Annotated in this window: 48 protein-coding genes, 3 tRNA genes and 1 pseudogene (1 of these 52 running past the window's edge); 29 read left to right on the top strand and 23 right to left on the bottom strand. The window is 71.1% G+C overall.

Going from position 1 to position 57,671, the window contains the following annotated elements:
• Positions 1 to 112: 112 nt before the first annotated feature.
• The 3 genes from trxB to QP119_RS03700 all read left to right on the top strand — a co-directional run bounded on the left by trxB (position 113) and on the right by QP119_RS03700 (position 2,690).
• A complete protein-coding gene (trxB, locus tag QP119_RS03690; RefSeq protein WP_284773733.1) occupies positions 113 to 1,060 on the top strand; it encodes a thioredoxin-disulfide reductase in 948 nt (315 codons plus the stop codon).
• Positions 1,057 to 1,383 (top strand): thioredoxin, encoded by a 327-nt coding sequence (trxA, locus tag QP119_RS03695; protein WP_284773734.1) that lies wholly within the window; start codon positions 1,057 to 1,059, stop codon positions 1,381 to 1,383. The genes trxB and trxA overlap by 4 nt, the downstream gene beginning before the upstream one ends.
• A 113-nt stretch (positions 1,384 to 1,496) precedes the next feature.
• On the top strand, positions 1,497 to 2,690 hold the full coding sequence (locus QP119_RS03700; protein WP_284773735.1) for an N-acetylmuramoyl-L-alanine amidase: 1,194 nt from the start codon (positions 1,497 to 1,499) through the stop codon (positions 2,688 to 2,690).
• Positions 2,691 to 2,825: 135 nt separating this feature from the next.
• On the opposite strand, the gene QP119_RS03705 is transcribed toward QP119_RS03700, so the two are convergent.
• The 8 genes from QP119_RS03705 to rpmH all read right to left on the bottom strand — a co-directional run bounded on the left by QP119_RS03705 (position 2,826) and on the right by rpmH (position 8,482).
• Positions 2,826 to 3,449 carry a hypothetical protein gene (locus QP119_RS03705; protein ID WP_284773736.1) on the bottom strand — a complete coding sequence of 208 codons (624 nt, stop codon included), beginning with the start codon at positions 3,447 to 3,449 and terminating at the stop codon, positions 2,826 to 2,828.
• A 4-nt stretch (positions 3,450 to 3,453) separates the two neighbouring features.
• The gene (locus tag QP119_RS03710) at positions 3,454 to 4,707 is read right to left on the bottom strand and encodes a ParB/RepB/Spo0J family partition protein (protein ID WP_284773737.1); all 1,254 of its coding nucleotides are present in this window, start codon (positions 4,705 to 4,707) and stop codon (positions 3,454 to 3,456) included.
• Complete coding sequence (locus tag QP119_RS03715) at positions 4,704 to 5,621, bottom strand: ParA family protein (RefSeq protein WP_284773738.1); 918 nt, start codon at positions 5,619 to 5,621, stop codon at positions 4,704 to 4,706. Before QP119_RS03715 ends, QP119_RS03710 begins: the two co-directional genes overlap by 4 nt.
• Positions 5,622 to 5,862: 241 nt before the next feature.
• Complete coding sequence (gene rsmG / locus QP119_RS03720; protein WP_336620405.1) at positions 5,863 to 6,510, bottom strand: 16S rRNA (guanine(527)-N(7))-methyltransferase RsmG; 648 nt, start codon at positions 6,508 to 6,510, stop codon at positions 5,863 to 5,865.
• Between the two features lie 68 nt (positions 6,511 to 6,578).
• Entirely contained in the window at positions 6,579 to 7,697 is a 1,119-nt protein-coding gene (yidC, locus tag QP119_RS03725) for a membrane protein insertase YidC (RefSeq protein WP_284773739.1), read from the bottom strand.
• Between the two features lie 6 nt (positions 7,698 to 7,703).
• Positions 7,704 to 7,949 (bottom strand): membrane protein insertion efficiency factor YidD, encoded by a 246-nt coding sequence (gene yidD, locus QP119_RS03730; protein WP_284773740.1) that lies wholly within the window; start codon positions 7,947 to 7,949, stop codon positions 7,704 to 7,706.
• Positions 7,942 to 8,337: a ribonuclease P protein component gene (gene rnpA, locus QP119_RS03735; protein WP_284773741.1), complete on the bottom strand. Its 396-nt coding sequence runs from the start codon at positions 8,335 to 8,337 to the stop codon at positions 7,942 to 7,944. The genes yidD and rnpA overlap by 8 nt, the downstream gene beginning before the upstream one ends.
• Before the next feature lies 1 nt (position 8,338).
• Positions 8,339 to 8,482: a 50S ribosomal protein L34 gene (gene rpmH / locus QP119_RS03740; protein ID WP_075664750.1), complete on the bottom strand. Its 144-nt coding sequence runs from the start codon at positions 8,480 to 8,482 to the stop codon at positions 8,339 to 8,341.
• Positions 8,483 to 9,344: 862 nt separating this feature from the next.
• Between rpmH and dnaA the strand changes: the two genes are divergently transcribed.
• The 5 genes from dnaA to gyrB all read left to right on the top strand — a co-directional run bounded on the left by dnaA (position 9,345) and on the right by gyrB (position 18,169).
• Positions 9,345 to 11,339 carry a chromosomal replication initiator protein DnaA gene (dnaA, locus tag QP119_RS03745; protein ID WP_284773742.1) on the top strand — a complete coding sequence of 665 codons (1,995 nt, stop codon included), beginning with the start codon at positions 9,345 to 9,347 and terminating at the stop codon, positions 11,337 to 11,339.
• A gap of 1,303 nt (positions 11,340 to 12,642) precedes the next feature.
• Positions 12,643 to 13,833 (top strand): DNA polymerase III subunit beta, encoded by a 1,191-nt coding sequence (gene dnaN, locus QP119_RS03750; protein ID WP_284773743.1) that lies wholly within the window; start codon positions 12,643 to 12,645, stop codon positions 13,831 to 13,833.
• A gap of 10 nt (positions 13,834 to 13,843) precedes the next feature.
• Positions 13,844 to 15,193 (top strand): DNA replication/repair protein RecF, encoded by a 1,350-nt coding sequence (gene recF / locus QP119_RS03755; RefSeq protein WP_284773744.1) that lies wholly within the window; start codon positions 13,844 to 13,846, stop codon positions 15,191 to 15,193.
• A complete protein-coding gene (locus QP119_RS03760; protein WP_284773745.1) occupies positions 15,190 to 15,804 on the top strand; it encodes a DciA family protein in 615 nt (204 codons plus the stop codon). The genes recF and QP119_RS03760 overlap by 4 nt, the downstream gene beginning before the upstream one ends.
• Positions 15,805 to 16,126: 322 nt before the next feature.
• The gene (gene gyrB, locus QP119_RS03765) at positions 16,127 to 18,169 is read left to right on the top strand and encodes a DNA topoisomerase (ATP-hydrolyzing) subunit B (protein ID WP_284773746.1); all 2,043 of its coding nucleotides are present in this window, start codon (positions 16,127 to 16,129) and stop codon (positions 18,167 to 18,169) included.
• 194 nt (positions 18,170 to 18,363) lie between these two features.
• Here the strand turns inward: gyrB and QP119_RS03770 are convergent, their stop codons facing one another.
• Complete coding sequence (locus QP119_RS03770; protein WP_284773747.1) at positions 18,364 to 18,951, bottom strand: DUF6918 family protein; 588 nt, start codon at positions 18,949 to 18,951, stop codon at positions 18,364 to 18,366.
• A 270-nt stretch (positions 18,952 to 19,221) separates the two neighbouring features.
• Between QP119_RS03770 and QP119_RS03775 the strand changes: the two genes are divergently transcribed.
• Positions 19,222 to 20,106 (top strand): alpha/beta fold hydrolase, encoded by an 885-nt coding sequence (locus tag QP119_RS03775; RefSeq protein WP_284773748.1) that lies wholly within the window; start codon positions 19,222 to 19,224, stop codon positions 20,104 to 20,106.
• A gap of 6 nt (positions 20,107 to 20,112) precedes the next feature.
• Here QP119_RS03775 and QP119_RS03780 read toward each other — a convergent pair whose 3' ends face one another.
• Together QP119_RS03780 and QP119_RS03785 are read right to left on the bottom strand one after the other, a co-directional pair.
• On the bottom strand, positions 20,113 to 20,373 hold the full coding sequence (locus QP119_RS03780) for a hypothetical protein (protein WP_284773749.1): 261 nt from the start codon (positions 20,371 to 20,373) through the stop codon (positions 20,113 to 20,115).
• A gap of 104 nt (positions 20,374 to 20,477) precedes the next feature.
• Positions 20,478 to 20,678, bottom strand: a complete 201-nt coding sequence (locus tag QP119_RS03785; RefSeq protein ID WP_075662929.1) for a CopG family transcriptional regulator — start codon at positions 20,676 to 20,678, stop codon at positions 20,478 to 20,480.
• A 104-nt stretch (positions 20,679 to 20,782) separates the two neighbouring features.
• On the opposite strand from QP119_RS03785, the gene gyrA reads away from it, so the two are divergent.
• The 5 genes and pseudogenes from gyrA to QP119_RS03810 all read left to right on the top strand — a co-directional run bounded on the left by gyrA (position 20,783) and on the right by QP119_RS03810 (position 27,138).
• On the top strand, positions 20,783 to 23,386 hold the full coding sequence (gene gyrA, locus QP119_RS03790) for a DNA gyrase subunit A (protein WP_284773750.1): 2,604 nt from the start codon (positions 20,783 to 20,785) through the stop codon (positions 23,384 to 23,386).
• 143 nt (positions 23,387 to 23,529) lie between these two features.
• Positions 23,530 to 23,868: a DUF3566 domain-containing protein gene (locus tag QP119_RS03795; RefSeq protein ID WP_284773751.1), complete on the top strand. Its 339-nt coding sequence runs from the start codon at positions 23,530 to 23,532 to the stop codon at positions 23,866 to 23,868.
• Positions 23,869 to 24,044: 176 nt separating this feature from the next.
• Positions 24,045 to 24,121: transfer RNA gene (locus QP119_RS03800), tRNA-Ile, on the top strand.
• A gap of 9 nt (positions 24,122 to 24,130) precedes the next feature.
• Positions 24,131 to 24,203, top strand: a tRNA-Ala gene (locus QP119_RS03805).
• 532 nt (positions 24,204 to 24,735) lie between these two features.
• A pseudogene (locus tag QP119_RS03810) lies at positions 24,736 to 27,138 on the top strand (AAA family ATPase).
• A gap of 158 nt (positions 27,139 to 27,296) precedes the next feature.
• Here the strand turns inward: QP119_RS03810 and QP119_RS03815 are convergent.
• The gene (locus QP119_RS03815) at positions 27,297 to 28,115 is read right to left on the bottom strand and encodes a VIT1/CCC1 transporter family protein (protein WP_284773752.1); all 819 of its coding nucleotides are present in this window, start codon (positions 28,113 to 28,115) and stop codon (positions 27,297 to 27,299) included.
• 186 nt (positions 28,116 to 28,301) lie between these two features.
• Here QP119_RS03815 and QP119_RS03820 point away from each other — a divergent pair, with 186 nt between their 5' ends.
• From QP119_RS03820 to QP119_RS03850, 7 genes are all read left to right on the top strand, one after another.
• Positions 28,302 to 29,384, top strand: coding sequence for an ABC transporter ATP-binding protein (locus tag QP119_RS03820; RefSeq protein WP_284773753.1), 1,083 nt, complete (start codon positions 28,302 to 28,304; stop codon positions 29,382 to 29,384).
• A complete protein-coding gene (locus tag QP119_RS03825; protein ID WP_284773754.1) occupies positions 29,381 to 30,151 on the top strand; it encodes an ABC transporter permease in 771 nt (256 codons plus the stop codon). The genes QP119_RS03820 and QP119_RS03825 overlap by 4 nt, the downstream gene beginning before the upstream one ends.
• A complete protein-coding gene (locus QP119_RS03830; RefSeq protein WP_284773755.1) occupies positions 30,115 to 31,365 on the top strand; it encodes a sensor histidine kinase in 1,251 nt (416 codons plus the stop codon). The genes QP119_RS03825 and QP119_RS03830 overlap by 37 nt, the downstream gene beginning before the upstream one ends.
• Complete coding sequence (locus QP119_RS03835; protein ID WP_284773756.1) at positions 31,362 to 31,973, top strand: response regulator; 612 nt, start codon at positions 31,362 to 31,364, stop codon at positions 31,971 to 31,973. The genes QP119_RS03830 and QP119_RS03835 overlap by 4 nt, the downstream gene beginning before the upstream one ends.
• Positions 31,974 to 32,160: 187 nt before the next feature.
• On the top strand, positions 32,161 to 33,261 hold the full coding sequence (locus QP119_RS03840; protein ID WP_284773757.1) for a substrate-binding domain-containing protein: 1,101 nt from the start codon (positions 32,161 to 32,163) through the stop codon (positions 33,259 to 33,261).
• Positions 33,258 to 34,535 (top strand): ABC transporter permease, encoded by a 1,278-nt coding sequence (locus QP119_RS03845; protein WP_423777750.1) that lies wholly within the window; start codon positions 33,258 to 33,260, stop codon positions 34,533 to 34,535. Before QP119_RS03840 ends, QP119_RS03845 begins: the two co-directional genes overlap by 4 nt.
• The gene (locus QP119_RS03850) at positions 34,528 to 35,292 is read left to right on the top strand and encodes an ATP-binding cassette domain-containing protein (protein ID WP_284773758.1); all 765 of its coding nucleotides are present in this window, start codon (positions 34,528 to 34,530) and stop codon (positions 35,290 to 35,292) included. Before QP119_RS03845 ends, QP119_RS03850 begins: the two co-directional genes overlap by 8 nt.
• 96 nt (positions 35,293 to 35,388) lie before the next feature.
• Here the strand turns inward: QP119_RS03850 and QP119_RS03855 are convergent, their stop codons facing one another.
• Positions 35,389 to 36,486: a hypothetical protein gene (locus QP119_RS03855; RefSeq protein WP_284773759.1), complete on the bottom strand. Its 1,098-nt coding sequence runs from the start codon at positions 36,484 to 36,486 to the stop codon at positions 35,389 to 35,391.
• 104 nt (positions 36,487 to 36,590) lie between these two features.
• Here QP119_RS03855 and QP119_RS03860 point away from each other — a divergent pair, with 104 nt between their 5' ends.
• From QP119_RS03860 to QP119_RS03885, 6 genes are all read left to right on the top strand, one after another.
• Positions 36,591 to 37,118, top strand: coding sequence for a peptidylprolyl isomerase (locus QP119_RS03860; protein ID WP_284773760.1), 528 nt, complete (start codon positions 36,591 to 36,593; stop codon positions 37,116 to 37,118).
• Between the two features lie 287 nt (positions 37,119 to 37,405).
• Positions 37,406 to 38,554 carry an ABC transporter permease gene (locus tag QP119_RS03865; protein ID WP_284773761.1) on the top strand — a complete coding sequence of 383 codons (1,149 nt, stop codon included), beginning with the start codon at positions 37,406 to 37,408 and terminating at the stop codon, positions 38,552 to 38,554.
• Positions 38,551 to 39,225 (top strand): ABC transporter ATP-binding protein, encoded by a 675-nt coding sequence (locus tag QP119_RS03870; protein ID WP_284773762.1) that lies wholly within the window; start codon positions 38,551 to 38,553, stop codon positions 39,223 to 39,225. Before QP119_RS03865 ends, QP119_RS03870 begins: the two co-directional genes overlap by 4 nt.
• A gap of 21 nt (positions 39,226 to 39,246) precedes the next feature.
• Positions 39,247 to 39,831 (top strand): TetR/AcrR family transcriptional regulator, encoded by a 585-nt coding sequence (locus QP119_RS03875; protein ID WP_284773763.1) that lies wholly within the window; start codon positions 39,247 to 39,249, stop codon positions 39,829 to 39,831.
• Between the two features lie 116 nt (positions 39,832 to 39,947).
• Complete coding sequence (locus QP119_RS03880; protein WP_284773764.1) at positions 39,948 to 40,667, top strand: rhomboid family intramembrane serine protease; 720 nt, start codon at positions 39,948 to 39,950, stop codon at positions 40,665 to 40,667.
• A gap of 866 nt (positions 40,668 to 41,533) precedes the next feature.
• On the top strand, positions 41,534 to 42,376 hold the full coding sequence (locus QP119_RS03885) for a Rossmann-like domain-containing protein (RefSeq protein WP_284773765.1): 843 nt from the start codon (positions 41,534 to 41,536) through the stop codon (positions 42,374 to 42,376).
• A gap of 63 nt (positions 42,377 to 42,439) precedes the next feature.
• Here the strand turns inward: QP119_RS03885 and QP119_RS03890 are convergent, their stop codons facing one another.
• Positions 42,440 to 43,879 (bottom strand): dicarboxylate/amino acid:cation symporter, encoded by a 1,440-nt coding sequence (locus QP119_RS03890; RefSeq protein ID WP_284773766.1) that lies wholly within the window; start codon positions 43,877 to 43,879, stop codon positions 42,440 to 42,442.
• Positions 43,880 to 45,285: 1,406 nt separating this feature from the next.
• Here QP119_RS03890 and QP119_RS03895 point away from each other — a divergent pair.
• Positions 45,286 to 46,104 (top strand): cytochrome b/b6 domain-containing protein, encoded by an 819-nt coding sequence (locus QP119_RS03895; RefSeq protein WP_284773767.1) that lies wholly within the window; start codon positions 45,286 to 45,288, stop codon positions 46,102 to 46,104.
• A 252-nt stretch (positions 46,105 to 46,356) separates the two neighbouring features.
• On the opposite strand, the gene crgA is transcribed toward QP119_RS03895, so the two are convergent.
• The 8 genes from crgA to QP119_RS03935 form a co-directional block, all read right to left on the bottom strand.
• Positions 46,357 to 46,632, bottom strand: coding sequence for a cell division protein CrgA (gene crgA / locus QP119_RS03900; RefSeq protein WP_284773768.1), 276 nt, complete (start codon positions 46,630 to 46,632; stop codon positions 46,357 to 46,359).
• 242 nt (positions 46,633 to 46,874) lie between these two features.
• Positions 46,875 to 48,875, bottom strand: coding sequence for a Stk1 family PASTA domain-containing Ser/Thr kinase (pknB, locus tag QP119_RS03905; RefSeq protein ID WP_284773769.1), 2,001 nt, complete (start codon positions 48,873 to 48,875; stop codon positions 46,875 to 46,877).
• Positions 48,872 to 50,410 carry a serine/threonine-protein kinase gene (locus QP119_RS03910; RefSeq protein WP_284773770.1) on the bottom strand — a complete coding sequence of 513 codons (1,539 nt, stop codon included), beginning with the start codon at positions 50,408 to 50,410 and terminating at the stop codon, positions 48,872 to 48,874. Before QP119_RS03910 ends, pknB begins: the two co-directional genes overlap by 4 nt.
• 130 nt (positions 50,411 to 50,540) lie before the next feature.
• Complete coding sequence (locus QP119_RS03915; RefSeq protein ID WP_284773771.1) at positions 50,541 to 51,986, bottom strand: penicillin-binding transpeptidase domain-containing protein; 1,446 nt, start codon at positions 51,984 to 51,986, stop codon at positions 50,541 to 50,543.
• A complete protein-coding gene (locus tag QP119_RS03920; RefSeq protein WP_423777755.1) occupies positions 51,987 to 53,381 on the bottom strand; it encodes an FtsW/RodA/SpoVE family cell cycle protein in 1,395 nt (464 codons plus the stop codon).
• A gap of 35 nt (positions 53,382 to 53,416) precedes the next feature.
• The gene (locus tag QP119_RS03925) at positions 53,417 to 55,105 is read right to left on the bottom strand and encodes a PP2C family protein-serine/threonine phosphatase (protein ID WP_284773773.1); all 1,689 of its coding nucleotides are present in this window, start codon (positions 55,103 to 55,105) and stop codon (positions 53,417 to 53,419) included.
• Entirely contained in the window at positions 55,102 to 55,572 is a 471-nt protein-coding gene (locus QP119_RS03930; protein WP_284773774.1) for an FHA domain-containing protein FhaB/FipA, read from the bottom strand. The genes QP119_RS03925 and QP119_RS03930 overlap by 4 nt, the downstream gene beginning before the upstream one ends.
• 159 nt (positions 55,573 to 55,731) lie before the next feature.
• Entirely contained in the window at positions 55,732 to 56,952 is a 1,221-nt protein-coding gene (locus QP119_RS03935; RefSeq protein WP_284773775.1) for a DUF3662 and FHA domain-containing protein, read from the bottom strand.
• A 258-nt stretch (positions 56,953 to 57,210) separates the two neighbouring features.
• Here QP119_RS03935 and QP119_RS03940 point away from each other — a divergent pair.
• A tRNA-Leu gene (locus QP119_RS03940) sits at positions 57,211 to 57,296 on the top strand.
• A 294-nt stretch (positions 57,297 to 57,590) separates the two neighbouring features.
• Here the strand turns inward: QP119_RS03940 and QP119_RS03945 are convergent.
• Positions 57,591 to 57,671, bottom strand: the 3' portion of a protein-coding gene (locus tag QP119_RS03945) for an NAD(P)H-binding protein (RefSeq protein ID WP_284773776.1). It continues 657 nt past the right edge of the window; the window shows 81 of its 738 coding nt (coding positions 658-738); the start codon falls outside the window, past its right edge; its stop codon occupies positions 57,591 to 57,593.

The following is a 57,671-nucleotide window of genomic DNA, read 5'->3' on the forward strand; positions in this document are numbered from 1 at the left end:
CACGGTGCCGCAGCGCAGCTGCGGCACGCGCGCGACGTCGTCAACCACGGGCTTCCAGGGGCGCACGGTAGGATGGCTCCTCGGCACAGACGCGTCCATCAAGGAGACATCAATGACCGTTCACGACCTCGCGATCATCGGTTCCGGCCCCGCCGGGTACACCGCCGCGCTCTACGCCGCGCGCGCGGAGCTGAAACCGGTGGTCTTCGAGGGCTTCGAGTTCGGCGGCTCGCTGATGAACACCACCGAGGTGGAGAACTACCCCGGGTTCGAGAACGGCATCATGGGCCCCGACCTGATGATGACCATGCGCAGCCAGGCCGAGCGCTTCGGCGCCGACCTGCGCCAGGAGCTCGTCGACTCCGTCGAGCTCGACGGTGAGGAGAAGGTGCTGCACGTCGGCGACGAGGAGGTCCGCGCCCGCGCGGTCATCCTGGCCACCGGTGCGGCCCCGCGTCACCTGGGCGTCCCCGGCGAGGAGGAGCTCTCCGGCCGCGGCGTGTCCACCTGCGCGACCTGCGACGGCTTCTTCTTCAAGGGCCACAAGATCGCCGTGGTCGGCGGCGGCGACTCGGCGATGGAGGAGGCCAACTTCCTCACCCGCTTCGGCGAGTCCGTCACCGTGATCCACCGCCGCGAGGAGTTCCGCGCCTCGCCGATCATGCTCGAGCGCGCCCGCCGGAACGACAAGATCGACTTCCTGGTCAACAAGACCGTCTCGGCGATCCACGAGGCCGACGGCAAGGTCTCCGGCCTCGAGCTGACCGACACCGTCACCGGCGAGAAGAGCGAGCTGGACGCCACCGCGCTGTTCGTCGCCATCGGCCACGACCCGCGTTCGAAGTTCCTCGACGGCCAGGTCGAGCTGAACCCGGCCGGCTACGTCAAGGTCGAGGAGCCCTCGACGCGCACCTCGGTGCCCGGTGTCTTCGCCGCCGGCGACCTGGTCGACGACCACTACCAGCAGGCCGTCACCGCGGCAGGCTCCGGCTGCCGCGCCGCGCTCGACGCGCAGGCCTACATCGAGACCCTGGGTCTCGGGGCGGAGGCTGAGGCGTGAGCGCCGCGGTCACCCCGGTCACCCAGGCGACCTTCCGCGAGGAGGTCGTCGAGTCGGACGTGCCGGTGCTCGTGGACTTCTGGGCCGAGTGGTGCGGGCCGTGCAAGGCGCTGCGCCCGGAGCTCGAGAAGGTCGCCGACAAGCTCGGCGAGCGCGCCCGCGTCGTCTCCGTCGACGTCGACTCGGAGCGTGGCCTGGCGGCCATGTTCCAGGTCCTGTCGATCCCCACGGTGGTCATCTACTCGGGCGGCAAGCAGGTCGACGAGTTCACCGGGGCCCGCCCGGCCGGCGAGATCCTCCGGCGCGTGGAAAAGATTCTGTAGCTGCTAATCTTTAAGACAGGCGCCCCGGCGCCTGGAAGGCGGGCCGACCGCGCCCGATGACCGGGCGCCCCGACGCCCGGGTAACAGACGTGCGACGTCTGGAAAGGAGTGCCGTGACCGACGTTCTCCGAGTCGGCGACCGTAGCCCCCGTGTGGCCGAGGCGAGGATGACGCTGGCCCGACTGGGCCTGCTGAGCGGGTACGCCGGTGACATTCCGGACACCTCGGCGTCCTCACGCCAGTACTCCGACGAGGACACCTACTTCGACAAGGACCTCGCCCAGCAGATCAAGGCCTTCCAGCAGACCCGCGGCATCATGCCCACGGGCAACATCGACGAGATCACGCTGCGCGAGCTGCGCGGCGCCTCCTACACGCTGGGCGAACGCGTGCTGCGCTTCGACGACTCCGAACCGGTGCTCGGCGACGACGTCGCCCAGCTGCAGAAGCAGCTGCAGGAACTCGGTTTCTACTCCGACCGCATCGACGGCCACTTCGGCCCGGACACGGTCCGCGCGCTGCGCACCTACCAGCTCAACTCCGGCATCGACGCCGACGGCGAGTTCGGCCCCGAGACCGCCCGCGCGCTCAGTCTGCTCGGCCGGCGCATCACGGGCGGCTCCGCCCAGGCGATCCGCGAGCGCGAGCACGTCCGCCAGGCCGGGCCGCGGCTCGCCGGCAAGCGCGTGGTCATCGACCCGGCGCTGGGCAACGGCCGCCAGGGCCAGACCGTCGACGGCCGCTACGGGCGGATCACCGAGGAGGAGATCCTCTGGGACCTCGCCGAGCGCATCCGCGACCGGATGACCAGGGCCGGCATGGAGGCCACGCTCTCGCGCACCCGCCAGGACGACCCGCCGGCCAAGGCGCGCGCGGACATGGCCAACGCGATGGACGCGGACCTGATGATCTCGCTGGCCTGCGACAGCTACCCCAACGAGAAGGCCGCCGGCGTGGCCACCTTCTACTTCGGCTCGGAGATCGGCGCGAACTCGCTGACCGGCGAGACGCTCTCCGGCTACATCCAGCGCGAGATCGTCGCGCGCACGCAGCTGACCAACTGCGGCAACCACGGCCGCACCTGGGAGGTGCTGCGCCTGACGCGGATGCCCACCGTCGAGGTCGTCGCCGGCTACCTGACCAACCCGGGCGACGTCGCCATCATCACCGACCCGGCCAAGCGCGACGCGATCGCCGAGGCCGTCGTGGTGGCCGTCAAGCGCCTCTACCTGCTGGACAACGACACCCAGCGCACGGGCACCTACCGCTTCGCGGAGCTGCTCCGCGACGAGAAGCGCAGCAGCTAGGCACCTTCTTCAATTGCCGACGTCCCGTCGCACCCCGTGCGCGCACGGGCGTGGCTCCTGTGCGTGTGCGGCGCGCTGCGCGCGCCGCGGGCGCTAGGCGGCACCGTTGGGCGCCGTGGGCGCTAGGTCGGAGTGCTAGGCCGGGGCGAGGAGTTCCTCGGCCTCGGCGGCGGAGAGCAGCCCGTTGGGCGGCGGCAGCTCGAGGCGGAAGCGGGGGAAGACGGGGTGCTCGGCGACGACCTCGAAGCCGGTCGCGGCGAGCAGTTCGGCCGGCAGCAGGCCCACGGCCTGCGGGTCGGCCACCAGGCCGACGAGCGAGCCGGGCAGGGTGGAGCACTCCACGCCGTCGCGGTAGCCGAAGGCCTCCACGACCCGGGTGCGGCGCGCGGTCAGCTCGGCCAGCGCGGCGTCGACGAGCACGTGGCTGGCACCGACGGTGAGGTCGGGGTCGACGAAGAGGCTGGTCAGCACCAGCGCGTCGGCGCTGACGGGTCCGCTGGGCATGCGCGTGCAGCCGGCGGCGTCGGCCGGCGGACAGAAGAGCACGGTGGCGCGGGCCCTGCCGCGCAGGCCGGAGCCGGCGTCGAGGTTGAACCCGCAGGTGCCGAAGGTCAGCAGGACCGTGGTCAGCCACGCCTCCTTCTCGAGCAGCGGGTCACCGGCGTCGAGGTCCCCGAGCTCCCAGAACACGCTGCGCGCGGCCTGCGGGTGCACCGAGGTCAGCGTCTCCTGCGCGACGGGGGCCAGCCGGGGGATCATCGCCTCAGCGCTTCTCGATCAACGCCATGATCCGCTCGAAGTCGGCCTCGTCGCCGAACTCGATGACCATCTTGCCCTTGCGCTTGCCCATGGTGACGGTCACGCGGGTGTCGAAGGCGTCGGCGAGCCGCTCGGCGGCGTGCGTCATCGCCTCGGGCTGCTCGACCTGGGAGCGTGCGGCGCGCTTCTTGGGCTGGTCGCCCCGGTTGAGCAGGGTGACGGCCTCCTCGGTGGCCCGCACCGACATCCCCTCGGCGACGACGCGCTCGGCGAGGGCCTCCTGGGCCTCGGCGCCGGTCTTCAGGCCCATCAGGGCCCGGGCGTGGCCGGCGGTGAGCACACCCGCGGCGACCTTGCGCTGAACCGGCACCGGCAGCGAGAGCAGCCGGATGGTGTTGGTGACCGTCGGGCGCGAGCGGCCCAGGCGGCGGGCCAGCTCCTCCTGGGTGACGTCGAACTCCTCGAGCAGCTGCTGGTAGGCCGCGCCCTCCTCGAGCGGGTTGAGCTGGACGCGGTGGATGTTCTCCAGCAGCGCGTCGCGCAGCATCGTCGAGTCGTCGGACTCCCGCACGATCGCCGGGATGCGGCCGAGCCCGGCCTTGCCGGCGGCGCGCCAGCGGCGCTCGCCCATGATGATCTCAAAGCCGTGGTCGGCCGGGCGCACGACGATGGGCTGCAGGAGGCCAAACTCGCGGATGGAGTGGACCAGCTCGGAGAGGTCGTCCTCGTCGAAGACCTGGCGCGGCTGGCGCTCGTTCGGGTAGATCTCGCCGACCGGGATCTCCTGGTAGGTCGCGCCGACGTCCCGGGTGGTCGGGGCGGGGTCGCGGTCGCCGGCCTCGGCGATCAGGCGGTCCAGGCCCGGGGTGGCCGGTCCGGGGGTCACGTGCGGGGCGTGCGGGGCGCGGTCGTTCCCGGCCTTGCCGGGCTTGGCGGCCTTGTCCTTGGCGGCCTTCTTCTTGGCCTTGCCCGCGCCCTTGCCGTTCTTGCCGTTCTCGGCGGACTCGCCCGCGGCGTCGGGGGCGTCGGTCTCGGAGCCCGTCGCGGCGTCACGCGGGTCGGGGTCCCGGGGGTCGCGGGGGTCACGCGGATCCGCGTCCCGCAGGTCCGGGTCGCGGGGGTCACGCGCCGGGCGGGAGCGGCCCAGCACGGCGTCGGCCGCGGCGTCGGAAAGGTGCGGCTTCTCCGCGCCGGTGGGGATGAGGGCGGCCAGGCCACGGCCCAGGCCCCCGCGGCGGTTCGGTTGCGCCTTCGTCATTCCTCGCTACCTTTCAGCTGTTCGGCGGTCGCCGGGCTGACGCCGATCGGGCCCGTGCCCTCGCCGGGGGTGTAGTCACCGCGCTTGGCGAACTCCTCGGCCGCCGCCGCGTACGCCATCCCGCCGCGCGAGGACGGGTCGTAGGCGAGCACCGGCATGCCGTAGCCGGGGGCCTCGGAGACGCGCACGGAGCGCGGGATGACGGTGCGCATGGTGACGTCACCGAAGTGTTCGCGGACCTCGGCGGCCACCTGCTCGGCGAGCTTGGTGCGCGCGTCGTACATCGTCAGCAGGATCGCCGAGATGTGCAGCATCGGGTTGAGGTGCTCGCGGATCATGGAGATGTTGTTGAGCAGCTGGCCGACCCCCTCGAGCGCGTAGTACTCGCACTGGATGGGGATGAGGACCTCCTCGACGAAGGTCATCGCGTTGATGGTCAGAAGCCCCAGCGACGGCGGGCAGTCGATGAAGACGTAGTCGTACTCGCGCTCGCCGAGGACGCCGCCCTTGAGCTGGTCGTAGAGGCGGTACTCGCGGCGCACCATCGAGACCAGCTCGATCTCCGCGCCGGCCAGGTCGATGGTGGCGGGGATGCAGTGCAGGTTCGGGTGGTGCGGGCTGACCTGGACGGCCTCCTGCGCGGTGGCCTGCCCGATGAGCAGCTCGTAGCTGGAAGTGGTCCCGGCGCGGTGCTCGACGCCGAGCGCGGTGGAGGCGTTGCCCTGGGGGTCGAGGTCGATGACCAAGACCTTCATCCCGCAGCTGGCCAGGCCGGCGGCCAGGTTGACCGCGGAGGTGGTCTTGCCCACCCCGCCCTTCTGGTTGGCCACGGTGATCAGCCGGGGGCGCTCCGGGCGCTCCAGGCGGGCGCGCTCCGGGATGGCGGCCTCGGGCGCGCTGTGCTCATCGGCCATGCTGGTGCATCTGCCCCTTTCCGTCTCGCTGCGATCGCGCCGCGGCGGACGCCGGAGGGGGATGCCCCCGCACCGGCGCCGGCCGCGGATTACCCACCCCACTCTATCCGCTCGTGCCGGGTGCCCGAGAGGTGACTCCGCGCCCGCCGCTCACGGGCGGGTGGGTGGTACCCGGCAGGGCGGGCGGGGGACACCGGGCGGGCCTGCCGGGAGCCGGGGCGGGCGCCTGCGCGCCGCGGCGTCAGCGCACGCGGTCGGCGCCGCGGACGATGCGGATCAGCGTCGTGGGCTCGTCGAGGACACCCTCGCCGACGGTGAGTATCTCCGCGTCCGTTCCGCCGGCGGCGGCGATCTCGCGGGCGTCGCGCTCGAGCTCCTCGGCCACGCTGGCGCCCTTCATGGCGACCATCGCGCCGCCGCGCTTGGCCAGGGGCAGCGACCAGCGGGTCAGCTTGCCCAGCGGGGCCACGGCGCGGGAGGTGACCACGTCGGCGGCCGGGAGCGCCCGGCGGATGTTCTTCTCCTCGGCGCGCCCGCGCGCGACGGTGACGTTGTCCAGGGAGAGCTCACGCACGACGTCGTGAAGGAAGTTGGAGCGCTTCAGCAGCGGCTCGAGCAGCACGATCTTCAGGTCGGGCCGGGCGATGGCCAGCGGGATGCCGGGCAGGCCGGCGCCGGAGCCGACGTCGGTCACGCGCGCGCCGGACTCGATGGCCTCGCCGGCCACGGCGCAGTTGAGGATGTGGCGCGACCACAGGCGCGGGACCTCGCGCGGGCCGATGAAGCCGCGCTCGGAGCCGGTGGTCGCCAGCATCCGGTGGTACTCGCGAGCCAGGTCGAGGCGGTCGCCGAAGACGCCGGCGGCCGCCCGTGCCAGGTCGCCGGTCAGGGCGCCGGCGTCGGAGCCGTTGTCCGCGGCGGCACCCTGGGCGCTCCCGGCGGTCTCGGGGGACTGGCTCACCGCTTGCCGCCCTTCTTGCCCTTGTTCTTGTTCTTCTTCTTGCCGCCCTTGTCGTTCTGCGGCTTCTGGCCGGGCTGCGGCTTGCTGGCCGCGCCCGCGTTACCGGCGTTGGCGGGGTCGGTCTTGGTGGCGGTGGCACCGCCGACGGTGTTCGCCTTGGCCGCACCCTTGCCCTTGTTGCGCTTCGGCTTCTGGCCGACCTTCGGGGCGGTGGCGCGCTTGGCCTCCAGGGCGGCGGCCTCCTCGGCCTCCTCCTCGGCGTCGACCTTGGCGAAGATGTAGCGCTGCTGGAAGAAGGTCCAGATGTTGTTGGCCACCATGTAGAACAGCAGGCCGATGTGCCAGATGAAGCCGGTGAACAGGATGGTGCCCGGCATGACCCACATCATCATCTTGGACATCATCTGGGTCTGCATCGCGGCCATGTCGTTGCTCGGCGCGGCGGTCTTGCCGGACTCGCGGCGGCGGTTCATGCGCTCGACGGACTGGCGTGCGTTGAAGTGCGTGGCCAGCACGATGATGACGATCAGCGGCGCGGCGACGGCGATGATCATCCCGCGCGACAGCGACTCGGAGTCCGGGAAGGCGGCGTACATCTCCTGCGGCATCGAGATGTACGCGGAGAGCGGCACACCGAAGAGCTTCGCACCCAGGAAGGACTGCACCTCGTCGACCCCGAAGATGTAGTTCGGGATGTTGGCGTTCTCCTCGGGGCTCAGCCCCAGCCCGCCGGCCTGGTCACCGGTGCGGTTGAAGGAGCGCAGCACGTGGAACAGGCCGATGAACACCGGCATCTGGGCCAGGACCGGCAGGCAGCCGGCGACGGGGTTGACCCCCATCTCCTTCTGGACCTTGCGGGTCTCCTCCATCATCTTCTGCTGGTCGTTCTTGTACTTCTCGCGGATGGCCTGCATCTTCGGGGCCACCTTCTGCATCTTCAGGCTCGAGCGCATCTGGTTGAGCATCGGCTTGAACAGCAGGATGCGCAGCGTGAAGGTCAGGAAGATGATCGCGAGGATCCACGAGACGGCGGAATCCGCGCCGAAGGGGAAGGCGAAGATCTTGTGCCAGAACCACAGGACCGCGGAGATCGGCCAGTAGATGAAGTTGAGCACGAAGGTTCAGGGCTCCTTGGGGGTCGGAGGTGGGACCGGGTCGATGCCGCCGGGGTGCCAGGGGCCGCACTTGGCCAGCCGGGCGAGCGCGAGTGCCGTGCCTTTGACCGCTCCGTGGGTCTGGACCGCCTCGAGGGCGTAGGCGCTGCAGCTGGGCTGAAAACGGCAGGTCGCCACCATTTTAAGGGGTGAGATGTACTTTTGGTAGAAGCGTATCGACGCCGCCACGGCCCGCGTGGCAGCACTAGGCACCGTGGGTGCCTTCCGCTTGCCGACGCCCGCGCCCGCGCGCCTTGCCGATCGCCTTGCGCAGGTCGCGTTCCAGACGCTGCGAGTCCGCCGTGCCGGCGGCCGGCAGCGCGCGGACGACCACACCCTCGCCGGGGGCGACGGTGCCGTCCTCGGCGAGGCGCCGGCAGATGTGGCGCAGCCGGCGCGAGGTTCGGTGGCGGGTGACGGCGTCGCCGACGGCCTTAGACACGACGAGACCGAACCGCGGACCGCCGTGGGTGGCGATCCGGGGCCCGGTCTCGGGGTCGCCCAGGTGGGCGACCAGTGTCTTGGTTCCGGCCCGGGTCCCTCCGCGGATCACCCGCGTGAACTGCGCGGGGGACGTCAGCTTGAGGTGCCGGGGCAGCACCTTAGGCCGTCAGCTTCGCGCGGCCCTTACGGCGACGGGCGGCGACGATGGCGCGGCCGGCGCGGGTGCGCATGCGGGTACGGAAGCCGTGCTTCTTGGCGCGGCGGCGGTTGTTGGGCTGGAAGGTCCGCTTGCCCTTGCTCACAGTGGTCTCCTCAAAGTTTTTGTCCCGGCCCCTCCCGGAGGGGAGCCGTGCGTACATGACTTCCGGAGCGGCGCCGCAGGCGGCCGGGCTCCGTAAGAGCGCACCGGGACAAACCGTCGGCCATTCGGTCCGGGGGACCTCCGGTCCCGGAGGAACCCGGGCCGCTGGCACGTGGTTAGCCGGTGCGACAGACCATGACAGACTACGGGAGATCGCAGGCCCAGGCCAAATCGACACGCCGGTGAGAACCCGCCGCTCAGACGGGGGCCCCTGTAATTCCTTTCTTGTAATTTTCCCCTCCGCTCCGGCCCGCGGGCAGGCCACACGGCGCGTCGCGCCCCCGGCGGCACGCCGCGAGAAACTCCACAGGCGGGCGATGTCTCGTGATCGGGGGCGATGGGGAACAATGGGGGCTATCGCCCACAATTCCCACAGGCCGGTGAATCACCCGGCTGTGGATAACTCTCAACATGGAGTTGAGGGTTTCCGCGGGTCGGAAGGAATCCGCAGGTCATGGCTCTAATTTGGGAGAATCACATTCTCCACAGGCTAGAGTGAGGCCTGTGGAGAACTCTGGCCCGCACCGCTGTCCACACCTGTGGATAACGGTGTGGAATACGAGGTCGGCGCACAGATCGTCCTGTGGGGCGCCCGGTGCACAACGAGTGACCTCGAAATGACAAGTTCATGAGCAAGACGCGAAGCCGCGGCACCTCGTCGCGGCGGTGCGCGGTGGCCCCCACGGGCCCGGAGCCCGGGTCCGTGGGATTTTCGGCCGCCGCGTGCAGGCGGGCGGATCCTCCGCCCGCCGTGTGGTCCGTGCGGGTCTCCGCGCGGAGGAGAACGACGAGACGGGAGAGACGTGGCTGAGGGAAAGCAGGCACTGGAGCAGACGTGGCGGGAGGTCGTCGCGGAACTCGTCGGCGCCTCCGAGCGCCCCGATTCCGGCATCCCGCCGCTGAACCACAAGCAGCGGGCCTTCCTCGCGCTGGCCAAGCCGATCGTGCTGGTCGACGGCTACGTGCTGCTGGCGACCCCGCACCAGATGGCCAAGCAGGTCGTCGAGAACGAGCTCGGCGAGCAGATCACCCGGGTACTCAGCGAGCGCATGCACCGGCCCTGCTCGCTGGCCGTCTCGGTCGACCCGCAGGCCGCCCACCGCGGGACCGAGGAGGCCCACGCCGTGGCCGACGCGGCCTCCGCGCCCGTCGACTCGGTGATCGGCCAGAACCCGGCCGCCCCGCAGAATGCCGGCCAGGTCGGCCAGATCAGCCAGGCAGGCAGCGCCGCCGCAGCCGGCTTCAACGCCGGGAAAAACGCCGGCGGCTTCGGCGGTGATTCCGCCGGCGGGTTCCCGGGTGGCGAGGCCCCGACCGAACAGCGCCAGGCGCCGTACCAGAGCGAGGCCTTCGACCTGACCTCTTCACCTGCGGCCTTCCACGACCCGGAGGCCCCGGCCGGCGCCCCGGCGGCCCCGGCACCGGAGCAGCGCCGCACCGAGGCCCCGCAGCAGACAGAGGTGCCCGGCTACGGCGAGCAAACCGGCTTCGCCCCGGGATACGGGACTGAGCAGCCCGACGGCTACGGCGGCGCCCCCACCAGGCAGAACGACTTCAACTCCGGATACGCCGGCCCAGGCGCCGCAGGCGCCCCGGCCCCCACGCCCACCCGGCAGGAGGCGGCGACGGGGACCGGCGGGGCGTCGGCAATCAACGGCGCACCCCGGCAGACCGAGGCCGGCGGCTGGCGGCAGAGCTACAGCGGCGAGTCCGCGCAACGGCTGCCGCGCGAACAGCCGGCGCACGACCCCAACCGCGAGACCTCGCTGAATCCGCGCTACACCTTCGAGTCCTTCGTCATCGGCTCGTCGAACCGCTTCGCCAACGGCGCGGCGGTCGCCGTGGCCGAGAACCCCGCGCGCGCCTACAACCCGCTGTTCATCTCCGGCGGATCCGGACTGGGCAAGACGCACCTGCTGCACGCCGCCGGCAACTACGCCAAGCTGCTGCAGCCGAGCCTGCGCATCAAGTACGTCTCCTCGGAGGAGTTCACCAACGACTACATCAACTCGGTGCGTGACGACCGGCAGGAGTCCTTCAAGCGGCGCTACCGCAACCTCGACATCCTGATGGTCGACGACATCCAGTTCCTGCAGGGCAAGGAGGGCACGCAGGAGGAGTTCTTCCACACCTTCAACGCGCTGCACCAGGCCAACAAGCAGATCATCCTGTCCTCGGACCGCCCGCCCAAGGAGCTGACCACCCTCGAGGACCGGCTGCGCACCCGCTTCCAGGCCGGGCTGATCGCGGACATCCAGCCGCCGGACCTGGAGACGCGCATCGCGATCCTGATGAAGAAGGCGGAGGCCGACGGCACGCGTGTGGAGCGCGACGTGCTCGAGCTGATCGCCAGCCGCTTCGAGAGCTCGATCCGAGAGCTCGAGGGAGCCCTGGTGCGGGTCTCGGCGTACTCCTCGCTGATCAAGGAGCCGATCGACCTGGCCAACGCCGAGGTCGCGCTGCGCGACATCCTGCCCGACCCGCAGGACGTGGTGATCACGGCCTCGACGATCATCGAGACCACCGCCGAGCACTTCGGGATCTCGACGGCCACGCTGTGCGGCACCGGCAAGACCCGCGCGGTCACGCACGCCCGCCAGCTGGGCATGTACCTGTGCCGCGAGCTGACCGACCTGTCGCTGCCCAAGATCGGCGACCAGTTCGGCGGCAAGGACCACACGACCGTGATGTACGCCGACCGGAAGATCCGCAAGGAGATGACGGAGAAGCGCGACACCTACGACGAGATCCAGTCGCTGACCCAGAAGATCAAGAACGCGGGGCGCGCGTCGATCTAGCGGGGTTGATCGGGTTGGGGCCGGTCTGGCTGGGGGCTGGGCCGGTCTGGCTTGGGCTGGGGCCGGCATGGCCTAGCCGACCCTCCAAGCCTGCTGGCCCCGACGGTCCCACCGAAACCCGTCCGGATGACACGATCCGGGCGGGTTTTCGCGTGCCCGGGGGAGGGGCCTGGGGATCGCGGTGCACGTGAGGCCGGTGGGCCTGGCGGGGCAGGGGAGAGGGTTCCCGAGGCCAGCCGGTCCCGGTCCAGGTCCGGTCCAGGGCCTGAGCGAGGGCCTTCCGTGGGCATTTTGTGACGGTCTGTCGGGGCCGTCCGGCATTTGCCCAGGTGAAAACCGAGCGCCGGCGACAGACTTACACAAAATGCCCACGCATCCCCGCCCTGGACCAAAACCCGGACCAGGATCCGATGCAGACCCCGCCACCGGTCCCGGTCCGGGGCCGGCACCGGGTCCCGGGATCGACGAGTCTCCACCGACCCCGGAGAGGACAGCCCCGGAGAGAGCAGCACCTGACTTTTTGTGTCATGGCGTGAAGAGCGCCCGCCGTTTGCCCAGGTCAAAATCGACCCCCGATCCCGGTATGACACAAAAAGTCAGTTCGACCCCCGCACAACCCCCGAGCAAACCCCGCACCCCGGCCCACCCGAGCACGCGCCACCTACCAGCCCACCCAACCAGCCTACCCACCAGCTAACTCACCGCCCACCCACCCGATTATCCACAGTGTCCACAGAGTTCTCCACAACCGTGTAATTACAAGAATGTAAGTCAGAGATTCCTGTCATTCCGGTCACGCCGCGGACCCCTCCGCGGCACCCCGCGCCGCCGACCTGCGGAACCACAAAAACCCAGGTCGCCGGATGTGGACAAATGGCCCGCCGGCGGGGGAGAGCCGGTGGATGAATTGTGAATGACAAGACCTCCCCGGAAGTTGTCCACAGGGACCCCGAGTTATGCACAGACCGTCCACACGGCCACGCACATCCACGATTTTGTGGTTTACCTCGACCGGGGCGCCTCGATCCACAGACTCAACAGGACCTACTGCGGTTACCAAGAAAATTACTTGTAATTCTCTAGAAGAAAGAGGGGGTTGAGGATCGAGCGGACCGGCCCCTGGGCGCCACGCGGCGCCTAGGGGCCCGGACGAGCCAGCCTCGCCGGCCGTCAAAGACCGCCCGGCAAATGACATGAAGTTCCGTCGCCCCGACCGAACCGGTAGTTTGGAGTTGTTGTCATTCGCTGCCCCGGCCGTCCCCGCGGCCGGCGGCCCGGGATCACGAGGGAGCAGGTGCCGAAAATGGAGTCACAAGGGGTCTCGTTCCGTGTGGCCAAGGACGACTTCGCCGACGCGGTCGCCTGGGTCGCCCGCAGCCTGCCGACCAAGGCGGCCCAGCCCGTGCTTCGCGCCATGGTCATCACCGCAGGCGACGAGGGCCTTGAGCTGGCCGGATTCGACTACGAGGTCTCGACGCGGGTGCGCGTGGCGGCCGACGTCGACCAGCCCGGCGTCATCGCCGTGGCCGGCAAGCTGATCGCGGAGATCACCGGTTCGCTGCCGAACAAGCCCGTCGACGTGCGCCTGGATGACACGACCGTCTCGGTCGACTGCGGCGCCTCGCACTTCGAGCTGCCCCTGATCCCGCTCGACGACTACCCGAAGCTGCCCGAGCTGCCCGAGGTCACCGGCACCGTCGACCCGCGGCTGTTCTCTGAGGCCGTCGGCCAGGTCGCCGCCGCCGCGGGCCGCGACGACACCCTGCCGATGCTGACCGGCGTGCACGTCGAGATCCACGGCTCCGAGGTCGTCATGGCCGCCACCGACCGCTTCCGTCTGGCGCGGCGCACCATGGAGTGGCAGCCGAAGTCGCCGGGCGTCGAGGCCACGCTGCTCATCCCGGCCAAGACGCTGCAGGACAACGCCCGTACCCTGGACAACCAGGTCAGCAACGACCCGGTGGACATCGCCGTCGGCACCGGCGACCAGGTCGGCGCGGCCGGCCTCTTCGGCGTGCACACCGACAACCGCGAAACCACCACGCGCATGCTCGACGCGGAGTTCCCGAACATCACGCCGCTGCTGCCCAAGACGCACACCTCGATCGCGACGGTGGAGATCGCCCCGCTGCAGGAGGCGATCCGCCGTGTCTCCCTGGTCACCGACCGCAACGCGCAGATCCGCATGCAGTTCCGCTCCGGCGAGCTGATCCTCTCGGCCGCCGGCACCGACTCCGGCCACGCTGAGGAGTCCATGCCCTGCGCTTTCACCGGCGCCGACGAGCTGCTCATCGCCTTCAACCCGGGCTATCTCAAGGACGGCCTGGCCGTGGTGCACACCGACCGCGTGGTCTTCGGCTTCACGGAGCCCTCGCGCCCGGCGATCCTCATCCCCGAGCCCGAGGAGCTTCCCGAGGCCGACGCGGAGGGCAACTTCCCGACTCCGGCGACGGACTTCACGTACCTGCTGATGCCCGTGCGCCTGCCGGGTTAGGCGGGCCGGGGTGCGCCTCAGCGAACTCTCCCTGCGCGACTTCCGTTCCTGGCCGCAGCTCAACCTGCACCTCGACGAGGGGGTGACCCTCTTCGTCGGCCGCAACGGCTACGGCAAGACCAACATCATCGAGGCCGTGGGCTACCTGGCCCACCTGTCCTCGCACCGGGTCAACTCGGACGCCGCGCTGGTCCGCGCCGGCGCGGAGAACGCCCGGGTCTCGGCCACGGCGATCAACGAGGGCCGTCAGCTGACCGCCCACCTGCTGCTCAAACCCCGCGGGGCGAACCAGGCGCAGATCAACCGCACCCGCCTGCGCTCCCCGCGCGAGGTTCTCGGCGTGGTGCGCACCGTGCTCTTCGCCCCCGAGGACCTCGCGCTGGTCCGCGGCGAACCGGCTGAGCGGCGCCGCTACCTCGACGCGATCATCGCCACGCGCACGCCCCGGCTCGCGGGGGTCAAGGCCGACTACGACAAGGTGTTGCGCCAGCGAAACGCCTTGCTCAAGTCAGCCGGCCGGGCGTTGCGTCGCGGCTACGGCTCCGAGGACGGTGCGGCCGCGCTGGTCACCCTGGACACCTGGGACGCGCAGCTGGCCGCCCTCGGCGCGCAGGTCATGCGCGCCCGCATGGATCTGACCGCCGAGCTCGACCCGCACGTGACCGCGGCCTACGCGCAGATGGCCCCGGGCCCGCGCGCCGCGCACGTCACCTACGCCCCGCGAACCGAGGTCGAACCCGACGCGGACGTCGCGACCATCGAGGCCGAGCTGCTCGCCCACCTGGGCCGCGCCCGCGACAAGGAGATCGACCGCGGCATGAGCCTGGTGGGCCCGCACCGCGACGACCTCTCGGTGACCCTCGGCGACGGCCCGGCCAAGGGCTTCGCCAGCCACGGCGAGACCTGGAGCGTGGCCATCGCGCTGCGCCTCGGGGAATTCCAGCTGCTGCGTGCCGAGGGCACCGACCCGATCCTGATCCTCGACGACGTCTTCGCCGAGCTCGATGCGCAGCGCCGCCGCCAGCTCGTCGCGCTCGCCCAGGAGGTCGAGCAGGTGCTCATCACCGCCGCCGTCGACGAGGACCTGCCCGGCAACCTCGACGGACTCACCGTCGCGCGCCACGAGATCACCCTCGACGACGACCACCTTTCGCTTCTCGACGCCGCGCCCCACCCCGATGCGGAAGACGGCACCGTCTCCGGTGGTGCGCCCGCCGCTGATGCGGCGCGCGAAGTGGCCGGCGAAGATGCGGGCGCCGAAGAAGAGGGCGCCCAGGAAAAGGGTGCCGGTGGGGCCGCGGCGGGCGAAGTGGCCGGCGAAGAAGAAACCGAGGAAGAGGAAGGCGGTGCGCCCGAGTGAGGGACAGCGAACGCGAGAACTCCGCCGAACCGCAGGTGGGCGGCGACATCATCGCGGAGGCCTTCGGCAATCTGCGTCGTCGCGCCGGCGCCGGCAACCGGCACGCGCCGAGCCTGAAGTTCCAGGCCAACGTCCGTTCCGAGGCCAAGGTTCCAGGCCTGAAGGAGCCCGAGCGGACCGGGCGCGGCCGGCGCGGGAGGACGAGGCGTCAACGCGGCATTCCCACCGGCGCGGACGGCTACATCGTGCAGCGCCGGCGCGACGTCGACAATGTGGGCAGCCTGCTCAGCCGCGAGATGCACCGCCGCGGCTGGACCGGGCACCTGGCCGACGGCTGGGTCTCCGGGCACTGGGAGGAGCTGGTCGGAGAGAAGATCGCCCAGCACACCCGCGTCGAGATGATCAAGGAGACCACCGTCTTCATCTCCTGCGACTCGACGTCGTGGGCGACGAACCTGCGCTACCTGCAGCGCCAGATCCTCCAGGAGATCGCCCGCAAGGTCGGGCCCAACGTGATCACCCAGCTGAAGATCTTCGGTCCGAAGGCGCCGAGCTGGCGCAAGGGCCCGCTGCACGTCAAGGGGCGCGGGCCGCGCGACACCTACGGATAGGGTGCGCGACTTCGTCGCGCACCCGGCACAAGGACGCGCACCCCAGACAAGGGACGCGCACCCGGGGCGCGCAGGCGCCCCACGGCGAGGTGTGACGAAGACGGGTGCAGGCGAGACGTCGGAAATTGAACTGGGCAAACGCCATACACGGCCCGTGAGAGGCCCTACGACGCGCGCGAGGGGTCTGCCGGGGGGCGGGTACCGGGGTGTAGACTGGGGCAGTCTAAAAGAAATCTGACCCTTTTGCGGCCGCCGGTCAACGATCGGCGGCGGCGCGGGGGCCGGATCTCAACGTAACTTCAGCGAGGAGTAACAGGTTCACGTGGCAACCAACGCTGAGCACCACGCTTACGACGCCTCATCGATCACGATCCTCGAGGGGCTGGAGGCCGTCCGCAAGCGCCCGGGCATGTACATCGGCTCGACCGGCAAGCGCGGCCTGCACCACCTGGTGTGGGAGGTCGTCGACAACTCGGTCGACGAGGCGATGGCCGGGTACGCGACCAAGGTCGACGTCACCCTACTCGCCGACGGCGGCGTCCAGGTCGTCGACGACGGCCGCGGCATCCCGGTCGAGATGCACGCCTCCGGTGTGCCCACCGTCCAGGTCGTCATGACCCAGCTGCACGCCGGCGGCAAGTTCGACTCCGAGTCCTACGCGGTCTCCGGCGGTCTGCACGGCGTGGGCATCTCCGTGGTCAACGCCCTGTCCACCCGCGTCGAGGCCGACATCAAGCGCGACGGCAAGCACTGGCTGCAGAACTTCCAGAACGCGCTGCCCGACCCGATCATCGAGGGCGGCAACGCCCGCGGCACCGGCACGACCATCCGGTTCTGGCCGGACGCGGAGATCTTCGAGACCGTCGAGTTCGACTTCGAGACGATCTCGCGGCGCCTGCAGGAGATGGCCTTCCTGAACAAGGGCCTGACCATCACGCTGCGCGACGAGCGCGCCACCGATGCCGAGCTGGAGCTCGAGGCGATCGCAGAGGGCGGCGACACCGCCACCAGCCTCGACGAGGTCGACGAGAAGGCCGACGCCGGCGAGGCCCCCGCCACGCCGAAGAAGCGGGAGAAGAAGAAGGTCTTCCACTACCCGAACGGCCTTCAGGACTACGTCAACTACCTGAACAACTCCAAGCAGCCGATCCACCCGTCGATCGTGGCGTTTGACGCCGTCGGCGAGGGCCACGAGCTCGAGCTGGCCATGCAGTGGAACAACTCCTTCAAGGAGTCGGTGCACACCTTCGCCAACACCATCAACACGGTCGAGGGCGGCACCCACGAGGAGGGCTTCCGCTCCGCGCTGACCTCCCTGATGAACCGCTACGCGCGCGACCACAAGCTGCTCAAGGAGAAGGACAAGAACCTCACCGGCGACGACTGCCGCGAGGGCATCGCCGCCGTGATCTCCGTGCGCGTGGCCGACCCGCAGTTCGAGGGCCAGACCAAGACCAAGCTGGGCAACACCGAGGTGCGCTCCTTCGTGCAGAAGGCCACCTACGAGCACGTCGGCGACTGGCTCGAGGCCAACCCGGCCGAGGCCAAGGTCATCGTCAACAAGGCGATCTCCTCCGCCCACGCCCGCCAGGCCGCCCGCAAGGCCCGCGACCTGGTGCGCCGCAAGTCCGCCACCGACCTGGGTGGACTGCCCGGCAAGCTGGCCGACTGCCGCTCCAAGGACCCGACACGCTCCGAGCTGTTCATCGTGGAGGGCGACTCGGCCGGTGGCTCCGCCAAGCAGGGCCGCGACTCGATGTACCAGGCCATCCTGCCGCTGCGCGGCAAGATCCTGAACGTGGAGAAGGCGCGCCTCGACCGCGTGCTCAAGAACGCCGAGGTCCAGGCCATCATCACCGCCCTGGGCACCGGCATCCACGACGAGTTCGACATCAACAAGCTGCGCTACCACAAGATCGTGCTCATGGCCGACGCCGACGTTGACGGCCAGCACATCGCCACGCTGCTGCTGACCCTGCTCTTCCGCTTCATGCCGGCGCTCGTCGAGGAGGGCCACGTCTACCTCGCCCAGCCGCCGCTGTACAAGCTGAAGTGGCAGAAGGGCGAGCCGGGCTACGCGTTCTCCGACGCCGACCGCGACAAGCAGCTCGAGGAGGGCCGCGAGGCCGGCCGCAAGATCAACACCGACGACGGCATCCAGCGCTACAAGGGCCTCGGCGAGATGAACCCGAACGAGCTGTGGGAGACCACGCTCGACCCGACCACGCGCATCCTGCGCCGCGTCGACCTGCACGACGCGCAGCGTGCCGACGAGCTGTTCTCCATCCTCATGGGTGACGACGTCACGGCCCGCCGTTCCTTCATCACCCGCCGCGCGAAGGACGTCCGCTTCCTGGACATCTAGGGTTGGCGCCTCGGGCTTGCCGACGTCGCGCTCGGGCGCGGCGGGCGGGCCCGCGCCGCGCCCGAGCGCGTCGGGGTCGCGCCCGCGCGAGAAAGGGGGCCGCAGCACTGTGCTGCGGCCCCCTTTTGGTGTGTCTGTCTCCGGGCGGGCTGCCGGGCTTGGGCCGTTGGGGGCTGCCTGCTCAGCCCGGCGGCTCAGCTGTTGTCGGCGTGGCGCTGGATGATCCGGCCCAGCTCCGGCACCGCCGGCACGATAAACCCGTGGGCCCGGCCGCGCACGCCGCGGTAGATCGTCAGTAGCGCCGGGAAGTCCACCCGGTCCGCCCACGAGTCCGAGACCGCCAGAAACTGCTCAGCGGTGGTGTCACGGCGGGCGTCGAGGAACTCCGCGAAGTCCTGGCCGGTCTCCACGGAGCGGTTACCTGCGGTTATGTCTGCTTGCTTATCCCTATTGTTGGCTGCATCAACGGTGGCGTCGGGCCGCGAACCGGCGTCAGCCGTGTCAGCCTCCGCGCCTGGGTCGCCTCCCGAGGCATCCTCCCGCCCCGCGCAGAACTCCGTCCACTGCGGGGTCAGCGCCCCGAGGACGTCCGGGATCATCCGGTCGATCACCTTGACCACCACGTCGCGGTCGACGGCGCGCGCGGCCTTCATGGTCGTGCGCAGCGCGACCCCGCTGACGCCGGTGCGCGAGCGGATGGTCTCCTCGGCGAGTTCGCCGAGGTCCGCGACGAGCCCGGCGCGGTGCCGGCTCGCCAAAAGGTGCGCCAGCTCGTTCTGCATGAGCTCAACGTCCTTCCGCTCAAAGCTTGGTTGCGGCTCTTCCGCCACAGTCACCCGAGGACTCAATAGTCACATCAGTTAACTGCAACCACAACAGTCTCACACTGTACATGGCCGCCCGGTCGCCGCCCACCATACCGGCGCCGAAACCTCTTCACCCGCCGTCTTCCTGGACTTCTCCGCCCGCCCCGCCACCCCCGTGCTCGGGTGCGGAGCCCGGGCCCCGGAAAACCCCGCGGCGCACCCGCGCGCCCCGTACCATCAGCGACTGTGACGCACCATACTGAACCGATCATCGTCGACGCAGACATCCCCGACGGCTCCCGCACGCCGGTCAACGTCTTCCTCGGCGGCGACCGCCCCCTGGTGATGCTCTGGCCCGGCTTCGGCGTCGGCGCCACCTACTACCGCCCGATCGCCGCCGAACTCGCCGCGCGCGGCTTCCCCGCCGCCATCGGCGAGCTGCGCGGCCAGGGAGCGAGCACCGCCCGCGCCGGTCGCCGCGCCGACTGGGGCTACTTCGAGCTGGCCACTCAGGACTACCGCCTGGCCATCGAGGCCGCCAAGGCCGAACTCGGCCTCGATGAGTCCCACCCGACCGTGCTTCTCACCCACTCCCTCGGCGGACAGGTCGCCACCGCCTTTCTCGCGCTTGACGACGCCCCGCTGCTCGGCGTCGCCGGCCTCCTCGGCGTGGGCAGCGGCTCGCCGTACTTCCGCATCTTCGAGGGCAACACCCGCGTGCGCATCCGCGTCGGTGCCTCCCTCTTCGCGCTGGGCAACCGGCTCTTCGGCCACTGGCCGGGCGCGATGGCCGGCATCGACCCCGTCGGCTACGGCCGCCAGCCTGCCCGCCTCATGGCGGACTGGCGCCACCTCGCCCTGCACAACAGCTTCGAGAACGTCTTTAGCGGCCACGGCGTCCCCGACCACCGCACGGCCCTCTCCGGGGTGGAGGTCCCGGTGCTGTTCACCCGCTTCGAGAACGACGAGATGTGCCCGCTGGCCTCCTCGCAGGCCCTGGCCGGGCACCTGCCGAACGCGAAGGTCGCCTGCGAGGAGCTGCCCGGCCGGCTGGGCCACAACCGCTGGGCGCGCGAGCCGCAGATCGTCGCCGACCGCTTCGAGCGCTTCCTTTCCGACAACGGGATCTAGACCGATCTAACCGGCCGGCCGCTCGTTTCGCGCGGCCAGCACGTCGACGAGCACCGCGGCGAGCACCTCGTTGGCCGAGCGCGTCGGCGTCAGGGGAACGACCTTCCGGGTCAGCGCCGCGACCGCCCGGGCCTGCGCGTCGCCGTCGGCGTGCACGGGTGCGCCCGCCAGCCGCGGCGCCGTGGCCCCGGCCAGGGCGGCCAGCCCCGGGTAGTCGCGCACGCTCGCGCCGGTGGCCGCGCAGACCTCGTCGGCGACCAGCACCACCTGCTCAAAGCTCAGGCCGCGGATCCGCCGCAGCGCCCCGCCAGCCCGGCCATCCCCGCCCGCGGCGACAGCGGCACCGTCCTGAACTGCGCCTTCCGCCCCATTCACCGCAGCCGTTCCTCGGCTGCGGTGTACTCGCGCACGGACTCGCGCGCCAGTTGGACCACCGCGGCGTCGTCAAGCGTCCGCGCGGCGGCGGCGACGATGGCACGCACCGCCGCCTCCCTCTTGCTCGAACCCTGCGCGCGCGCCAGCAGCGCGAGCGCGCGGTCCTCCTCGGCCGAGAGCCGCAACGTCATCGCCATGGGGCAGACGGTACCACTGTGATACCGCACCGGTGCGGAAAATCGCTCACACGGCCCTGTGGCGCGTAAGATGGACTTGTTTAAGGCCTCAGAGAAAGGTGAGCATGAGCGACGACATTCTGAGTGGCGATCGCATCCATCCCATCGACATCAACGAGGAGATGGAGACCAGCTACATCGACTACGCCATGAGCGTGATCGTGGGCCGCGCGCTGCCCGAGGTGCGCGACGGCCTCAAGCCGGTGCACCGCCGTATCCTCTACGCGATGTTCGACTCCGGTTACCGCCCGGAGCGCGGCTACGTGAAGTCCGCGCGCCCGGTCTCGGACACCATGGGTCAGTTCCACCCGCACGGCGACATCGCCATCTACGACACCCTGGTGCGCCTCGCCCAGAGCTGGAACATGCGCTACCCGCTGGTAGACGGCCAGGGCAACTTCGGCTCGCCCGGCAACGACGGCCCGGCCGCCATGCGTTACACGGAGTGCAAGCTGACGCCGCTGGCCATGGAGATGGTCCGCGACATCCGCGAGAACACCGTCGACTTCTCCCCGAACTACGACGGCAAGACCTCCGAGCCGGACGTGCTGCCCTCGCGCGTGCCGAACCTGCTGATGAACGGCTCCGGCGGCATCGCCGTCGGCATGGCGACCAACATCCCGCCGCACAACCTCAACGAGCTGGCCGACGCCATCTACTGGCTGCTGGCCAACCCGGGTGCCGACGAGAAGACCGCGCTGGGCGCCTGCATGGAACGCGTCAAGGGCCCCGACTTCCCGACCGCCGGCCTCATCGTCGGCGACCAGGGCATCAAGGACGCCTACACCACCGGCCGCGGCTCGATCCGCATGCGCGGGGTGACCTCCATCGAGGAGGAGGGCAACCGCCAGATCATCGTGATCACCGAGCTGCCCTACCAGGTCAACCCGGACAACCTCATCTCCTCGATCGCCGAGCAGGTCACCAACGGCAAGCTCGCCGGCATCTCCAAGATCGAGGACGAGTCCTCCGACCGTGTGGGCATGCGCATCGTGATCACGCTGAAGCGCGACGCCGTGCCGCGCGTGGTGCTCAACAACCTCTACAAGCACTCGCAGCTGCAGACGAACTTCGGCGCCAACATGCTCTCGATCGTCGACGGGGTGCCGCGCACCCTGCGCCTCGACGAGATGCTGCGCTACTACGTCGCCCACCAGATCGAGGTCATCGTCCGGCGCACCCAGTTCCGCCTGGACAAGGCCGAGGAGCGCGCCCACATCCTGCGCGGCCTGGTCAAGGCCCTCGACGCCCTCGACGAGGTCATCGCCCTGATCCGCCGCTCCCAGACGGTGGACATCGCCCGGACGGGCCTGATGGAGCTCCTCGACGTCGACCAGGTGCAGGCCGACCACATCCTGGCCATGCAGCTGCGCCGCCTGGCCGCCCTGGAGCGCCAGAAGATCATCGACGAGTTGGCCGAGGTCGAGCGCGAGATCGCCGACCTGAAGGACATCCTGGCCAGCGAGGAGCGCCAGCGCCGCATCGTGCGCGAGGAGCTCGAGGAAATCGTCGAGAAGTACGGCGACGAGCGGCGTACCCAGATCGTCGCGGCCACCGGCGAGGTCTCCGAGGAGGACCTCATCGCCCGCGAGAACGTCGTGGCCACCATCACCTCCACCGGCTACGCCAAGCGCACCAAGGTCGACGCCTACCGCTCACAGAAGCGCGGCGGCAAGGGCGTGCGCGGCGCCGAGCTCAAGCAGGACGACGTCGTGCGCCACTTCTTCGTGTGCTCCACCCACGACTGGCTGCTGTTCTTCACCAACTTCGGCCGCGTCTACCGCCTCAAAGCCTACGAGCTGCCCGAGGCCGGCCGCGCCGCCCGCGGCCAGCACGTGGCCAACCTCCTGGAGTTCCAGCCTGAGGAGAAGATCGCCCAGGTCATCCAGATCCAGAGCTACGAGGACGCCCCGTACCTGGTCCTGGCCACCGCGCAGGGCCGCGTGAAGAAGTCCCGCCTGGCCGACTACGAGTCCAACCGCTCCGGCGGCCTGATCGCCATCAACCTCCACGAGGGCGACCGCCTGATCGGGGTGGCGCTCTGCGATGAGGAGGACGACCTGCTGCTGGTCTCCGAGGAGGGCCAGGCCATCCGCTTCACCGCCGACGACGAGCAGCTGCGCCCGATGGGCCGCGCGACCGCCGGCGTGAAGGGCATGCGCTTCCGCGGCGACGACCAGCTGCTGGCCATGTGCGTGGTCCGCGACGGCGAGTACCTGCTGGTGGCCACCTCCGGCGGCTACGGCAAGCGCACCTCGCTCGACGAGTACAGCGTGCAGGGCCGCGGCGGCCTCGGCGTGGTGACCTTCAAGTACACCCCGAAGCGCGGCAAGCTCATCGGCGCGCTGGCCGTCGACGAGGACGACGAGATCTTCGCGATCACGACCTCCGGCGGCGTCATCCGCACCGAGGTCAACCAGATCCGGCCCTCGCAGCGCGCCACCATGGGCGTGCGCCTGGTGGACCTGGACAAGAACGTCGAGCTCTTCGCCATCGACAAGAACGTCGAGCACGAGGGTGAGGAGACCGCCGAGGCCGTGGCCAAGGGCGACGTCGCCGGACCCGCCGACCGCCAGCAGGGCGATGAGCCCTCGCTGGAGGACATGCCCGGGGTAGAATCCGACGGCAGTGACGGCGCCTCCGACGACGCCGGGTCCGACAAGGACTAGGACACGGACCAGGCATGAGTCTGGGACTGGGCCTGGTCGCGCCAAGCCATGACCGGCCGCGCCGGTCCGGGAGCTGGATCCCGGGCCGTCGGCCGCCCCGACAAGCACGACAAGTTCGAGAAGCAAAGGACCGGTAACTGACCGTGGCACAGAAGGAAGTAGTGCTCACCCGGGTCTCGCCCATGTCCGCTTTCCGAGTCGCACTGGCCCTCTCGCTGGTCGCGCTCGTGGCGTGGCTGGTCTGCGTGACGATCCTCTACTTCGGCCTCGCCGCGGCCGGGGTCTGGGAGAACGTCAACTCCGTCATCGGCGGCATCGGCGGCGACGGGATCATCGGCTACGGCATGGTCATCAGCCTCTCCGCCCTGGGCGGGGCGGTGCTGGCCCTGCTGACCACCGCGCTGGCCCCCGTCGGCGCGCTGATCTACAACGCCGTGGTCGACCTCTTCGGCGGCCTCGTCGTCGAGGTCCAGGAGAACTAGGCTCCGGGAACCAGGCTCCGGCAGGTTTCTCCGGCAGGTTTCTCCGGCCAGGCCCCGCACCTTTGGGTGCGGGGTTTCTTTGTTGCCGACGTCGTGGGTGCCGCCGGTAAAAACGCAGGTGAGAAGGCGATTTGCCTTTTTCTCGGGGCGCTCTGTAAAGTGATTTCTCGTTCAACGGGCCTATAGCTCAGTCGGTTAGAGCGCATCGCTGATAACGATGAGGTCGCAAGTTCGATTCTTGCTAGGCCCACCAGAACACCTTGGGGCATTAGCTCAATTGGTAGAGCACCTGCTTTGCAAGCAGGAGGTCAGGAGTTCGATTCTCCTATGCTCCACGGTCAACCGGCACCGCCCGGGCCTTAGAGGCCTGGGCGGTGCCGTTTTTTGTGTGGGGTCGGTTGCCGGGCCATGGATCGGCCGGGGGAGCGGGGTCCCGGGGCCGGGGATCGGCCGTTTCAGGTGGGATCGGCCGGGCCGGACGGGGGATAACCGAGAAAATGTGTCATGGTAGCCACGGCACCCGCCGTTTCCCCAGGTCATTTTCGGGCCTCTCGGCTGCGATGACACATTTTCCAGGTGGCCCCATTCCAATCCGCTCCAACCCGGCTTGAGCTGACCCGGCCGTGGGTATTCTGTTTCGGTTTGTGTGCGCGGCCGAGAACCGACCTGGGCAAACGCAGGGCCGGCCGGGACAGACCTACCCATTTTGCCCACGCCCACCCGGACCCACGCCTCACGGCCCAATGACCCAGTCCCCGAACCTCAGGACCCGGGGCCCCGAGCCCGCTCCGGGGGAAGCGGCGGATCCGGCTCGTAGCATGAAGCCATGAGCGAGAGTGCCGGAACCGCCGCAGAGGCGGACGAACGATGACAGAGACACGGACCCACGGCCCCGAACCCATCAGCGTGCGCGGCGCGCGCGTGCACAACCTGCGCGACGTCGACGTCCCGCTGCACCGGCTCGTCGGCGTAGCCGGCGTCTCGGGCTCCGGTAAGTCCTCGCTCGCGCTCGGCGTGCTCTACGCGGAGGGCTAGCGCCGCTACGTCGAGGCGCTGTCGACCTACACCCGCCGCCGGATGTCGCAGGCCACGCGCGCGGCGGTCGACTCCGTCGAGCACGTCCCCGCCGCCCTCGCCCTGCGCCAGCGCCCCGCGGTGCCCGGCATCCGCTCGACCTTCGGCACCTCGACCGAGCTACTCAACGTGCTGCGGCTGATGTTCTCGCGCCTGGCCACGCACGTCTGCCCGAACGGCCACCGCGTCGCGCCGACGATCGACGTCGCCGCCGAGACCGCCTTCACCTGCCCCGACTGCGGCGCCGAGGTGCGCGCGCCAGGCGCCGAGGAGCTGGCCTTCAACTCCGCCGGCGCGTGCCCCACCTGCGAGGGCACCGGCACCGTGCGTATGGTTGACGACGCCGCGCTGGTCCCCGACCCCGGCAAAAGCATCGACGATGGCGCGGTGGTGCCGTGGCAGATGTTCGGCTTCAACGTGCAGCCGGCCATCGCCCGCGAGTTCGGCGTACGCACCGACGTGCCGTGGTCCGAGCTGGACGAGCGCGAGCGCGACATCGTCCTCGACGGGCCCGAGGAGCTGCGGCGCGCGGACACCGAGAAGCGGCTCAAGCGGGTCAGCCGCTTCCTGCGCGAGGGCGTCTGCCCCGACTGCGGCGGCACCCGGCTGGCGCCGGCCGCGCCCGCGCCGCGGATCGGGGAGCTGAACCTGGCCGAGGTCACCGCCATGACCCTGGACGGGGTGCTCGAGTGGGCCGGTGGGGTGGCGGACACGGTGCCGGCCGAGATGCGCCCAATGGCCGAGGCCCTGGTGGAAACCCTGACCGGGATGGCGCGGCGCCTGGTCGAGCTCGGTCTGGGCTATCTCAGCCTGGACCGGGCGGGCTCCACGCTCTCGACCGGTGAGCGCCAGCGCGTGCAGCTCGCCCGCGCGGTGCGCAACCGCACCACCGGGGTGCTCTACATGCTCGACGAGCCCTCGATCGGGCTGCACCCGGTCAACGTCGACGGGCTACTCGGCGTGATGCGCGACCTGCTGGCCGACGGCAACTCGGTGGTCTTCGTCGACCACGACGTGCAGATCCTGCGCGAGGCCGATTGGCTCATCGAGATCGGCCCGGGCTCGGGTACCGAGGGCGGCAGCGTCATCGCCCAGGGAGAGCCGGAGCGGTTGCCGGAGTCCGCCGGCTCGCTTCTGTCGGGGTTCCTGGACGGGTCGGAGGACCCGGTGGTCCAGCCGGGTGCCGAGGCCGGGGAGGTCTTCGACCGCGGCGCGATCCGGCTCGAGACCGACGCGCTGCACACCGTGCATCCCCTCAACGTCGAGTTCCCGCTGGGCCGGCTCACCGCGATCGCCGGGGTGTCCGGCTCGGGCAAGAGCACGCTGCTGCTCGAGAGCCTGGTGCCGGCGCTGCAGGACCGCGCGGCCGCACCGGGGCACGTGCGCGCGCTTGAGGCGCCGGAGGGGATGAAGGTGCAGGTCGTCGACGCTACCCCGATCGGCCAGAACGTCCGCTCCACCGTGGCCACCTACAGCGGGGTCATGGACCAGCTGCGCAAGGCGTACGCGGCCACCGACACCGCGCGTGCGGCGGGTCTCTCGGCCTCCGACTTCTCCTACAACACCGGCTCGCTGGCCTGCCAGCGCTGCGAGGGCACCGGCCAGGTCACCCTCGACGTGCAGTTCCTGCCGGACGTGGAGATCACCTGCCCCGAGTGCGGCGGCGGCCGCTACACGCCGGAGGCCGGGGTCCATCTGCGCGGCGGGATGTCGCTGCCGCAGCTGCTGCACTGCACGGTGCGCGAGGCCCTCGGGCACACCGCGGACCGGCCGACGGTGCACCGGAAGCTGGGCCGGCTCGAGGAGCTCGGCCTGGGCTACCTGACCCTGGGCGAGGCGACGCCGAGCCTGTCGGGCGGCGAGGCCCAGCGTCTCAAGCTGGTCAGCCAGATGCACCGCGACCAGAGCGACACCGTCTTCGTCCTCGACGAGCCCAGCGTCGGCCTGCACCCCCTCGACGTGCGGACCTTGGTCGGCGTGCTGCGCAAGCTCACCGACCGGGGTGCGACCGTCGTGGTCATCGAACACGACCTCGACCTGATCGCGAACGCCGACCACGTCATCGAGATGGGACCGGGCGGCGGCGCGGACGGCGGCCGGGTGATCGCCGCGGGCACCCCGGCCCAGGTCATGGCGGACGAGAAGTCCGTGACCGGGCCCTACCTGGCCCGCACGCTCGCGGCCCACGAGGGCTGAGGGGACGGCCCGCCGAGATCCGGTCCGGAGGTGGGTAGGAAAGCCCTGGAAAATGTGGACCGAGTTGCGGAGCCGCCGAATCTGACCTGGGGAAACAGCGGGCCACCGGAAAGTTGGTCCACATTTTCCGGCCCCACCCCGCAACCGCACCTCACCTCCTACTCGAACAGCAACCCCACTCCGTAGGTCGCCACGAGCGCCAGCGCTCCGCCGACGGTCACGCGCACCGCGGCCTTGGCGGGGTCCGCCCCGCCCAGCTTGGCGGCCAGCCCGCCGGTCGCAGCCAGTGCGGCCAGGGTGACCACGCCCGTGAGCACGATGCGCCCGGACTCGGGGCCGAGCAGGATCGCGGCCATCGGCACCAGCGCGCCGAGCAGAAAGGAGACGAAGGATGCCACACCCGCGGCCCACGGGCTGACCAGTTCGTTTTCCTCGATGCCCCAGTGCACGTCGAGGTGCGCGGCCAGCGGGTCGCGCGCGGTCAGCTCGGTGGCCACGGCACGCGCGGTGGCCGCGGACAGGCCGCGGCCGCGGTAGATGTCGACCAGCTCGCGGAACTCCTCGGCCGGCCGGGTGCGCAGGTCCTCGCGCTCCTCGTCGACCAGGGCGCGCTCGGTGTCGCGCTGGCTGGACACGGAGACGTACTCGCCGAGGGCCATCGAGATCGCGCCGCCGAGCACCGCGGCCGCACCGGCGGTGGCGATCCCGGTGGTGGATGCGCCGGCCGCGGCCACGCCGACGACCACCGCGGCTGTCGAGACGATGCCGTCGTTGGCGCCGAGCACACCCGCACGCAGGCGGTTGAGCTTCTCGTTCAGTCCGCTCGCGGCGTCCTCGGGGTGGCGTTCTGGCTCCTCGCCGGGAGGGGCGTCGGGGTCGTAGAGGAAGGGACACTCCCCGGTGTGCTCCGCGGGCTCGGCGGAGTCGGCGGGGGTGGTCCGGCAGGGCTTCTTGCGGGGGTCAGCTGTGGCGTTCATGACTCAATCATGCGTGCGAATTCACCCCCACGCAAGGGCGCATAGGCTGCCATAAGTGCAGGTGAGAGGGCATTTTGAGGCTAGGGTTCGGTAATTTGTCCCCCACCCCACCCATGACAAATGTCATGGCGGATTCATGACACTCCCGCCCTACACACACCCACCCGGCGGCGTTGACTGAGACTCATGGAAGCGCCAGCCCACCGAGCCGGGCCGCCTCCGCGCCCCGGCCGCGAGCCCGAAAACACCGCCAACACCGCCAACGCCGACACCATCCCGGTCATCCGGACCCGCGGCCTGCGCAAGGACTTCCCCACCGCCGGGCTCGGCGGCAAACGCGGCACCGTGCACGCCCTGCGCGGCGTCGACCTGGAGATCGGCCGCGGCGAGATCGTCGCCCTGCTCGGCCCCAACGGCTCGGGCAAGTCCACGCTCATCGACCAGATCCTGGGCCTGGCCGGCCCCACCGCGGGCCACGTCGAGGTCTTCGGCGGCACCCCGCACAAGGCCGTCAGTGACGGCCGCGTCGGCGCCGCCTTGCAGACCGGTGGCCTGCTCGACGATCTCACGGTCGCCCAGACCGTGCGCATGCTCGCGACCACCTACGCCGAGCACCGCGACGTCGACAAGCTCCTGGAGTACGCCGACCTGACCAAACTCGCCGGCCGCCGAGTGCGCAAGCTCTCCGGCGGCGAACGCCAGCGCCTGCGGTTCGCGCTGACGATCCTCGCCGACCCGGACCTGATGATCCTCGACGAGCCGACCACCGGCATGGACACCACCGCGCGCCGCGACTTCTGGCGGCGCATGGAGGTGCTCGCGCGCGCCGGGCACACGATCCTGTTCGCCACCCACTACCTGGAGGAGGCCGAGCACTTCGCCGAGCGCACCGTGCTGCTGGCGCAGGGGAGGGTGATTGCCGACGCGCCGACGTCCGAGCTGCGCGACCTCACCGCGCGCCGCACCGTGTGCGTTGACGTGCCGCGCGGGGTCGCCGCCCGGATCGAGGGCGCCGAGATCGTCGCCGAGCCCGGCGGCGTCCGCCGCGCCGACGCGGCGGACGCAGACACCGCCACCGCCGACAACACAGACACCGTACGCGCGCGCGTGCACGCTGACGCCCCCGGCGCGGACCGCCTGGCGCTGCGCCTGCTCGGCGAGCTGGGCGGGCGCAACCTGACCGTCGAGCAGAACTCGCTGGAAGACACGTTCGTCGCCCTGACCGGTGCCGATGACGCCGCTGAAGATGAAGAGGAGAACCCGCGATGAGCAGCCCGATCAACCTGCGCTTCACCGGCTGGCAGGTCTACCGCACGCTCGCCGACGTGACCACCATGTTCTTCACGGTCGGCCTGCCGGTGGTCTTCTACCTCATCTTCGGCGCGTCGATGTCCTACGCCGAGATTCCCTTCCAGGACGGCAACGTCGCCGCCAGCGTCATGATCGGCATGGCACTCTACGGCGGTGTCTCGGGCGCGATCTCGGTGACCGGCCAGGTCCACCTCGAGTACTCCTCCGGCTGGGCCCGCCAGCTGGCGCTGACCCCGCTGACCACCGCCCAGGCGCTCTTCGCCCAGCTGTGCTGCGTGGTCACGGCGACGATCCTTCCCGTTGTCGCCGTCAACATCGCGGGCCTTCTCACCACGGTGGAGATGCCCGCCGACGAGTGGATCCTCGCCGCGCTGATCACCGTGGTGGTCTCGGTGCCCTTCGGCTTCTACGGCCTGGCGATCACTGCGGCCTGGGCCAGCCCCAACGCGATCTCGATCGCCACGACCAGCGTCGTCGTCCTCGCCTTCGCGGCGAACATGTTCATGCCCCTGACCGAGTCCCTGCTCAACTTCGCCCGGTTCACCCCGCTCTACGGGGCGACCGCACTGGCGCGCTGGCCGCTCACGGACGGCTGGCAGCTGCTGGCCGAGGAGCCCAACTTCGTGCAGCACGAACTGTGGTATGCGCTGGTAAATATAGGGGTATGGACGGCGATCTTCGTCGCGGCGTGGCTGATCCTGCGTCGCAGGATGACCCGCAGGTGACCGGCGACGGCACGCGCGCCCCGGGCGCCCGCGGCAAGCCGGCCGAGTGGCGCGCGGACTTCCGCGGCGGCGACAGCAGCTACGCCTCGGTCTGGCTGCTCCTGCTGCTCTTCCCGGTCTACCGTGGCTTCGTCGAGGGCCCGCTCACGGGTGTCGCGGCGCTCGTGGCCGTGGGAGCGTTCAGCGTGGTCTACGCCGCCGGCTTCGGGCTCGCTGACCGCCGCCCCCTCGGCTGGAGCAGGCCCGCGCGCTGCGGGATCTGGGTCGCGGCGATGCTGCTCTGCGCCGCGGCCGCCTGGCCGTTCGTCGGCGCCCTGGTCGTCTTCTTCACCCCGTATCTCTCGGTCTTCTGTGCCTTCCACCTGCGCCTCTCCCACTCGATCCTGGCCGTGGGCGCCATCATCGCCGCGGGCGTGGGCATCACCGCGCTCTACGGCGACGGCGCCGTCGAGGCCTTCTCGGGCACCACGATCATCGTCCCGGCCTTCCTGCTGCTGCTCGCCCAGGTCATCCAGCGCCAGGACCGCGCCGAGGAGCTCGCCCACGAGCTCGAGCTGACCCGCCAGCGCGAGACGATCGCGCTCGACGTCCATGACGTCCTGGGCCACACGCTCACCGTGGTCAACCTCAAGGCCGAGGTCGCCCGCCGCCTGATGGACACCGACCCCGAGCGCGCGCGTGCCGAGGTCGAGCAGGTCGCCGAGCTCTCGCGAACCGCGCTCGCCGAGGTCCGCCAGGCCGTCACCCGCACCCGCCGTCCCGACCTGGCCGGCGAGCTGGCCGCCGCGCGCCGGGCCCTGGAGACCGCCGGCGTCGAGACCGAGATCACCGCCGTCGACGAGGCCCCGCCCTTCGCCGCGGCCGTGGTACGTGAGGCCGTCACCAACGTCGTGCGCCACGCGCACGCGAGCCACTGCCGCATCACCGTCACACCCCGTGGCGTCGTGGTGCTTGACGACGGTCGCGGCATGGGCGACGCCGCCGTGGGCGACGGCGAGGGGCTCGCAGGGCTCGCCCGGCGCGTGGAGGCGATGGGTGGCACCTTCACCGTCGCCGACGGCGAGGCGGGCGGCACCGAAGTCAGTGCGCTGCTGCCGGCGCCGAAGCAGCCGGACGCCGCGGATGCGCCGGATGCGCAGCACCCGCGCGGGGGCCGGCAGGACGCGGACCGTCAGGATGCGCGGCGCGTCGGGCAGCCGGGGCCGCCGGCGTGATCCCGATCCTCATCGCCGACGACCAGGACCTCGTGCGCGGCGCCCTGGCCGCCCTGCTGAACACCGAGCGTGACATCGAGGTCGTCGCCGAGTGTGGCCGCGGCGACGAGGTCGTCGACGCCGTGCGGGCGGCGGACCCGCGCCCGCGGGTGGCGCTGATCGACATCGAGATGCCCGGCGGCGGCGGGATCGCCGCGGCCGCGGCCCTGCACGAGGCCGACCTGGGCTGCCGCTCGCTGATCGTGACCACCTTCGGCCGGCCCGGCTACCTGCGTCAGGCGCTGGCGGCCGGGGTCAGCGGCTTCCTGGTCAAGGACACCCCGCCCGAGCAGCTGGCCGAGGCGGTGCGCCGGGTGGACTCCGGGCTGCGGGTGGTCGACCACACCCTGGCCGAGGAGTCGTTGTTCACCCCGGAGTGCCCGCTGACTCCGCGGGAGCTGGAGATCGTGCGCGCGGCCCGCGACGGCGCCTCGGTCCGCGAGATCGCCGCGCGGGTCCACCTGAGCCCGGGCACGGTGCGCAACCATCTGTCGGCGGTGATCGGCAAGACGGGCACCGCCAACCGGCACGCGGCGGTGCGCCACGCTGAGGAGGCCGGCTGGCTGTAGCCGGCGCGCCGGCGCGCCGCCGGCCGCCGGTGCCCTCGGCCGCGACCGCTCGCGCGCCGCCGCGCGGAAACCTCCTCGCGCAGCCCGGAAATTGTCCCGATATCGCCGCTGTTCGGGGCCGCTGTATCGATAAAGGCTTTCGATTTCGGTTTGCTTACCCGCTCTGACCTGGTCTTATGATTGCCAGATGAACTCTGCAAGGTTTGGCTCCACTGGCCGCGCGGCCCGGTCCGCCACCGGCCCCCGACCCGCCCGCGGCGCGCGCGGCAACCACACGGCGCGCGCCACCCGCGGCGCGCTCGCGGCCGTCGTCGCCGTCGTGACCGCCCTCGCCCTGACCGCCTGCTCCGCCACCGGCGGTGCCCCGCGCAACCGCGGCGGCGACGGCGCGGGCAGCGGGGGAGTGGACACCCCGCGCATGACGGTCGCGATGGTCAGCCACGGCGCGCCGGGCGACACCTTCTGGGACCTGGTGCGCAAGGGCGCCGAGGACGCCGCGCAGAAGGACAACATCGAGCTGCGCTACTCCTCGCACCCCGAGCTTCCCGAACAGGCCAACCTGATCCGCAACGCCGTCGACTCCCAGGTCGACGGCCTCGCGGTGACCATGCCGAACCCGGACTCGCTGGGCCCGGTGGTCCAGACCGCCGTCGACGCCGGCATCCCGACCGTCGGCCTGAACTCCGGCATGGACCGCTACCAGGACTTCGGCATGGCCGCCTTCTTCGGCCAGGAGGAGAAGGTCGCCGGGCGCAAGGCCGGCGTGCGCCTCGGCGATGAGGGCGCGAAGAAGGTCCTCTGCGTCATCCACGAGCAGGGCAACTCCTCGCAGGAGTCGCGCTGTGCGGGCCTGAAGGAGGGCCTCAACGACACCGCCCCGGGCGGCCAGGTCGAGCTGCTCTACGTCAACGGCATGGACCTCACCGCCGTCGAGTCGACGCTGCAGGCCAAGCTGTCCCAGGACCGCTCGGTCGACTGGGTCATGGGCCTGGTCGCCCCGGTCGCGCTGACCGCGGTCTCCGCGCGCGAGCAGGCCGGCGCCGAGGCGAGGATCGCCACCTTCGACACCAACGCCGAGCTCGTCGGCGCGATCGAGGACGGCGAGGTCGAGTTCGCCGTCGACCAGCAGCCCTACCTGCAGGGCTACCTGGCCGTCGACACGCTGTGGCTGGCCCACCGCAACGGCTCCGCGCCCGGTGGCGCGCGCCCGGTCTACACCGGCCCGAGCTTCGTTGACGCCTCGAACGTCGACAAGATCGCCGAGGCGGCCAAGGAGGGGTTGCGTTGAGCGAGGCCACCCCGATTTCCGACGCCGCGCCCGGCACCGCGGGCGCGCCCCGCGCCGCGGGTGCGGAGAGCGCCGGCGCGGAGAGCGTCTCCCGCGACGACCGCCTGCAGACCTCCACGAGGCTGCAGTCCCTGCTGCGCCGCCCGGAGCTGTCCAGCCTGCTCGGCGCGATCCTGATCTTCGCGCTCTTCTTCGCCGTCGCCCCGGCCTTCCGCAGCCTCGACGCGTTCGCCACGGTGCTCTACGCCTCCTCGACGATCGGTATCATCGCCGTCGGCGTGGGCCTGCTGATGATCGGCGACGAGTTCGACCTCTCCTCGGGCGTGGCCGTGACCACCTACGCGCTGGTGGCGACCATGCTCAACTACAACTTGTGGCTGAACTCCTGGGTCGGCGCGGCGATCTCGCTGGCCACCGCGCTGATCATCGGTGCGCTCAACGGCTACCTGGTCACCCGCACCGGAATCCCGTCCTTCCTGATCACCCTGGCCGCCTTCCTGATGCTGCAGGGCCTGAACCTGGCGATCACCAAACTGGTCACCGGCCAGGTGGCCACCCCGACGATCTCGGACATGGAGGGCTTCGACTCCGCCCGCGCCTTCTTCGCCTCCTCGGTGAGCGTCTTCGGCGTGCAGGTGCGCGTGACCGTCTTCTGGTGGCTGCTCTTCGTGGCCGTTGCCACCGTGGTGCTCTACCGCACGCGGGTGGGCAACTGGATCTTCGCCGTCGGCGGCGACCAGAAGGCCGCCCGCGCCGTGGGCGTGCCGGTGCGCGCCACCAAGATCGGCCTGTTCATGACGGTCGCCTTCTGCGCCTGGTTCGTCGGCATGCACAACCTGTTCATGTTCGACTCGATCCAGGCCGGCCAGGGCGTGGGCAACGAGTTCATCTACATCATCGCCGCCGTCATCGGCGGCTGCTCGCTGACCGGCGGGCGCGGCACGGCGATCGGCACCGCCATCGGCGCGCTGATCTTCGGCATGACCAACCAGGGCATCGTCTACGCCGGCTGGAACCCGGACTGGTTCAAGTTCTTCCTCGGCGCGATGCTGCTGTGGGCCGTGCTGACCAACAACTCGTTCACGCGCTGGGCCGCCGCCGGCCTGCCGGGGCGAAAGCCCCGCACGCTTGACGACGCCGCGCCTGCCCCACGCACGGCGCCCGAGGGAGCCGACGCGCGCGGCACCGCCGCGCGCGGGGCGCGCGACGCCGCAGGTACGCGCGAGGGGAAGCAGCGCGACGTCGTCAATCCGGAAGGAGAGTCCCATGAGTGAGCCGCTGGTTGAACTGCGCGAGGTCACCAAGTCCTACGGGCCGTTCGACGCGCTGCGCGGCGTCGGGTTCGCCGTCCGCGCCGGGTCGGTTACCTGCGTGCTCGGCGACAACGGCGCCGGCAAGTCCACGCTGATCAAGGTGCTCGCCGGGCTGCACCGGCAGACCTCCGGGCAGCTGCTCATCGACGGCGAGGAGGTCACCTTCTCCGGCCCGCGCGACGCGCTGGACCACGGCATCGCCACGGTCTACCAGGACCTGGCCGTCGTCGGGCAGATGAGCGTGTGGCGCAACTTCTTCCTCGGCCAGGAGCTGAAAGGCCGTCTCGGCTGGCTGCGCGTCGACGAGATGCGCGAGACCACCGCCCGCGCGCTGGTCGAGATGGGCATCGACATCCCGGACGTCGACGTGCCGGTCGACTCCCTGTCGGGCGGACAGCGCCAGGTGCTCGCGATCGCGCGCGCGGTGCACTTCGGCGCGCGCCTGCTCATCCTCGACGAGCCGACCGCCGCGCTGGGTGTCAAGCAGTCCGGGATGGTGTTGCGGCTGATCGCCGCGGCGCGCGACCGGGGCCTGGGCGTCGTGTTCATCACGCACAACCCGCACCACGCGTGGCTGGTCGGCGACCGGTTCGTGCTGCTCAACCTGGGCCGCCAGACCATGGACGCCGCTCACGACGAGACGAGCCTCGATGAGCTGACCCTCGAGATGTCCGGCGGCGGGGAGCTCGAGGAGATCTCCGAGCAGCTGCGGGCCTAGGCGCGGCCGGGACGGCCGGGAGAGCCGTCTGCACATGCACAAGCGCCCCGCCGGACAGGGGGTGTCCGGCGGGGCGTCGCGGCGGTGGGGGCGTGCCTAGGCGCGGCCGTCCTCCTTGGCGTCGCGCTTGGCGGCGGCGTCGTGCTCGGCCTTCGCGTCGCGGGCGTCGTTGTCGCGGGCGGCCTTCTTGGCGGCCTCGGCCTCGGCGTCGGTCAGCCTGCGGGAACCGCCGGCCGGCGCGGCGTCGGCGTCGTTCTCGCGGACGTAGTGCTGGCTGACCTCGTTGTCGACCTCCGGCTCGGAGACCGTCACCGCGTCGAGGTTGCCGTCCTCGGGCTCGTCTTCGACCAGGCGGTGCTTGGCGGAGTCCTCGGCGTCCTCGACGGCCTCGTCGGCGCGGGCGGTGCGGTCCATGACCTCGTTCTCGGAGCGGTGGCGCTCGAGCTGCTCGTCGAGGGAGGCCAGCAGCTCCTCGCCATCCTTGGTCAGCCCGCCCTCGGCGGCCTGCGCCTTGAGCACGGTCTCCTCCTGCGGGGTGCGCGGGGCCTCGGCCGGCGCGGCGGGGGCGTCGTCGCCGGTCTCGGTGGAGTAGACGAGCTTCGAGTCGCCGCGGGTCTGGGCGTGCTCCTCGACGCGCGGCGGGATCAGACCGGCCGGGTCCTGCTTCTCGCGGCTGAACCAGTAGTAGAGGCCGCCGCCGACCGCGGCCAGGGCGGTGCCCAGGCCGACGAGCAGCCAGGTGCGGCGGCGCTTGTCCTTCTTGGCCTTGCCGGTGATCTTGTCGATCTTCTTCTGGGCCTTCTCGGCGGCCTTGTTGCCGGCCGCCAGCGCCTTGCGGCGGGTGCGCTTGCTCATCTTCTTCGCCTTGAGCGCAGCGGACTCCTGGGCGTCGGCGGCGTCCTGCAGGTAATCGTGCGAGCTCTCGCGGGCCTCCTTGAGGGCCTTCTCGATGCGCTTGCGGGTCTCGGCGGTCAGGGTGCCGGCGTCGTCGGCCAGGTCGGAGGCGCGGTCGCCGAGCTTGGCCACGGCGTCCTTGCCGGCCTTCTTCACGTCGCCGGCGACGTCGTCGTAGTTGTCCGCCGCGCCGAGCAGCGCGTCGTAGGCCTCCGAGGCCTTCCGGTCCCGGAAGTCGCTGTAGCGCTCCCAGGCGTCCTTTCCGGCGGCGAGAGCCATCTTCAACGTCGAGGTGTTCATCGGGGCGATCCTTTGCGTGGTCGGCTGCGGTCAGTGCTTTTGGTTCCCAGGGTAGCCACGCGGCGCGACACGCGCGGGCGGGCGAGTGATCTACACTGGCCGACATGACTCTCAAGACCGCTACCGCGATCCTGCACACCAACCACGGTGACATCACCGTCGAGCTCTTCGGCAACCACGCGCCGAAGACCGTCGCGAACTTCACCGGCCTGGCCGAGGGATCCATCGACTACAGCAGCGAGAACGCCGCCGGCACCACCTCGGGCCCGTTCTACGACGGCTCAATCTTCCACCGCATCATCAAGGGCTTCATGATCCAGGGCGGCGACCCGACCGGCACCGGCATGGGCGGCCCGGGCTACAAGTTCGAGGACGAGTTCCACCCGGAGCTGCGATTCGACCGCGCCTACCTGCTGGCCATGGCCAACGCGGGCCCCGGCACCAACGGCTCGCAGTTCTTCATCACGGTCGCGCCGACCCCGCACCTGAACAACCACCACACCATCTTCGGTGAGGTCACCGACGAGGCCTCCCGCAAGGTCGTCGACGAGATCTCCGCGGTCGCCACCGACCGACGTGACCGTCCGAAGGAGGATGTGGTCATCGAGTCGATCGAGGTCCAGGAGGCCTAAGGCCGTCAATTTCCGACGCCCGCGCCCACACCCGTGGCGCGCCCCACCCGTCGGAGCGTGGGCCGGCTGACGCCGGCCCGACCGCCCTTCCCGCCGTGTGCGGGAGGGCGGTTTTTGCGTGTCGGGGGTCTTTGAGGTGGGCCGGGGGAGGTGCGGGGTGCGGGCCCGGGGCGCCGCCGGTCGCGGAACGCGACACCCTGTCGCTAAGATAGCGACATAGTGTTGCTAACATGCTCCGGCAACGGCCGCACGGCCGTGACCGCACCCCCCGACCAGGAAGTTTCACCATGTACCTAGCCTGGCGCGAAATGCTCTTCGCGCGCGCCCGCTTTCTCCTCATGGGCGTCGTCCTGGCGCTCATGTCCATGCTCGTGGTCATCATCTCCGGGCTGACGGCCGGACTGGTCAACGACGGCGTCTCCGGCATCAAGGCGATGGACAGCGACGTCATCGCCTTCGCCGAGGGCACCCAGACCGACTCCGCCTTCACCCGCTCCGTCGTCGACGCCACCGACGCGCGGGAGCTCGCCGCCACTGACGGGGTGGCCGCGGCCGCCCCGCTGGGGCTGTCCATCGTCAACGCCCACAACCAGGACGGCACCGCCGTGGATCTCACCCTCTTCGGCGTCGAGCCCGGCTCCTTCCTGGCACCGGAGGGCCTGCCGGCGATGCGCACCGAGGCCCACCCCGGCGCACCGACCGCGACCCCGCACGACGTCGTGGTCTCCTCCACCCTCGAGGACGAGGGCGTGTCGGTCGGCGACACCGTGACCATCGACCGCCTCGAGATCCCGCTGCACGTCGTCGGCTTCACCGACGGCCAGCGCACCTTCGGCCACGTCGACATCGCCTACCTGCCGCTCGACGTCTGGCAGGAGGTCCACGCCGGCGCCCGCCACGGCGAGGCCGTGGACCCCGCGGCCTACGGGGAGGCCTCCGTCATCGCCGCGCGCACCGCAGACAAGCCCGACACCGAGGCGCTCTCCGAGGCCTCCGGGCTGGACGTGCGCACCCTCGAGGAGAGCTTCGACTCCTCGCCCGGCTACGCCGCCGAGACCATGACGCTGTCGATGATCACGTGGTTCCTCTTCGTCATCGCCGCGCTCGTCACCGGCGCGTTCTTCCTGGTCTGGACGATCCAGCGCGCCGGGAGCATCGCCACGCTGCGCGCCATGGGCGCCACCAGGGGCTTCCTGCTGCGCGACAGCCTCGGCCAGGCCGTCGTGGTCCTGGCCGTGTCCATCCTCGTCGGCCTGCTCATCGCGGTCGGCCTGGGCAGCCTGCTCGAGTCGACGGCCATGCCCTACGCCACCGAGCTCGGCCCCGTCCTCGGCGGAGGCGCGCTGCTGTTCGTCTCCGGCCTCATCGGCGCGCTCGTCGCGGTCGTGCGCGTCACCCGAACCGATCCGCTGGAAGCCCTGGGAGAGAACCGATGAGCACAGCACTGCAACTTTCCGACGTCACGGTCACCTACAGCGACGGCGACTCGCAGGTCACCGCCCTCGACGACGTCTCGATCACCGTCGCCCCCGGCGAGTTCGTCGCCGTGGTCGGACCCTCCGGCTCCGGCAAGTCCACCCTGCTGGCCGTCGCCGGCGCGCTGACCACCCCGGCCACCGGGAAGGTCACCGTGGCAGGCGTGGAGGTCACCGGCCTCGACGACACGGCCCTGGCCAAGGTCCGCCGCGAGCACATCGGCTTCGTCTTCCAGTCCTCCGGCAGCCTGCCCTCTGCGCTTTCCGCCGAGCAGCAGCTCGAGCTCGCCGCCCGCGTGGCCGGCGGCTGGGGCCGTCACACCGGCGCGGAGCTTTTGGAGAAGGTCGGCATGACCCACCGGGCGAAGAACCGCCCGGGCAGCCTCTCCGGCGGCGAGCGCCAGCGCGTCGGCATCGCCCGCGCCCTGGTCGGCGACCCGCAGATCCTGCTCGTCGACGAGCCGACCGCCGCGCTCGACCGCCACCGCTCCCAGGAGATCGTGGCCCTTTTGGCCAAGGAGTGCCACGACTTCAACGTCGCCGGCGTGATGGTCACCCACGACCACGAGGTCCTCGGCCACTGCGACCGCGTCTTCGAGATGGTCGACGGCCGGCTCAGCCCGGTCGCCTGAGCCGCATCTAGACTCGGGCCCATGCCGAAGACCCAGGGGCGCACCGTCGCCGAGCACCGCAGCGTGCAGCACCGCGCGGTGCTCGAGGCGACCGAGCGGCTGATCGTTCAGGGCCACGGCAGGATGCCCTCGGTCGGCGAGGTCGCCGCCGAGGTCGGCCTGGCCCGCTCGAGCATCTACCGCTACGCCTCCTCCCAGCACGACCTGCTGGTCCAGCTGCTGGTCAACGCCACCGACACCTGGAACGAGAAGCTCGAGGCGCGCCTGCGCACGGTGCCCGCCGACCCGGCCGAGCGCATCTGCGCCTACGTCGACGCCGCGCTCGACCTCTTCGCCAACGGCTCCCACGGGCCGCTGATGGTCGCCGTGCAGAACTTCCCCGAGGCCTTCACCGACGAGAAGGTCCAGGCCTCCCACGCCGGGTTCACCACCGTGCTCGACGAGCTGTGCCCGGGGGTCTCCCCGCTGGACTTCTCGCTGCTCAACGCCGCGATCCTGCGGGCGGCCGAGCTGGTCGGCGAGTCGGCCGACCGGCAGGCCGATTACGCGCAGGCGACCGCGACCCTGCACCGGATGGCGAAGGCCGTCGCGGCGGGCCGCGTCTGAGCCGTTGCGGTAGCTTTCTGGGTATGCAGGATCAGTCGTCAGGCGGTCCGGACTTCGCACCGCAGGAAGGCCCCGGCCCGGTGGGACAGCCCGGCCAGCCGGGACAGCCCGGGTCGGTGGCTCAGCCAGGCCCGGCCCGCAACCCTGCCCCCGGGCGCCCCGGCCCGCCCGGGCCGGTCGACATCGCGCGCCGCTGGTTCCGCGACGTGCCCGTGACCACCGGCATCACCGCCGCCCTGCTTGCGGTGTGGCTGGTCTGCGCCCTGCAGGCCCGCTCGATCACCGCCACCGGTGGTGCCCCGCTCGCCCGCGCCTGGATGCTCTGGGGCCCGGAGCTCCTCACCGGCCTGGGCCCGCTGCGCGCGCTGGGCTTCATGTTCGTCCACATGGACGCCTCGCACGTGCTGCTCAACGGGCTGATGACGCTGTTCATCGGCCGCGAGATCGAGCGCGCCTACGGTTCGGGCGTCTTCGCCGCCGCCTGGCTGATCTCCGGGCTGGGCTCGGCGCTGGCGGTGCTCATGCTCGACCCGCTCGCGCCCACCGGGGGCGCCTCGGGCGCCGTCTACGGCCTGATGGCGGTGCTGGTGGGACTCGCCGCGAAGAACAAGGCGGACCTGCGCGCGCCGCTGGCGCTCGTCGGCGTCAACATCGTCTACACGCTCATCGCGGCCAACGTCTCGCTGTGGGGACACCTCGGCGGGCTGGCCGCGGGTGCGGTCGTCGCGCTGCTGCTGGTCACCCGCCGCCCGGGGCTCCGCTGGGCCGGGTTCGTCGCGGCGCTGACCGCCGTCGTCGCCGCGTTGGCCGGTTACGTCGTCACGGGCGGTTACTGACGGGCCCCGCCGTGCCGGGGGAGGGGAGAGCCGGGGGAGGGGCGCGCCGGGGGAGGGGCGCGCCGGGGGAGGGGCGCGCCGGGGGAGGGGAGAGCCGGGGGAGGGGAGAGCCCCGGGAATGCGGTGACCACCACAGTGGTCACCTGAGAGAGATTCACCGCGCTTGCGCTGCGTGTCCCGGGGCCCTGTGGCATCCTGCGGGTGAAAGCGCCCCCGAAGCCCGGGGGCACGGGGGAGATCGGACAACGCGGGGTTCACCTGCGCGCCGGTCCGGGGGTGACCACGGGGTGGGAATCACGGTCCACGACGGCAGGTCTGCGACCTGGGGGATGGGGAAGACTGCGGCGTGTCGTCCACAGTCCACACACCGTGACTTTTTCTTTCACCACCATCCACAGGCTTATCCACACTGTGGATAACTACAGTTTTGTAATTTCCCGAATACCCCGAAGATCCACAACTGTGGAAAACCCTGTGGACTGCGCGGAAACCCCAGCGAAACGAACTTTTGTTCGCATTGTGGAGCAGGTGGACGCTTTCCCTCGTCCCCATCCACCGCTGTGGAAAGACGCGCTTTCGTCACAACTTCCACAGAGTCCTCCACACCCTGTGGATAACTCGGCTCCCCACCCGGTGAAGCGCGGCTATCATCGGTGGTGTTCCAACGTCGACCGCCTGGTCGCTACACAACCGGTCCCCCACCGGACCCCGCGGCGCCTCGCAAGGCTCCGAGGCGTTCAGAGACCCCGGGCACACGGGGACCCCCGAGACGCCCCGGAGCCCCGCGGCACCCGTGCCGGCCCGCTCCGACGCCGGCCCGGAGCCGGGGGAGGGGGAGGGGACCGGGACCGAAAGGAGAGTGCGAGATGGCCCTGCAGCCCCTCTACCGCGAGTTGATCGAGGCGATCCCGCAGACCGCCACCGTGGAGTCCGCCTCCACCACCGGCCTGTGGGCGCGCGTGACCGCCTCCCTGGACGGGGTGGCCTCCATCGGCATCGCCTACTGCGGCGGCCCGGGCCTGCGTGCCTGGGACGCCGCCATGGCGCGCGTGGCCCCCACCGACCCGCTCGACGCGCCGGCCGCCGCCGGGCTGACCGGGAGGAACCTGCGCGAGGTCGCGACCGACCTCATCGGCGCGGGGACTTCCGCCGAGCGTGCCCTGGCCGTCGCCGCCATCAACGCCTGGTACTCCCACGCCGGGACCGCCAGGGCCAACCGCTTCGTGCCCACCGCGGGTGCGGGCGGCGGGCAGGCCGAGTGGGGCCAGGTCTTCGATCCCTTCCGCGATGTCATCGCCGGCAAGACCGTCGCCGTCATCGGTCACCACCCGGGCGCGCCGTCGGCGCTCGACTCGGCCAGCGACTTCCACATGCTCGAGATCCCCGAGGGCCTCGACGAGCTGCCCCCGGCCGCCGAGTTCATCGTGCCGCGCTGCGAGATGGTCTTCATCTCCGGCTCCTCGTTCATCAACGGCTCCGCCCCGCGCCTGATCGAGCTGGCCGCCGAGTCCTACTGCGCCGTCATCGGCCCCTCCGCCCCGCTGGCCCCCGCACTCTTCGACCACGGCGTCGACCTCGTGGCCGGCCTGGTGGCCGACGACGCCGACGGCATGGACCGCGCCCTGGTTGAGGCCGCCTACCCGACGATATTCGCCCACGGCCACCGCGTGCACCGCTCCACGCCGGAGGGAACCTCCGTGCTGGACTGACGCGGCGTCGTCAAGCACGAAAAAGCCCCGGGTCACCGACCCGGGGCTTCAACTGCACAGAACTCAGGCGCGCACGGCCTGCGGGGCGACCTCGGCCATGGTCGGGGAGTGCTCGACCTCGCCGTCGGCACCCGCCTCGAAGGTCTGCTTCGACCAGATGCCGGAGCGCTTGGCCACGATCGTGGCGACCACGGACTGGCCGGTGACGTTGACGGCGGTGCGGCCCATGTCGATGATCGGCTCGATCGACAGCAGCAGGCCCACGCCGGCCAGCGGCAGGCCCAGGGTGGACAGCGTCAGGGTGAGCATGACGGTCGCGCCGGTGGTGCCGGCCGTGGCCGCCGAGCCGATCACGGAGACGAAGATGATCAGCAGGTAGTGCGTCATGTTCAGGTCGATGCCGTAGAACTGCGCGACGAAGATCGCGGCGATGGCAGGGTAGACCGCGGCGCAGCCGTCCATCTTGGTCGTCGCGCCCAGCGGGATCGCGAAGGAGGCGTACTCGGTGGGCACGCCCATGCGCCGCTCGGTCACACGCTGGGTCACGGGCATTACGCCCATCGAGGAGCGCGTGATGAAGCCGAGGCTGGTCACGGGCCACACGCGGCGGAAGAAGCCGGCGACCGGGATCTTGTTGAAGGCCAGCACGGCCGGGTAGATCACGCCGATGACGATGGCCAGGCCGACGTAGATGGCGATGACGAACTTGCCCAGCGAGCCGAGCGCGTCCCAGCCGTAGGTGGAGACGGCCTTGCCGATCAGCGCGGCGGTGCCGATCGGGGCCAGGCGGATGATCCACCACAGCATCTTCTGGATGATCTCCAGGAAGGACTCCATGAAGTTCAGGAACGGCTCGGCGGCCCGCCCGGTCTTGACCGCGGCGATGCCGATGGCCAGCGAGACCACCAGCAGCTGCAGCACGGAGAAGCTTAAGGTGGGCTCGCCGTGGCTCATGCCGGCGTGCAGGCCGAAGATGTTCTCGGGCACGATGCCCTGCAGGAACGCCGTCCAGCTGCCGGTGTTCTCCGGCTCGGCGGCCGAGGCGGCGTCCACGGAGGTGCCCACGCCCGGCTTGAGCACGAGCGCGACGAGGATGCCGCCGAGGACCACCGACAGGAACGAGGTCACCGCGAACCAGATGAGCGTGCTCACGGCCAGGCGCGCCGCACCGGTGACCTTGCGCAGGTTGGCCACGGAGGTGATCACGGCGGCGACCACCAGCGGCGGCACCATCAGCTTCAGCAGCTGGACGTAGGCCGCGCCGACGCCGGTGAGCAGGCCGGAGAGCCAGCCCTCGCCGGAGCCGCCGTCCTGGCCGCGGGCGATGAAGCCCAGGATCAGGCCGACGATCAGGCCCGCGATGACCTGCGCGCCGAAGCCCGTGGCCCAGCCGGGCAGGCGCCCCTTGCGCTGGTTGCCGTTGTCGCTTGCCGACGCCGCGTCCGTTCCGTCGCCGCGCACAGGCGCGGCGTCTGTGGCGCGCGCCGTCTCTTTCTCGCTCATGGATGAGGCTCCCGTCGAAGGTCTTGGTTAGTTGTCCACGGGGCCCGGAAGTCCCGCGCGGTTGGTTCTGGTGGTTGTGGCGGTGTGTGCGGGCTTACCCGTCACACTTTCTGTACTGCTCTGTCTATACTCATCAGACCACTGGGTCTTTTAGCATACATTCCGGTGTAACCCAGGGGAAGTCCGGGATATTCCCGTCTCTTTGTCCGTCGGGGTCGACCGGGCAGGTGGGAGGCCGGTGGTGGGGTCCGGTTGCAGGCGGGCGGGCGGTAGCGGGTGGTCGGGGCGTGGTCGGGGCGTGGTCGTGGGCGAATGAATCCGCAGGCGCGGTTCGGCCCTGCGTACGCGTCCTATTATCCTTGCGGTTAACCGGGACGCCCGGCATGAAGGTCCTGGCCCGGGCCACCGCAGCCGCTCCGCGGCGCGGTGGCCGCGGGATCTGCGCCGGCGTCCCTTTCCCGAGTGCACCCCGATCCCAGAAAGCAGGCGCCATGTCTTCGCCCTCCGACCCGTCGCGCGGCAGCGAGCCGCGGACCACGGACGACGAGGCGATCCCGCCCCAGGCGCAGGCCCCCGGTGCGGTCGCCCCGGGGGTCGCCGCCCCCGGTTCCGCCGTGCCGTCTGCCCCGGCGGCTCCTGCGGCCCCGGAGGCTCCTGCCGCTCCCTCGGCGCCGGCCGCTCCGGCCGAGCCCGGGGCCGTGGCTCCCGGCGCCGCTGCGCCTGGTGCCGCTGTTCCTGCGCCGCCGGCTGCTCCCTCGGCACCGGCGGTCGGTGTGCCCGCCGCGGCCGCTCCGGGCGCCGTCGCCCCCGGTGCCCGCGCGCCCGGCGCCGCCGCCCCTGGTTCGGCTGCTCCGGCGGCTCCTCCGGCGCCTGCCGCTCCGGCAGCCCCCGCTGCCTCTTCGGCCCCCGCCGCACCGGGCGTGAGCGCGCCGGGTGCCGCGGTCCCGTCGGCTACTGCTCCGGGCGCTGCAGCTCCTGGCGCCAGCGCCCCGGGCACAAGTGCTCCCGGCGCCGCCGCTCCGGGGGCGAGTGCCCCTGCGACCCCGGCAGCCACGGCTGCTCCGGGTGCCGCTGCCCCTGGTGCCGCGGCTCCTGGCGTCGCCGCCTCTGGTTCCGCCGTTCCGGGAGCCGCTGTCCCTGGTGCGAGCGCCCCGGGTGCTCAGGCTCCCGCTGCCCCCGGCGCCGCCGCTCCTGGCGCTCCCGCCGCCAGCGCACCCGGTCCCGGCGCACCGGCTCCCTGGGTCTCGGCCGCGGCCGCTACCACCGGGGCCGCCGCAACCGCCGCGACGGCGGCGGATACCGCCGAGGGTGAGCAACGGGACGTCGGCAAGCGGAAGTTCGCGCTGCCGCGCTGGGCCAAGTGGGCCGGCACCGTCGTCGGGCTCGCCGTCGTCTTCGGCCTCGTCGTGCTCTTCGCGCGCTGGCTCGTCGGCACCGGACCCGTCGCCGACTTCATCGAGCGCTACCCCGGCCGTGCGCCGACGCCCGAGTCCACGCCCGTCGGCTTCCCGGCGTGGCTGAACTGGGCGCACTTCTTCAACATCTTCTTCATGGCGCTCATCGTGCGCACCGGCGTGCAGATCCGCAGCGAGCGGCGCGCGCCGGCCTACTGGACGCCGCACTGGGACCACAAACGCAAGATCTCGATCACCCTGTGGCTGCACCTGTGCGTGGACCTGGCGTGGATCCTCAACGGGGTCGTCTTCATCGTCCTGCTGTTCACCACCGGCCAGTGGATGCGCATCGTGCCCACCAGCTGGGAGGTTCTGCCCAACGCGGTCTCCGCGGGGCTGCAGTACCTCACGCTGGACTGGCCCACCGAGCACGCCTGGGTGCACTACAACGGCCTGCAGCAGATCTTCTACTTCCTGACCGTCTTCGTCGCCGCGCCGCTGGCCATCGCCACCGGCTTCCGGATGAGCGGCTGGTGGTCGATGAGGTGGAAGCGCGCCTCGAAGATCTACCCGCTGACCGTCGCGCGCGCCGTGCACTTCCCGGTGATGATCTACTTCTGCGTGTTCACCGTCGTGCACGTCGGCCTGGTGCTGACCACCGGTGTCATCGCCAACCTCAACGGGATGTTCGCCGCCCAGGACTCCACGGGCTGGCTCGGCCCGGTGCTCTTCGTCGTCGCGATGCTCGTGACCGCCGGCGCGACCCTGGCCGCCCGGCCGATGCTGCTGGCGCCCGCCGCCCGGCTGATGGGGCGGGTGACCGCGCGCTGAGTGGGGGTCTGCCTCGGCCTGGCGCTCCGACCCAGCAAGGCCCCGTATAGCAAGGGCGTTTCCCGCCCCAGCAAGGCGTCCGCTTGCTATGTAGGGCCTTGCTGGGCTCAGCACCACGCCGGGCGGATGAGCCCCGGCACCGCGCGCACCGGTCCTCCGGAGACCCCCGGAAACGCCGGAAACCGCCCGGGATCAACCGGGGCGGTTTCCTTATGTGGCTGCGGCCGCGCGGGCGCAGCCGGGCTGTACGGACTAGCGCCAGCCCATCGTCATCAGCAGGCCGACGATGAACAGCCCGAAGCCGATGGCGAAGTTCCACGGGCCCAGCTCGGCCATGAACGGGATGCTCGGCCCGGCCAGGTAGTTGACCACCAGCCAGGCCAGGCCGAGCAGCATCAGCGCGAACATGATGGTCTTGTACCAGACCGGGGTGCCGCCGGTGTTGATCTTCACCGGGGTACGGTTCGCGTTCGCGCCGCCCGTGGAGGGCGCCAGCGGCTGGCTCTTCGTGATCTTCGCCTTGGGCATTGCCGGGTCACCTCATGCATGGAACGTCGGTAAGGGGATCTTGACCCGCACAGTCTAGCAGCAGCGCCGCCCCAGGCCACGTCGGCGGCGCGGCGGCTACCCGGCGCAAGCCCGCCCTGCCACCCGGCGCAAGCCCGTCCCACCGCCCCGGAGCCCCGCATGCGAAACGGCCGGCGACGCCCCGAAGACGCCACCGGCCGCTCCGCCCTCGGCCGACAACCCGGCCGGCCGCACCCCCGCGCTTAAGGCAGCAGCGCCTCCGGGCGGAAGTCCCAGAGCCGCACCTCGACCGACTGGTCGCGGAGCAGGTCCTCACCGGCGGCCGGGGTGGACACGGCGATCTTGTCCTGGTCGGTCAGCGCGCCCGTGGCCACCGGCTCACCGACGGTCAGCGCGGAGTCCGGCCCCTGCCAGCCCGCCTCGCGCAGCGCGGCGAGCGCCTGCGCGCGGTTCATCCGGGTGATCGAGGGCATCGCGATCAGGCGTCCGTTCGAGATGGTCACGGTCACCGAGGAACCCTCGTCGACCTCGCTGCCCGTTCCCTCGACGGCGAGCACGCGGTTCTCCGGCTCGTGGGAGTCGATGTAGTTCGGCTCCAGGCGCAGGCCCATCGACTCCAGGGTGGAGCGGGCCTCGTCGAGCGAGAGCCCCTTCAGGTCCGGCACGCGCACCTGCTTCTTGCCGGTCGAGACGGTCACGGCGATCTCGGTGCCCTTGGAGATCTGGCTGCCGGTTGCCGGGTTCTGCGAGATGATCTGGCCCGCCGGCACGGAGTCGGACTCCTCCTCCTCGACCTGGCCCTTGAGCGCCAGACCGGCCTTCTCCAGGGTGCGCCGGGCCTCGTCGAGCGTCATCCCGCTCAGGTCCGGAACGTCGGTGATCTCGCGTCCCGAGGACACGATGAGCTCCACCGCCGTGCCGGGCTGCAGCCGCGAACCGGCGCCCGGGTTGGTGCGGATGACCTGCCCGCGCGGCACGTCCGGGCTGGGCTCCTCGTTGACGTCGACGCGCAGGCCGGCCTTCTCGAGGGTCTGCTCGGCGTCGGTGCGCTGCCAGCCGACGACGTCGGGCACCGCCACCGCGGAGCTCGAGGTGCCGCCGCCATCGTCGTCGTTGGCGAAGAAGTCGTAGGCGAACGCGCCGCTGATAGCCAGCACCACCACGGCGAGCGCCGCGGCGACCCAGCGCGGCCAGTTCGACGGGCCGCGCCGGTGCCGCGCGCGGTCGTCGCGGCGCCGCGGCCGGCCTTCGGCCACGGGCGCGGGGCGCTGCGCGGCGTGGGCGCCGCCGGCGGCCATGACGGTGGTCGCCGCCTGATTGCCGACGTCCCGTCGGTCGCCGTCGGCGTAGCCGTCGCCGCCGGCGGCCGGGCTGACGTGGCTGCGGGCGGCCTGGGTGACCGCGCCGCGGGAGAGCAGCTCCAGCTCGGAGGCCAGCTCGTCGGCATTCTGGTAGCGGTCGGCCGGGTGCTTGGCGATCGCGGTGAGGATCACCGAGTCGACGTTGACCGCCTCGGTCGGCGTCAGGTCCGCGATGTGGTGCGACGGCGGGACCGGGTCCTCCTGAACGTGCTGGTAGGCCACCGCGAAGGGGGTCTCGCCCTGGAAGGGCGGGCGGCCGGTGACCAGCTCGTAGAAGACGCAGCCGAGCGCGTAGATGTCGCTGCGCCCGTCGGCGGGCTTGCCGCGGGCCTGCTCGGGCGAGAGGTACTGGGCGGTGCCGATGACCGCGGAGGTCTGCGTCATCGCCGAGGTCGAGTCGTCGAGCGCGCGGGCGATTCCGAAGTCCATCACTTTCACCTGGCCGGTGTTGGTGATCATGATGTTGGCCGGCTTGATGTCGCGGTGGACGATGCCGGCCTCGTGGCTGGCGGTCAGCGCGCGGCAGGCGGGCTCGAGGATGCGGGCGGCCTCGGCCGGGCGCATCGGCCCGTCGGCGTGCAGGATTTCGCGGAGGGTGCGCCCGAAGACGCGCTCCATGACGATGTAGGGCACGCCCAGGCCGTCGATCTCGGCCTCGCCGGTGTCGTAGACGGCGACGATGGCCGGGTGGTTCAGCCGCCCGGAGTTCTGCGCCTCGCGGCGGAAGCGCTCCCGGAAGTTGAGGTCCCGGGCCATCTCGGGGCGCAGCATCTTCACGGCCACGCCGCGGCCGAGCAGCGTGTCCTCGGCCGCGAAGACCTCGGACATGCCGCCGGTGCCGATGACGTCACCGAGTTCGTAACGGTCCGCGATCAGCGTCACAGCGCACCTCCGGTGCCGGTGGTGCCGCGGGTGCCCGCGCCGGTGTCGGCGGCGCCGTTTCTGGGGTTGAGCAGGTCGTTGAGGTCCTCCTCGATCTCGGAGGTGTCCGGCAGCGTGGGCATCTCCCCGCCGTCCTGGGTCGGCTGGGTCGGCTGCTCCGGCTGGCTGGGCGGCTCGGGCAGCGGCTCGCGGGAGGTCTCCCGGTCGCGGTGCGTGGTCTCGCGCTCCGGGGTGTCCTCCTCCTCGGTCTCCGGCTCGCGGTGGGTGGTGGTCAGCACCTCGGGCTCCTCCGAGGAGGTCACCGTCTCGGTGACGATGGTCTCCTCCTGTGTGGTCGGTGTGGTCGTCCCCCCGCGGCCGAAGAGGCCGTCGAGGAGGCCGGAGGCGGCGGCGAGCACGCCGACGCCCAGGGCCAGCGCGATGACCAGCGCGATGAGCAGGCCGGTGCCGAAGCCGCCGCCCTCCTTCCTCCGCTTGGGCGGCCGGGTGTCCCGCGGCGCGGGGCGGTGGCGGACGGGCCCGGCGGCGACGTCGGCGCGCCGGGGTCCGGGCGCCTGCGGGCGCACGGTGGTCGGCTGGGCGACGGAGGCCAGCGCCTCGGTCGTCGCCGTCGGCGAGGGCTCGGGGGCCCGGCCGGCGAGCCCGGCGGACTTCGGCTGGGGCGGGTACTCGCCGCGGCGCACCGCGGAGACCGCCAGTGCCAGCTCGTCGCCGTCGGCGTAGCGGCCGGCGGGGTCCTTGCGCAGCGCGGTGGTCACCAGCTCGCGGGTCTGCGGGCTGACGTAGTTCGGCAGCGCCGGGACGGGGTTGTTGATGTGGGCGAGCACCACCGACACCGAGGAGTCCCCGGTGAAGGGGCGCCGGCCCGAGAGCGTCTCGTAGGCGACCACGCCGAGCGAGTAGACGTCGCTGGCGGCGGTGACCTCCTTGCCCTGGGCCTGCTCCGGGGAGACGTACTGGGCGGTGCCGACGACCATGCCGGTGCGCGTCAGCGGGACGGCTTCGGCGGCCTTGGCGATGCCGAAGTCGGCGATCTTGGTCGCCCCGTCCTCGGTGACCATGAGGTTGCCGGGCTTGATGTCGCGGTGGACCAGGCCCTTGCGGTGGATGACGGCCAGGCCGTGGGCGGCCTGCTCGAGCACGTCGAGGGCCAGCGACTCCTCGAGGCTGCCCTCGCGGGCGAGCAGGTCGGCCAGCGACTCGCCGCGCACGTACTCCATGACGATGAAGCAGAAGACGGTGCCCGAGGGGTCGGGCACCTCGCGGTAGTCGAAGGTGCGCACCACGTTGTCGGAGTCGAGGGACTCCGCGGCGGCGGCCTCGTTGCGGAACCGGGAGAGGAATTCCGGCGCGTTGGAGAACTCCGGGCGCAGCGCCTTGACGGCCACCTCGCGGGGGTTGTCCGGGTCGGTGTGGTCCACGGCCAGCCAGACGGTGGACATGCCGCCGCGGCCGATGATCCAGCGCAGCTCGTAGTCCTCGCCGATCAGTCGCTGGGCGCGACCGCGGCCCTCGACGTCGTCGTGCTCGGTCATCGTCGCGCTCCCTTCCGTGTCGTGCCTGTCGTGCCTGTCGTTCTTCCGGTGCCGGTGGTGGTCGTGGAGCCTGTCGTGGCTGCGGTGGCTGCCGTTACCGGTCTGGGTCCCATTGTGGTCACCTCACGCCCTACCGCGTCGCCCGCAGCGCGGCGTCGAGCACCGCGCGTCCGATCGGGGAGGCGATCTTGCCGCCGGTGGCACCGACGCCCTCGCCGCCGCCGTTCTTGACCACCACGGCCACGGCGACGTCGGCGTCCTCGCTCGGGGAGAACGCGACGTACCAGGTGTGCGGCGGGGTGCTCTCGTCGCCGTGCTCCGCGGTGCCGGTCTTGGAGGCGATGTCCGCGCCCGTGGCGCCGTAGGTGTTGCGCTCGGAGTCGCGCATCAGGTCGGTGACCTGCGCGGCGACCTCCTCGGGGATGGCCTGGTTGAGCTTCTTGTCGCCGATCTTCTTGACCTCGCTGAGGTCCGGGGCGGTGATGCGGCTGACCACGTGCGGGCTCATGCGCGCGCCGTCGTTGGCCACGGTGCCGGCCATCACGGCGGCCTGCAGCGCGGTCATCGCCACGTCGCGCTGGCCGATCGCGGACTGGCCCAGCGCGGCCTCGTCGGGCAGGTCGCCCACCCCGCCGGCGGCCTGCTCGAGGCCGAGGTCGTAGGTCTCGCCGACGCCGAAGGCCTTGGCGGTCTCGGCGAACTTCTCGGCGCCGACGGCCTCGCCGACCTGGACGAAGGCGGTGTTGCAGGACAGCTTGAACGCGGTGCGCAGGCTGACGTCGCCGCCGCCGGCGCAGGGCTGCCCGGCGTAGTTGGTCAGCGTGGTCTCTGTGTTGGGCAGCGTGATCGACGGCGCGCCGGTCACGGTGCTCTCCGGGGTGAAGTCGCCCTCGAGCGCCGCCGAGGTGGTGATGATCTTGAAGATCGAGCCGGGCGGCAGCGTCTCCTGGGTGGCGTGGTTGAGCAGGGGCTTGCCCTCGTCGGCCTGCAGCTGCTCCCAGGCGGCCCCGGAGGTCTCCGGGTCCGTGTCGGAGACGGCGTTGGGGTCGTAGGATGGCGTCGAGGCCATGGCGAGCACCTCGCCGGTCGAGGGCCGCAGTGCGACGACCGAGCCCTCGTAGCCCTTGTCGGCCAGCTCGTGGTAGGCGACCTGCTGGACCTCGGGGAGCAGGGTGAGCTCGACGTTGTTGCCGGCCTCGACGTTGCCGCTCAGCTTGTCCAGCCACTGGCCGGCGCCGACCTCGGTGCCGTTGAGCACCCCGTTGTAGGACTGCTCGACGCCGGCGGCGCCGAAGCGGTCCGAGAGGTAGCCGGTCACGTGCGAGAGCTCGACCGGGTCGGTCGGGTAGGAGCGGTGGTACAGGCCGGCCTCGTCGGGTGTCGAGGACGCCAGCACCTGCCCACCGGCCGAGATCTGGCCGCGCGGGATCTCCTTGGTCTGCAGGAACTCGCGCTTGTTCAGCGGGTTGTGGGCCAGCTCGTCCTCGCGGAAGACCTGGATGTAGCTCAGGTTGACCAGCAGCACCGCGACGAGCAGCAGCGCGAAGACGGCGACCCAGCGGATGGCGCGGTTCATCTAGCGCACCTCCCTGAACTGGGCGAACGTCCCGGTTTCGGGGCCGCTTGACGACGTCGTGCTCCGCAGCGCGGTCTCTTCCTTACGGTTGTCGCCGGCCGCCGCCACGGCCGGCGCCGCGGCGCCGGCGGGTGCGCTCTCGCGTCGGCGCGCGGCGTCGGAAATTCGGAGCAGCAGTCCCAGCAGGATGTAGTTCGCCATCAGCGAGGAGCCGCCGGCGGACATGAACGGGGTGGTCAGGCCGGTCATCGGCAGCAGGGCTGTGATGCCGCCGACCACGACGAAGATCTGCACGGCGATGGTCAGCGAGAGCCCGGAGGCGACCAGCTTGCCGTAGGAGTCGCGCGCGGACAGCGCGGCGCGGAAGCCGCGGGTGACCAGAACGGCGAAGAGGATGATCACGGCGGACAGGCCGATCAGGCCGAACTCCTCGCCGACGGCGGAGAGGATGAAGTCGGACCAGACGACCGGGATGATCTCGGCGGAGTAGCCCTCGCCGAGGCCGGTGCCGGTCACCCCGCCCCAGGACAGGCCGAACAGCGACTCGGAGAGTTGGTAGCCGGTGGAGTCGTAGCTGGCCAGGGGGTCGATGAAGTTGGCCACGCGCTCCTGGATCTTCGAGGAGACCAGGTAGACCGCGGTGCCGCCGACGGCGACGAGCACGCCGCCGATGATCAGCCAGCTGACCCGCCCGGTGGACAGGAACATCATGCCCAGCACGGTGGCGAAGAGCAGCAGGGCCGGGCCGAAGTCGTTGGAGACGGCCATGATCACGATGGCGACGGCCCACACCGTCAGGATGGGTGCGAGGTCGCGCAGGCGGGGGAACTCCATGCCCAGGAAGCGGTAGCCCGCGACGTTGAAGAGCGCGCGCTTGGTGGCCAGCAGCTGGGCGAAGAAGAGCAGCAGCAGGATCTTGGAGAACTCGCCGGGCTGCACGGAGAACGGGCCGATGGAGATCCAGATGCGCGCGTCGGCGTTCATGGACGTCGGCCAGACCAGCGGCAGGGCCAGCAGGATCAGGCCGAGCAGGCCCAGCAGGTAGGAGTAGCGGCTGAGTGCCCGGTGGTCGCGCACGATGACGAGCACGGCGACGAGCATGGCCACGCCGACCATGGTCCACAGCACCTGGCGGTTGACCATGGTGAAGTCGCGGGCGATGTCGATGCGGTAGATGGTCACCAGGCCCAGTCCGTTGAGCAGGGCGACGATCGGCAGCATGATCTGGTCGGCGTCCTTGGCCACCAGGCACAGGGTCAGGTGGGCGACGGTGAAGATCGCGACGTAGCCGCCGATGACCCACAAAAGCTCGGTGGTCAGGGTGTTGCCCTGGGAGAGCTCGAGGTTGACGAGCATGACGGCGATGATCACGGCGGAGGCGATGAGCAGGCCCATCTCCGTGCGCCGCGAGAGCAGGTTCTTCAGTGCGTTCACCGGCCGGCCTCCCGGCAGTCGACGCCCGGACGGCCGAGCGCGCCGTCCTCGCCGGCCTTCTCCCCGGAGTCGGCGTCCTTGTCGCCGCCGTCGGCGGTGCCGGAGTTCTGGGCGTCCTTGTCCGCGACGGCCTTGTCGGCCCCGTCCCTGGCGTCCTTGGCGTCCTTGCCGGCGTCCGCGGCCTTCTCGCCGGCCGGGCGGGTCACGCAGACGGGCAGGGCCTCGTCGCCGAGGCGGCGCAGCTGGCCGTTGACCTCGCCGTAGCTGCCCGAGGGCAGCGCGTCGACCTGCGAGCGGGTGGACTCGGGGAGGTCCTGCAGGGCGAACGGGCGGCAGTCCGAGCCGCCGGCGTCCGCGTCCGCGGCCACCAGGGTCACGGTGCCGTCCTCGGCCAGGCAGGCCGCCTGGTGCGGGTTGTGCAGGTCGCGGCCGAAGACGGAGTAGTCCAGGCCGCGCTCGACGAGCAGGCGGCCGGTGTCGTCCGCGGTGATGAAGTAGGTGCCGCGGGCCTTGTCCACGGCCCACCAGCCGCCGGCGATGAGCACGATCGCCACCACCAGGGCGGTGATCAGGGCGCCCCAGCGCACCCCGCGGCGGGAGTCGTCGCGGTCCGCGTCTGAGTCGGTGTCCTCGTCGTCCTCGCCCTCGGGGGCGTCCCCGTGGGCGTCGCGGCGTGCACCGGCGCCGGTCCGGGCCTCGGCCCCGCGGTCGCCCGCGGCTGCGCCTGCTGCGCCGGCCGCGCCGGCACCTGCTGCACCGGCGCCTGCGACGGCGCGCCGGGAGCTCTCGCCGCGTCCGTCCGCATCTCGGCGGGCGCCGCTTGCGGCGCCCGCCCCCGCGGGACGGTTGAGCGCCGCGGCACGGCCGGCCGGGGTCTCCGGGTGGGTCTGGTAGTCCTCCTCGCCGAGCAGCGCACCGGCGACGGCGGGGGTAACCGGCAACGTCGCACGCGCGGCGTCGTCAATCGAATCGTCGGAGACGATGTCCGCGATCACCACGGTGACGTTGTCCGGGCCGCCCGAGCGCAGCGCGAGTTCGATGAGGCGCTGCGCGGCGTGCTCGGGCGAGCCCTCGGCGAGGGCGTCGCGGATCGTCTCGGGGCTGACCGGGTCGGACAGCCCGTCCGAGCACAGCAGCCAGCGGTCGCCCTCGCGCGCCTCCAGCGAGGTCAGCGTCGGGTCGACGGGCGCGCCCGTGTAGGCCTTGAGGATCAGCGAGCGCTGCGGGTGCGTCGAGACGTCCTCGGGGGCGAGCTTGCCCTCCTGGACCAGCGACTGGACGTAGGTGTCGTCGACGGTGATCTGCTCGAGCTCGCCGTCGCGCAGCCGGTAGCCGCGCGAGTCGCCGACGTGGCACATGGCCAGCTCGGAGCCGTTGAACAGCAGGGCCGTCAGCGTGGTGCCCATGCCCTGGTGGTCCGGGTGCTCGCCGACCTCGTTCGCGATGGCGTGGTTGGCGTCGTCGGCGACGCCTCCGAGCAGGGCGAGCATGTCGTTGTCGCCCGGGTCGGCGTCGAGGACCTCCAGGTGGCTGATCATCACCGAGGAGGCGACCTCGCCGGCGGCGTGGCCGCCCATGCCGTCGGCCAGCGCCAGCAGGTTCGGACCGGCGTAGGCGGAGTCCTCGTTGTTGCCGCGGACCAGGCCCCGGTCCGAGGCCACGGTGTAGTTAAGTCGCAGGGTCACGGGACCAACCTCACTGTCGTACGGCCGACACGGATGTCCGTGTCGGTGCCCACCCGCTCGGGCTGATCGATGCGCACGCCGGCGACGTAGGTGCCGTTGCGCGAGTCCAGGTCCTCGATGAACCAGTCCGAGCCGCGCCGGAACAGGCGCGCGTGGCGCCCGGAGGCGAAGTCGTCGCCGAGGACGAAGTCACACTGGTTGTTCCGGCCGAGGACGATGTCGCTGACCCCGGTCAGCTCCATGTGCGAGCCCTTCAGCGGGCCCTCGACGATCGCGATGCGGTGCGCCTGGGCACGCGGGCCCTGGCCACGGGAGCCGCGGGTGCGCTTGCGGCCCGCGCCGTTGCGGGCGGCGCCGCCGGCGACGGCGGCGGTGTCACGCCGCATGGCGCGCAGCGCGAGGAAGATGAACAGCCACAACAGCACCAGCAGGCCGATGCGGAAGCCCGTGAGAACGAGCGAGTCCATGTGTGGAGCCTCCTTTGCGGTGGTCGCGCTGCACGCGTGCCACCCGGGTCAGGGTCAGTCCGTCTGTGAAAGTCTGTGTTCGTCGGTCCGTGCGTTCCTGTCGGTCGCGTCGCGGTCCTGTCGGTCGCCGGACGTCGGGGGAAGCCCGGGCGCGCCGCCTCAGTTTCCGGGGCGGACGATCCTGACCTCGATTCGGGAATGTCCCATCGTAATCACGTCGCCGTCGTCGAGCAGCCAGTTGTCCACGGGGGTGTCGTTGACCGTGGTGCCGTTGGTCGACTTCAGGTCGGTGAGCACCGCGTCGTGGCCGTTCCAGGACAGCTCGGCGTGCTCGCGGGAGACACCGGTGTCCGGCAGGCGGAAGTCCGCGGTGGTGGAGCGGCCGAGGATATTGGAGCCCTCGTGGACGTGGTAGGTCCGCGAGGAGCCGTCCTGCAGCAGCAGGGAGACCGTCGCGGTCGCGGCGGCCGGCTGCGCCGGCTCAGAGCGGGCGGCGGAGTCCGTGGGCTCCTCGCGCCAGCGGCCGGCGGTGCTGGCCGAGGCCCCGGAGGAGCCGGCCTGGTCGGCGGGGGCGGCGGCTGCGGCCGCGCCACCTGCGGCGGCGGCGCCGGCGGCACCTGCGGCGCCGACGGCGGAGGCGTCCGCCGCGGAGGCGCCGGCCGGGGCGGACTCGCCCGGACCGGTGTGCCACTGGTCGTCGGGGCCCACCTGCTCGGCGGCCCGGTTGGCCTGGTCGGCCCGGTCGGCCTGGTCGGGCCGGCTGGGCTGGTTCGTCCAGCCCTGCGCCTGGCGCGGGTCGCCCCAGCCGGCGGCCTGGCGGACCTCGGTGGCGGGGAAGTTCTCGTTGTCCTGGTGCGGAGCGTTCATGTTCTCGCTTTCCTGAACCGGGGAGGCGTGCCGCCCCGCGGGGTTCTCACTGTCGTCGTCCGCCACGGGTGCGGTACCTGCGACGTCCGCGGGCGCGGCGTCGTCAATCGCATCGAAACCGCAGCCCTGCGCGGGGGACGGGTCGGAGTAGGAGGATGCGCGCAGCTGGCCCGTCCGCATGCCGGTCTCCTCGGCGAGGACCACCGAGATCGGCCCGGCGGGCACCCAGCCCTGGTTGCGGCAGTAGCGGGCGAGCTGCTCGGCGAACATTTCCGGGAGAGTGGGGTGCGACTCCGCGAGATTGTCGAGGTCCGTCCGCGAGATGCCGACCTGGAAGACGTTGGGCGCCTCCGTGTAGTCGTCCTCGTGATAGAGGTTGTCCTCGATCTCCTGCTTGAGCAGCTCCTCGATCTCGGCGGGGACGAGCCGGCCGCCGAAGACGAGGGCGAAGGCGTTGTCGAGACCCCGCTGCAGGGTGCTGTCGAACCGCGCGAAACGGTCGAGCGTCGCCATCGGGGCCTCCTTCCCACCTCATGTTCTCTGCGCTGATGTTCTGGCGTCTGGACTTTCCGTGCGTCGCGGAGTCGAGGCGGCGCCTCGCGGCGGCGACCCGCGTCCGGCCACACGATGGATCCAGTATAGAGGCAGGTAGCGCATAGCTGATAGACGTTGAGCCTCCCGGGCGCGTGGAAATGGCCATTGAACTGGCGATTTGTGAGCGGTGGCGTGGCCGTCTAGAGTTAGTGCAGTCGCAAACGCGGCCACTTGTTTGGGCGAGTGGCGGAATTGGCAGACGCGCTGGCTTCAGGTGCCAGTGTCCTTTACGGGACGTGGGGGTTCAAGTCCCCCTTCGCCCACAGCGAGACCCCCTCGCGCTCCTCCGGGAGTGCGAGGGGGTCTTTTTCGGTGGGTGGGTTTGGGTTGTGGGGTTAGTGGGGCTGGTTGGCTGACTGGTGGGGTTTGTGGGGCCGGTTGGCTGGATGTGGTTCGGGCGCGCCGGGGTCGTGGGCAAAATGTCGACGTATGTCCGTTCGCCTGCCGCGTTTGCCCAGGTGGTCGAGAGCGGCGCGGGACAAAGGTGCACATTTTGCCCACGGGAGTGGCCGGCCGACCACGCCCACCGGGCCGGCCGGGCCGCTCATCCGAGGCCCTTACTTCTTCTCGGCCTCGCCCTTGGGGTCTGTCCCGCCCTCGGGAGCTGTCCGGTCCTCCTGGGCCTTCTGCTCCCCGGC

It is taken from the genome of Corynebacterium frankenforstense (genome assembly GCF_030211955.1).
In the GTDB taxonomy this organism is placed as follows: Bacteria; Actinomycetota; Actinomycetes; order Mycobacteriales; family Mycobacteriaceae; genus Corynebacterium; species Corynebacterium frankenforstense_A.

Excerpts from the sequence above, each read along its gene's own strand:
- QP119_RS03935 (WP_284773775.1), bottom strand. The coding sequence starts at position 56,952 with ATGGCGACGCTCGACCGTTTCGCGCGGTTCGACAGCACCCTGCAGCGG.
- QP119_RS03920 (WP_423777755.1), bottom strand. The coding sequence starts at position 53,381 with ATGGGCCTGCTCATCGCCTCCGCCGTGATCATCGCCGTCATGCTCGTC.
- QP119_RS03825 (WP_284773754.1), top strand. The coding sequence starts at position 29,381 with ATGAGCAGCCCGATCAACCTGCGCTTCACCGGCTGGCAGGTCTACCGC.
- QP119_RS03840 (WP_284773757.1), top strand. The coding sequence starts at position 32,161 with ATGAACTCTGCAAGGTTTGGCTCCACTGGCCGCGCGGCCCGGTCCGCC.
- QP119_RS03915 (WP_284773771.1), bottom strand. The coding sequence starts at position 51,986 with ATGAACCGCGCCATCCGCTGGGTCGCCGTCTTCGCGCTGCTGCTCGTC.
- QP119_RS03815 (WP_284773752.1), bottom strand. The coding sequence starts at position 28,115 with ATGAACGCCACAGCTGACCCCCGCAAGAAGCCCTGCCGGACCACCCCC.
- QP119_RS03770 (WP_284773747.1), bottom strand. The coding sequence starts at position 18,951 with ATGCAGAACGAGCTGGCGCACCTTTTGGCGAGCCGGCACCGCGCCGGG.
- QP119_RS03860 (WP_284773760.1), top strand. The coding sequence starts at position 36,591 with ATGACTCTCAAGACCGCTACCGCGATCCTGCACACCAACCACGGTGAC.
- QP119_RS03890 (WP_284773766.1), bottom strand. The coding sequence starts at position 43,879 with ATGAGCGAGAAAGAGACGGCGCGCGCCACAGACGCCGCGCCTGTGCGC.
- QP119_RS03705 (WP_284773736.1), bottom strand. The coding sequence starts at position 3,449 with ATGATCCCCCGGCTGGCCCCCGTCGCGCAGGAGACGCTGACCTCGGTG.
- QP119_RS03710 (WP_284773737.1), bottom strand. The coding sequence starts at position 4,707 with ATGACGAAGGCGCAACCGAACCGCCGCGGGGGCCTGGGCCGTGGCCTG.
- QP119_RS03855 (WP_284773759.1), bottom strand. The coding sequence starts at position 36,486 with ATGAACACCTCGACGTTGAAGATGGCTCTCGCCGCCGGAAAGGACGCC.
- dnaN (WP_284773743.1), top strand. The coding sequence starts at position 12,643 with ATGGAGTCACAAGGGGTCTCGTTCCGTGTGGCCAAGGACGACTTCGCC.
- QP119_RS03885 (WP_284773765.1), top strand. The coding sequence starts at position 41,534 with ATGGCCCTGCAGCCCCTCTACCGCGAGTTGATCGAGGCGATCCCGCAG.
- crgA (WP_284773768.1), bottom strand. The coding sequence starts at position 46,632 with ATGCCCAAGGCGAAGATCACGAAGAGCCAGCCGCTGGCGCCCTCCACG.
- QP119_RS03930 (WP_284773774.1), bottom strand. The coding sequence starts at position 55,572 with ATGGACTCGCTCGTTCTCACGGGCTTCCGCATCGGCCTGCTGGTGCTG.
- gyrA (WP_284773750.1), top strand. The coding sequence starts at position 20,783 with ATGAGCGACGACATTCTGAGTGGCGATCGCATCCATCCCATCGACATC.
- QP119_RS03875 (WP_284773763.1), top strand. The coding sequence starts at position 39,247 with ATGCCGAAGACCCAGGGGCGCACCGTCGCCGAGCACCGCAGCGTGCAG.
- QP119_RS03870 (WP_284773762.1), top strand. The coding sequence starts at position 38,551 with ATGAGCACAGCACTGCAACTTTCCGACGTCACGGTCACCTACAGCGAC.
- QP119_RS03850 (WP_284773758.1), top strand. The coding sequence starts at position 34,528 with ATGAGTGAGCCGCTGGTTGAACTGCGCGAGGTCACCAAGTCCTACGGG.
- QP119_RS03715 (WP_284773738.1), bottom strand. The coding sequence starts at position 5,621 with ATGGCCGATGAGCACAGCGCGCCCGAGGCCGCCATCCCGGAGCGCGCC.
- QP119_RS03910 (WP_284773770.1), bottom strand. The coding sequence starts at position 50,410 with ATGACCGAGCACGACGACGTCGAGGGCCGCGGTCGCGCCCAGCGACTG.
- QP119_RS03820 (WP_284773753.1), top strand. The coding sequence starts at position 28,302 with ATGGAAGCGCCAGCCCACCGAGCCGGGCCGCCTCCGCGCCCCGGCCGC.
- trxB (WP_284773733.1), top strand. The coding sequence starts at position 113 with ATGACCGTTCACGACCTCGCGATCATCGGTTCCGGCCCCGCCGGGTAC.
- QP119_RS03785 (WP_075662929.1), bottom strand. The coding sequence starts at position 20,678 with ATGGCGATGACGTTGCGGCTCTCGGCCGAGGAGGACCGCGCGCTCGCG.
- QP119_RS03865 (WP_284773761.1), top strand. The coding sequence starts at position 37,406 with ATGTACCTAGCCTGGCGCGAAATGCTCTTCGCGCGCGCCCGCTTTCTC.